The sequence below is a fragment of the Pseudoalteromonas sp. McH1-7 genome (assembly GCF_013366255.1).
Classification (GTDB): domain Bacteria; phylum Pseudomonadota; class Gammaproteobacteria; order Enterobacterales; family Alteromonadaceae; genus Pseudoalteromonas; species Pseudoalteromonas peptidolytica.
This window is the reverse complement of the sequence record NZ_JABWPQ010000035.1, coordinates 1-51,168: the sequence shown is the minus strand read 5'-3', so window position 1 is coordinate 51,168 and position 51,168 is coordinate 1. Positions and strand designations below refer to the sequence as shown.

Below are 51,168 nucleotides of genomic sequence, written 5' to 3'. Positions count from 1 at the left end.
GATAATCAACACCTCGAAAAGCAATCAACACATTACAAAGCAATCAACACCTCGCGAGGTAAACTCGCTCCCACCACGACACCAACAAAGTGCAGCACTGGTAGGAGGCGGTTTACCCGCCGAGCTGTTGGGTTTGCCAAACAAAAAGAATAAAACAGTCTACTCTGTAATATCGCGAGGTAAACTCGCTCCCACCACAACACCAGCAAAGTGCTGTACTGGTAGGAGGCGGTTTACCCGCCGAGCTGTTGGGCTTGCCAAACAAAAAGAATAAAACAGTCTACTCTGTAACATCGCGAGGTAAACTCGCGCTCACCACAATATCGACAAAGTGTTGTATTGTTAGGAGGAGGTTTACCCGCGAATATTACTATGAGTACTAGAGCGTACAATTGGCTACACTAAGAGAAAACAACCGTTTTATCTCCATTAATGAAGAGCTTGTGTTCACAAGCTAATTGCAAGGCATTGCAGAACACCGTTTTTTCTATATCTCTACCAATTTTAGCCATTTCTTCTGCGCTATGTGCATGACTTACTTGTGTAACATTCTGTGCAATGATAGGTCCTTCATCTAGCTCATCATTGACGAAGTGTGCAGTTGCGCCAATGATTTTCACACCACGTTTAAACGCTTGATGGTATGGCTTTGCGCCAATAAAAGCTGGCAGTGTCGAGTGATGGATGTTGATAATTCTACCATCAAAGCGAGAGACAAACTCAGGAGTAAGAATGCGCATATATTTAGCTAGACCAACTATATCAGGGTTATATTGCTCTATCAGATCTGCCATGGCTGCGTCGTGTTCTGCTCTGCTTAAGCCTTCATGAGAAACTAAATGGAAGGGAATACCAAAACTACTTACCAGCGGTTTTAAAGTATCGTAGTTTGCTATCACAGCTTGTACTTCGATATTAAATGCCTGTTCATACTGTTTTAGTAAAACTCCTCCTAGGCAATGAGCTTCTTTTGTAGCTAATAGGACTACTTTAGTGCGCTCTTGAGCATGGAGGTTCAGCTTTGCCCCTTTTGGTAGAGTTTGTTGAAGCTGTGTTAAAAAATCACGACTTGGGCTACCGCTGAGTTCTGTTCGCATAAAGAACCTTTGGCCTTCTTTATCGACAAATTCATTATTGCGCGTAATATTAAAACCATGTTCATGGCATAGGCTAGTTATTTTAGCGATCAGCCCTATATCATCCTTACACTCAGTGGTTAGTATAAAACTCATTTCCTCATTCCTATTTGTGTAAACGAGCCTTCAGAATACTTGGAATAACGTTTGAGATAAATCTTTTGTAATAAAAAATACCGCTATTGCTATCGTATTCAATCTTGGCTCATTCACTAACGACCGTGATTGAGCAGTGCTTTTAACTTTGCAGGTTTTACAGGCTTTGACAGATAGTGAATATGGTTACTCTTTGCTATCACTTTTACTTCCTCATCTCTGACGGCTGTGATTAAAATAGCTGGTATTGTTGTTTTCCATATTGCGCGTAGGTTTTTAATCAAAGAGATACCATCATGATGATCGTTGAGCTGGTAATCCATTAAGATAATATCTGGTGCTGCATTAGACTTCGCATATGCGAGGGCTTCTTCAGCTTTGGAAAAGAGCAAGTAGTGACAAGACCATTTATCTAAAAGGCTGGACATCGCCTCTAGGTTTTTTGGGTCGTCATCTACAGCAATTATATTGAGCTGTGTTTTACTCATCGGTTTTTGATTAATGTCTTCTTTTGTTTGTAACAGCTCGGCATTACCATAAGGAATATCAATACTGAATCGACTACCGTGATTTACCATTGAGTTTACGGAAATGGTAATTGATAACAGATCACATAAACGTTTCACTACACCGAGGCCAAGCCCCACACCTTTGTTATCACCTGATTGGATACGATAAAAATCATTAAAAATTTTATTTTGTTCATGCTCAGATATACCCGGGCCTGTGTCCCAGACCTCGAGTCTGAGACTATGCTTTCGGCAGCGACATGCAATTAGCACTTTACCGCTTTCTGTATACTTCACCGCGTTAGACACTAAATTTTGAATAATACGGCGTAAATACGTTGTATCGCTGTGCACTACACTATGAGAGCTTCTGACTTTCAGCACCAAACCTTTTTCTTTAGAAATGATGGCATACTCATTAGCCAGTGGCAGTAAAATATCATCAATATTAAAGTGTCTTGGAGTGGGTTTCATGGCCCCTTGCTCTAATTTTGCGATATCTAGTAAAGCGCTCATGAGATGGACAGTGGAGTCTAGACTATCTGTTAGCTTTTCGAAGTTACTTTGATCTTTGTTGTTGAGGTTATAGGTATCTATTGCAGCTAAATATAAGCGAGCAGCATTGAGAGGCTGTAAAATATCATGACTTGCCAGTGCCAAAAATCGGGTTTTACTCTCGTTAGCTTGCTCTGCTTCTTTCTTAGCTGCCATCAATGCTTGTTCGGTTTTTTGCCTACTCGCGATTTCAGCTTTAAGATCTAGGTTGATGGCGCGGATTTCCTGAGTGCGAGCTTCAATCCGGTTCTCCAGATCCATATTAATTTCTTCAAGTGCATTTTGTGTTGCTATATGAGTGGTAATATCTGAAAAGCTGGTTACAAAGCCACCCTCAGGGAGAGGGTTGCCTGTCATCTCAAATACCTCGCCATTACGACGATGACGAATAAAGTGATGAGGCGTACCATTTTTAAGGTGCTGAACTCGCTTATCTACATGTTTGTCAATTTCGCCGGGGCCGCACTCTCCACGCTCTGCATTAAAGCGGATCACTTGCTCAATGGGTTGTCCCACTTCTAAAAATCCATCTGGATAGGCAAACATTTCGTTATAGCGTTTATTCCATGCGACTAATTTTAGATCTTTATCGACGACAGAAATACCATGACTTAAATTTTCTAGCGAGGTGAAAAGTAGGTTTTGGTTAAACTGAAGCGCTTGCGTCGTTTCATCAAAAAAGTTGACGACTTCTTCGAAAGCCATTTGTCTACCAGATGATACCGTTCTGATCAGTGCTTGTGCGGATGAGGCACCCAATACACCAGTAAGTGCCCGTTCACAAAATGAGATAAACTCAGGGTTAGGATAGGCATCATTATCTTCGAGAATGTTATTTTGTGCATAATGCCCTAACAACTGTTGGCTGCGTTGTACCCCTAAAAATGTTTGTAGTAATACTTTGAAATCATACACAGTGGCACGAACTTGCTTATTTACTCTTTTAGCAAGTCTTGTTTGATCTTTTGGGTTTACAAAAGCAGCAGCTTGGATGCGGTCGACAAGGCGCTCTTGTGCACCAATAGAAAAACTGATGTAACAGCTGATATTGGCTAAAAGCGCAAGTAGTGTACCTCTGGTAATAATTGTTTGGCGCGTCTCATAGTCGAGAATGTTGCCAGCTTCGAGGATGGGGAACATCAAAAATAACATCCAGCAAATGAAACCCGCTATCAGTCCTGCATATACTCCGTACGCATGGCCTTTGCGCCAGTAGAGTCCACCAATGATGGCTGGCAGTAATTGAGTAACTAATGAAAAGGCAACTAACCCCATATTCGCGAGGGCTTCCCCATGACCAAACCATTGTTGATACATATAAGACAGCAGCAAAATTGCAGCAATAACAAATCGACGTACCAAAAGTATTTGTGTTTTGAAGCTGCTATTTAAAATATTCTTTTTGAATTTTCGCTTAAACAGTAAAGGTAGTATTACGTCATTTGATAGCATCGTACTGAGAGTAAGCGTTGCGACGACAATCATTGCTGTCGCAGCAGATAAGCCACCGATGAACACAAAGGTCGCTAAAACTGGGTGATCCAACATAATGGGCAGTGCAAGCACAAAGCTATCGGGTGCTGCACCTGCACCTATTTGAGGGTGTATGGCTGCTGTTGCAATAGGGATTATCATAGCGGCAATTAACAATAGGTACAGAGGAAAAGCCCAGCGTGCGGTCTTTAGATGTGAAGTATTATGATTATCCACAACGACAACGTGAAACTGTCTTGGCAAGCATACGATGGCTGCTGCGGCCATCAAGGTTTGACCAACGAAATTAAAATTGAAAAAGTCAAATGACTGCCAATGCTCACTTAAGTTTGCAGTTAAGCTAGGGGCTTGAGTAAGTGACTGCCATGCCAGAACTGCGACCATACCAAGTGCGAGCAGTTTGACTATAGATTCGAATGCGACAGCTAACATTAGGCCTGAACGGTATTCTGTGACATCAACTTTTCGAGTGCCGAAAAAAATAGCAAATATAGCCATAATTAGCGTAACAGCCAATGCCAATGCCGTACCTGATACCTGCCCGTCTCTTTGCAACAGTAAAAAGCTACTACTCAATGCCTTTAGCTGTAAAGCAATGTACGGTATCGTTGCAAGTAACGCTATCATGGTAACCATCACCGCTGTTGTTTGGCGTTTGCCATATCTAGCGGAGATAAAGTCCGCAATAGTGGTGATGTTTTGTTTTTTACTGACTAGGATCAGTTTACGTAGAAAGCCATGACCAAAGATGAACAATAAAATAGGGCCAAGCAAGATAGGAAAGTAGTGCCAACTGCTCGTTGCTGCAGTGCCAACTGAGCCATAATAAGTCCACGAAGTACAGTAGATCCCAAGCGAAAATGCGTAAACAAACGGATGATGACTAAATTTTAGCGCTCGAGGTGTGGTCTTGTCTCCCCAATTGGCGAGCCAAAAAAGTACGCCGATGTAAATGGCTGCAACCAAGAGTAAAATAACGGTCATAGTATTGGGTTCGATTCTTATTATTTATATCACCATACTTTATCAAACAAATACCGCTCATAGTCTAGTTTACATTGGATTTTTATCATATATGAATAAATTTATATCAAACAATATGTTATGTGCTAGCTCAGAGTAGGCTTTAGATCTTTATTCAGCAAATTAGACTAATGTCTTACTACAGGATTAAAACAGAGAAAACATCAAAATTAGCCACTTCTTAAATTCATATCTAATTGTTTATAAAGACTTTTTATTAATAATAACACCCTTTGTTTTGCAGTTTACGTAAACGTAATCTTGGTGTTACGACTAAGGTCTCAATTTCAACTTATCAAGCCATTGCTACTCTCATTAAGGTCTATTAACACTGCTTGCTCTATGTTGGAGCGGGTGATAGGAGATTTAAAATGGCTTTTAAAAGTGAAGAACAAGCGAAAGCATACTGGTCAGAAAATCTCGCCTTGATGTTTAAGCTACTCACTATCTGGTTTGTCGTTTCATTTGGATTTGGCATCCTGTTAGTTGATGTGCTCAACGAAGTTCGTTTTTTTGGATTTAAACTCGGATTTTGGTTTTCTCAACAAGGCGCAATTTATACTTTTGTTGCGTTAATCTTTGTCTATGTTTCTAAAATGAATACGCTTGACAAAAAATATGGTGTGGACGAGTGAGGAGCTAATCGATGGATGTTCAAATTTTAACTTTTATTATCGTCGGCCTCAGTTTTGCGCTCTACATCGGTATCGCTATCTGGGCAAGAGCTGGTTCAACGAATGAATTTTATGTAGCAGGCGGAGGCGTACCTCCTGTTGCCAACGGCATGGCAACTGCAGCAGACTGGATGAGTGCTGCGTCCTTTATTTCAATGGCGGGGATTATTTCCTTCGCGGGCTACGATGGCGGTGTCTATCTTATGGGGTGGACTGGTGGTTATGTACTTCTAGCACTGTGTTTAGCGCCATACTTACGTAAATTTGGTAAGTTCACAGTACCGGATTTTATCGGTGACCGTTACTATTCTCAGGTTGCACGTGTGGTTGCGATACTTTGCGCTATTTTCATCTGTTTTACCTACATTGCTGGTCAAATGCGTGGTGTTGGTGTGGTGTTCTCTCGCTTCTTAGAAGTCGATATTGAAACAGGTGTTTACATCGGTATGGTGATTGTATTCTTCTATGCTGTACTTGGTGGTATGAAGGGGATCACGTATACACAGGTCGCTCAGTATTGTGTACTCGTATTCGCTTATTTGGTTCCTGCTATTTTCATCTCACTGATGATGACAGGCCATTTGCTACCACAAACCGGTTTCGGCGCAACGCTGGCTGATGGCTCGGGCACCTATTTACTCGACAAGTTAGATGGACTCAGTACCGAGCTTGGATTTGCGCAGTATACAGAGGGCTCCAAAAGCATGATTGATGTGTTTGCGATCACAGCTGCATTGATGGTAGGTACTGCTGGTTTGCCGCATGTAATCGTTCGCTTTTTTACCGTTCCCAGAGTAAAAGATACTCGCATTTCAGCTGCTTGGACTTTAGTATTTATCGCTATCGTATATACAACAGCACCAGCTGTTGCATCGTTTGCTCGTGTGAACATGATAGACACAATTAACGGTAAAGATGGCAGTGGTACGGTTTATGAAGAAGCACCACAGTGGGTGAAAAACTGGGAAAGAACTGGCTTAATCGTATTCAACGATAAAAACGGTGATGGAAAAATGCAGTACTCTGCGGGCAAGATTGATGATCCTGCAAGTGCAAACGAGGTGAAGATCGACCGTGATATTATGGTCTTAGCAAATCCAGAAATTGCGAACTTACCTGCATGGGTGATTGCACTGGTCGCCGCAGGTGGCATCGCGGCAGCACTATCGACAACTGCGGGCCTGCTACTGGTTATTTCAACATCCGTATCACATGATTTGTTAAAACGTACTATTAAGCCAGATATCAACGATAAACAAGAATTGCTGGCTGCGCGTTTAGCTGCGATGGTGGCGATAGGGATATCAGCGTACTTTGGTATTAATCCACCGGGGTTTGTTGCCTCAGTGGTCGCATTTGCCTTCGGTTTAGCAGCGGCGAGTTTCTTCCCAGCGATCATCATGGGTATATTCTCTAAGCGCATGAACAAAGAAGGTGCTATTGCTGGCATGGTAACGGGTATAGGTTTCACCGCAGCCTATATCATCTACTTTAAGTTTGTTAGTCCTGAACTTAATGCGCCTGCTAATTGGCTATTTGGTATCTCTCCTGAAGGGATAGGCATCATTGGTATGTTGGTTAACTTCATTGTGGCCGCAGTGGTAATGAAAGTAACTGCTGAAACGCCTGAAGAAGTTAAATTAATGGTGGAAGGGATCCGTAATCCGAAAGGGTCAAGTGCAGCTCACGCGCACTAAGCAAAGCTAGCTTAGCTGCCCAGCCAAAGTGCTGGGCAGCTTTGTTTTTGGTAAAGCGAAGTGATTTGGTTGAAAAGGATGATGAGATATGACAGCCGAAATTAAAGATATTTTTCAGTTTGTACTCAAGCAAGCCCCTTTCTCTGAGCTACCAGAGTCAGCAGCAAGTTATTTTTCCAAACATATTCAAGTCGTATACCTTAGCAAATCAAATCAGCAAGATTGGTTGCAAGACAGCCAGCCTAACCTTTACCTGATCCGTTCAGGTATTATTGATCTTATCTCGGCAAAAGATGAAGTCATTGGGCGCATGAGTGAAGGAGATTATTTTGGTTATCCGTCTTTGTTGACTGGTGATGCAATTCAAAACCATATTGAAGTGCAGAAGGATGGGTTGGTTTACATCTTAAAAGAGCATGATTTTGATTTTTTGCGTCGAGAATATAAGCCTTTCGAGCAGTATTTTGTAAGAGCTCACGCAAATCGCCTATTGGCATCACGTTATAAGCAACAAAGTGAAACTTGGTCTGAACGCAAGATCTCAGAGTTAATGACCAAAGAGGCTGTGACGATAACACCCGATGCAAGTATCCGTGATGCGGCAAGGTTAATGAGTGAGCATCGAGTTTCCTCGATCATGATCACTGAACATGATCGTCTAGTGGGGGTTGTTACTGATAGAGATCTGCGAAACCGTGTCTTAGCGCAGGACCGAGATCCCTGTGCATCACTTGCAGAGATCATGACAAAAAAACCAAAACATATTTTTGAAAACAACCGAGTATTTTCAGCGCTACATTTGATGTTAAAACACAACATCCATCATTTACCTGTATTAAATGAAGCATATAAGCCGTTAGGCATGCTAACGAGTACAGATCTATTAAGACAACAAAAAAGTGATCCAGTACAGTTGATCGGGCGGATCTACAAAGCGCAGAATCTTTTAAGCATCAAGAACTATGCTCAAGAGATCCCGGATCTATTACGACAATTCTCATATCATATTGAAGACATTTCATTGATAGGGAAGTTACTGAGTGGTCTTACTGATGCTCTGACTTCAAGGCTTATTTATTTATATCAACAACAACACGGTGCGGCACCATGCCGCTTTGCTTGGATCTGTTTTGGTTCTCAAGCAAGAGAGGAGCAGACACTTCATTCGGATCAAGATAACGGCTTGTTGCTACCGGATAATATTGATGAATCAGCACGCGAGTATTTTGCAAAGCTTGGTGCTTTTGTTTGTGAGCAGCTTAATGAATGCGGGATCCGCTCTTGTCCGGGGAATATCATGGCCAGTAACTCGGAGTGTCGTGGTACGGTTGCTCAGTGGAGCGAGCGATTTAGTCGCTGGATCTTATCACCGACACCCAAAGCAATGCTTAATTGTAAAATTTACTTTGATATGCGCTTTATTGATGGAGCGAGCGACCTATATGCCGCACTAAGTCAATCTTTGGCTAACATTAGCAAAAATGAGCTTTTTTATGCGGCAATGGCAACAGACATTAATGCGAACTCAGTACCTATTGGTATTTTTCAGCAATTTAAGTTGGAAAAAGATAAGGGTAAACATAAATACCTTGATTTGAAAAAGCGGGGAGTAGCAATTATCAATGATGTTGTACGCCTCTATGCTTTAAAAGCTGGGGTGGCCAGAGCCAATACTTTAGAGCGGCTTGAGGCACTGAATAAAGGTGCGCTATTAGCCAAATCAGATATTAATAATTTGAAGGATTGCTGGCGTTTTTTAACTCAACTGAGACTGAAAACTCAAATCAACCGCGAGGGGTTGCCTGGAAATTGTATTAACCCTGAAAGCTTGTCTTCGCTTGAAAAGCATCAGCTCAAAGAAGCATTCTATCTAGTAAAACAAGCTCAACAGGCCAGTGCGTTTAAATTTGCAAGAGGAAGCTTATAAGCGATGGAGTGGCTTTCTCGTTCTCTCGCCAAATGGCGTTACAAGCATTTATTATTTTCACAAGCTGAGTTGGTGGTGCTGGATCTGGAGCTTACTGGGTTGGATCCAAAACAGCATGAAATTGTATCAGCGGGTTGGCTACCCATTAAAAATATGCGGATCGAAGTGAAAGACGCTCAGCATTACCTTAATAAAGAAGTGCAATCACTTGAGCAAAGCCCTGTATATCATGGTATAGATAGCGCACAGCTGGCATCTGGGTATTCGTTAAAAACACTGTTGCTCGCACTACAACAAGCGATTCATGGCAACGTTTTAGTTGGTCACAATGTGCAAATGGATTGGGCTTTTTTGAAAACCGCTTTTCAGCAGTTTAATTTGAATGTCAAACCGGCTTTGATGCTAGATACAATGCAAATTGATAAACGCCGGGTGTTAAAGCAGGGGTATCCGTTAGCGCAAGACGCATTAACACTCAATGCTTGTCGAATGCGCTATGGGCTACCACTACATCAACTTCACGATGCCTTGGGAGATGCACTTGCCACAGCGGAGCTACTACTCGCACAATCTCAAGCGATATGCCTCGGTGGCAAATGCAAAATAGCGGATTTAACTTGAATAGGTAAATTCGCTGGTTCCTAAAATAATGCTTTATGAACGCCTTGGGTTCTTTTTGAGAAGGAAAAAATTGATTAAGCCTCTTACACATTTATCCTAGGTCGATTACAATAGCGCCATCAAAACGAAGGGTAGCTTTCGTACTTGCGACTTAATGGATTTTCAATTTAATGACAATCAAGCTTGCAATAAACGGCTTTGGGAGAATAGGGCGTAATATCGTCAGGGCGCTCTACGAATCCGGTCGTGATCAACAAATAAAAATTGTAGCCATCAATGAACTCGCGGATCCGCAAGGGATTGCACATCTACTTAAATATGATACGTCACACGGGCGTTTTGGTTTTCCCGTTTCCTTGACAGAGTCTTTCTTAGAAGTGGCAGGCGATAAGATCCAGCTATTCTCTGAACCAGATCCTAGCCACCTACCGTGGCGTGCACTCGATGTTGATGTAGTATTAGATTGCACTGGTGTGTATCACTCTCGCCAACATGCACTAGCGCATATTCAAGCTGGTGCAAAAAAAGTGCTCTTTTCACATCCGGCGGATGCAGATGTTGACGCGACCGTTATCTTTGGGATTAATGAAGACGTACTGACCCCTCAACATACGATAGTGTCAAACGGTTCTTGCACAACAAACTGTATTGTCCCTGTGATAAAAGTGTTAGACGATAACTTTGGGATTGAGTCAGGTGCGATCACCACCATTCATGCTTCGATGCACGACCAGCAAGTGATTGATGCTTATCATAGTGATTTACGCCGCACACGCGCGGCAAGTCAATCCATCATTCCTGTTGATACCAAACTAGCTCGTGGTATTGAGCGAATTTTACCGCAATTTCAAGGCCGCTTTGAAGCAATCGCTGTACGTGTACCTACCATCAATGTGACCGCAATGGACTTAAGTGTAACCCTTAACCAAGATGCGACTATTGATGCCGTAAACTCAGTCTTGCAGGACGCTGCCAGTGGCCGGTTAGAGGGGATATTAAGCTATACCGAAGAGCCACTTGTATCAGTCGACTTTAATCATGATGCACATTCTTGCATTATCGATGGCACCCAGACCCGTGTAAGCCATAAACGCTTGGTTAAATTATTAGTATGGTGTGATAACGAGTGGGGCTTTGCTAACCGCATGTTAGACACGGCTGGCGAGATGATGAGAAGCTAATAATTTTAGAAATACGCTGTTATAATCAAAGCTGCTGCATAAAATTAAAACAAAAATTCAAATTTAGGTGATTAGAGTAACCTCAGTCGCCTTGTAGACAATAAAAGTATCGTTCTTAAAGGAGATGTCCAATGTCAGTCATTAAGATGGCGGATTTAGATTTAAACGGCAAGCGTGTATTGATCCGCGAAGACCTAAATGTGCCAATTAAAGATGGCAAAGTTGCGTCAGATGCACGTATTCGTGCAGCATTACCAACTATCAAACTAGCACTTGAAAAAGGTGCCAAAGTAATGGTTATGTCTCATCTTGGTCGTCCAACTGAGGGTGAGTTCGATGCGCAATACTCTATGCAGCCTGTAGTGGACTATCTTAATGATGCTCTGTCTCAAGAAGTACGTTTGGTGACGGACTATCTTGACGGGGTTGACGTCAGCGACAATGAAGTAATCGTATTTGAAAACGTACGCTTTAACGTGGGTGAAAAGAAAGATGATGAAACCCTTGCAAAGAAGTTAGCTGCCCTGTGTGATGTTTATGTAATGGATGCCTTTGGTACTGCACATCGTGCTCAAGCGTCGACACATGGTGTAGGCCTCTATGCTGAAGTGGCTTGTGCAGGTCCATTGCTTGCCGCCGAGCTTGAAGCGCTTGGTAAAGCGCTAGATAATCCAGCTCGTCCTTTAGTTGCTATTGTTGGTGGCTCAAAGGTATCAACAAAACTCACCGTACTAGATTCGCTATCTAAAGTTGTTGACCAACTCGTTACCGGTGGCGGTATTGCCAATACTTTTATTGCAGCAGCAGGTAACCCCGTTGGTAAGTCATTGTACGAAGCTGATTTGATACCAGAAGCGAATAAACTTGTCGCCGCTGCGAGAGCAAATGATGGTGATATTCCAGTTCCGACTGATGTGGTTGTAGGTAATGAGTTTTCAGAATCTGCGGTTGCAACTATTAAGGATGCGAGCGAAGTTTCAGACGAAGACATGATCTTCGATATAGGTCCTGACACCGCAACGCAGCTCGCTGAAATCATTGCAAGCGCTGGCACTGTTGTATGGAATGGTCCTGTGGGCGTGTTCGAATTTGATCAATTTGGCAATGGCACTGAAGCAATTGCCAATGCAATTGCTAAATCGTCAGCATTTTCAATTGCTGGTGGCGGTGATACGTTGGCCGCGATTGACAAATATGGTGTTGAGCAAGATATCTCTTATATCTCAACAGGTGGTGGTGCTTTCCTTGAATTTCTTGAAGGTAAAACCCTACCAGCAGTTGCTATGCTTGAACAGCGAGCTAAAGACTAAAATTGATTGAGGCAGCTTCGCGCTGCCTCTTTTACTACCTAGCAATCATCACTCTCTCACTTATTTGATGATTGCTTGGCGACGCTCAATGGCGTCAGGTTAACCTCGATGAGGGTTAATCACACCAGCACGGCTGGTGTATATATATTATCCGTTCAAACCGATAGCGGTGGCTATCAACAATTGGAGAAAAGCAATATGGCTTTAATCAGTATGCGTCAACTTCTCGATCATGCAGCTGAGCATGGTTATGGCGTTCCTGCATTTAACGTGAATAACCAAGAGCAAATGCGTGCGATCATGGAAGCTGCGGACAAGACTAACAGTCCGGTTATCGTACAAGGTTCTGCTGGTGCGCGTAAATATGCTGGTGCACCGTTTATCCGCCACATGATTTTAGCAGCGGTTGAAGAATGGCCTCATATTCCAGTTGTAATGCACCAAGATCACGGTACTTCGCCTGCGGTATGTCAACGCTCAATTCAACTTGGTTTTTCATCAGTGATGATGGATGGTTCATTGCTAGAAGATGGTAAAACACCGTCGAGCTATGAGTACAATGTCGATGTAACACGCCGTACAGTTGAAATGGCTCATGCTTGTGGTGTGTCAGTAGAGGGAGAGCTAGGTGTACTAGGCTCACTTGAAACTGGTGAAGCAGGTGAAGAGGATGGCATCGGTGCAGAAGGTAAATTAACAGAAGATCAGCTACTTACTGATCCAGAAGAAGCGGCAGACTTTGTCAAGAAAACCAATGTAGATGCGCTTGCTATCGCATGTGGTACATCACATGGTGCTTATAAATTTACTCGTCCACCAACGGGTGATATTTTAGCGATCAACCGCATCAAAGAAATCCATGCACGTATTCCTGATACACACCTAGTAATGCACGGCTCTTCATCTGTGCCACAAGACTGGTTGGCTGTTATTAATGAGTTTGGCGGTGAAATTCCTGAGACTTACGGTGTGCCGGTAGAGCAGATTGTAGAAGGGATTAAGTATGGTGTTCGCAAGGTCAACATAGACACAGATCTGCGTCTTGCATCAACTGGTGCAATTCGTCGCCACTTAGCACAGAACCCTAGCAATTTTGATCCACGCAAATTCTTAGCCGAGGCGACCAAAGCGATGACTGAGATCTGTGTTGCTCGTTATGAAGCGTTCGGTACGGCAGGTCAAGCAGCGAAGATTAAGCCAATTTCACTTGATGATATGCACCTGAAATATTTAACAGGTGAATTAGATCCAAAAGTAAAGTGATCACAGTACGAGAATAGCTCCGCTTAGGCTAGAGCTTCGCTGTCAAAGTAATCTAAAAGCCCCTAGAGTTAGGGGCTTTTTTTGATCAAAAAAGCGATCTTGTACACTTTTTATAATAGGTAACTTAATTCAGTCTGTTTACTTTTTGTGATATTAAGTGAGGAAATTTTCTGTAGATCGGGTTAAGTTGGGATCAGATCTTTACTAACTAACCAGTCTCTAGCATAACACACTGGGTGTTTTAGCCGATATGATCGACGCTTGTGGTAGTGTAGATGTAGCTAGTAGTACTAGAATTGTGGTGTCAATTCGCCTTATGTACAGCTCTTCATGATCAGTGTTGGGGGAAAGCTATTTTTAAAAGGTATTGTATGGTTGTGACATTAAATTTATATTAGCAATAAAAACAATATCTTACTTTTTTCTCCCGCAACTTTAAAACCAATTTACTTCGCGCTTAGTGTTCACTTCAGCCGGGATCATTTTTATACCAAGTAAGTCGTCTAACGTGCTGAGATCAATCAACGATGAGATCCTGGATCATTTTTATACTAAGTGAATGTGCGTAAAAGTCAGTTTTAGTTAGTATGAGCGCGATCCCGGCAGTGATCACTTAGTAAAAAAATGATCTTGAGCGTAAAATTCGAAGTAGTTAATAAAATAACGATCCTACATTTTTGCTTTCTTGATCTGTGGCTAAAAGAGTCTAACTTTAAAAATATGAGATCAGGACGTGATGAGTTGACTCTCGCCGCTTGCTTTCTAAACCTTGTTGTACTGCGCCCAACTAATCCCCAAGGTGATCAATTATGAAAACGAAATACCTCTGTGCAATCTTGCTTTGTGGCAGCTTCGTCAGTATGTATGGCTATGCTAATGACGCCGTGTCTGTATATGGCCGAGCACATGTTGGCATACAAAATACTGACAAAGATGGAGATAGTGACACATCGATTGAAAGTTATAACTCAAGAATGGGGCTCAAAGGATCGACACAGATCAACGAAGGTATTGATGTTTTTTATAAATACGAATTTCAAGTTGAGATCGCAGATCAAGATAAAGATGGTAAGTCTGGAGATAACCTGACGGCAAGATCTCAGTATTTGGGGATCCGAGGTAAATATGGCCAGTTGTTAATCGGCCGCGATGACACGGCAATGAAGAAGTCCCAAGGCAAAGTTGATTTAATGAATGACTTTTCTGGTGATATTAATTCTTTTTTTGTTGGAGAAAACCGACTGGGCGACACCGTGCAGTATTCAACACCAGCAATAAACCATTTGAAGTTTACTGTGAGTTACATTGCTGAAGAGAACAGCAAGCAAAAAGATGAGGATGGACTGTCTTTAGCTGCAAGTTATGGTGATAGTAAGCTCAAGAAAACAAGCATATATATTGCCGTTGCTCATGACAATCAGGTCGCTGGACAAGACATAAATCGTGTTACGGTACAGGGGAAACTGGGGAGCTTTAAAGTAGGGGGAATATACCAACAAAGTGAAGCGATAGACAGTAATGATGAAGTTGATAGCTACATGATAAGTGCCTCGTATAAAGTGAGTGCTTACACTATACTAGCTCAGTATCAAGACTCTGACGGTGCTAATGGTAAGCTCAAGGATTCAGGAAATGCGACGTCTTTTGGAGTCGAAAGAAGCTTGAGTAAACAAGCACGTATGTATCTTTGGTACTCTAAGTTTTCGCTTGATAATAATGAAGATCACGACGCAATGGCAGTAACATTACGTTATGACTTTTAATACTTAGCGAGATATTGTATCGACAGTACTTTTTATGTGTATTTGGTTGACGTTTATTCTATTTTAAATGGCATATGATTAGCGAAAACAAAATGAATGTACATATTTTAAAAACATAATTATTCTTCAAAAATAAATTTATTATCTTATTTAATAACATGTACTTATGACTTTGAAAATATTCTTTTTTGCGCTGAAAAAAGAGATTTTTTTGGCTTGTTTTCAGTTTACACGTTACACTTTCATAAAACTGTCATAGTTAGTCATAATAATGACATCAACAACGTCGGTAACGAGAGAACATTGGGAATGTCACGTAAAGTACTTGTAGTTGATGATGAAGCACCGATCAGAGAGATGTTGGTGTTTGTATTAGAACAAAATGGTTTTCAAGCAATTGAAGCTGAAGACTATGATTCAGCGGTGGCTGCTATGGTTGAGCCATACCCCGATATGGTACTGCTTGACTGGATGCTTCCTGGGGGCAGTGGCATTCAAATCGCTAAAAAATTCAAGCAAAGTGAATACACTCGTCAGATACCAATCATCATGCTTACAGCGCGAGGTGAGGAAGAAGACAAAGTGAAAGGATTGGAAGTTGGTGCGGACGATTACGTGACAAAACCTTTCTCTCCAAAAGAGCTTATGGCTCGAATCAAAGCGGTGATGCGACGGGTGTCTCCCACTTCTCTTGAAGAAGCAATAGAAGTTCATGGCTTGCGCCTTGATCCGATATCCCACCGTGTTACTTCTGCTGGTACTGAGCTTGATATGGGACCGACAGAGTTTCGATTATTACACTTTTTCATGACACACCCCGAGCGTGTTTACAGCCGAGAGCAATTGCTTGATCATGTATGGGGAACGAATGTCTATGTTGAAGATCGCACTGTTGATGTACATATTCGACGGCTGCGAAAAGCGATTGCACCTCTAGGCCATGATCGTTTGGTGCAAACCGTGCGTGGTGCAGGTTACCGTTTTTCGAGTAAACTGTAATTGGTACTCCAAAAGAAGCTATATTGTATGGCTTCTAAATGGATTTCTTTATGTATCGAGTAATTGATAAGCAGGCGTTAACTAGACGCCTGTTTTTGTATTTCTTACCTTTAGCGCTTATTGGTTATTTACTCAGTGCGCCTTTTCTATTTCTTTTCATTGGTGCCTTCGTTTTATTGGTTTGGCATTACAAGCAGCTTTATCGTTTAAGTGATTGGCTGATCAACCAGCGCAGCTTCAATCCGCCTGAGGGCAAAGGAGCGTGGGAGCAAGTTTTTGAAGGGATATATCAGCTACAACAGCGAAATCGTAAAAAACGCAATGAATTAGCTGAGCTGATCCGTCGCTTTCGAGAAGGCGCTGAAGCTATCCCTGATGCGGTTGTCGTATTACAACAAGATTTGAGCATCGTGTGGTGTAATCAGCTCGCGTTGAAAGTGCTCGGATTACAATGGCCGACAGATCATGGTCAGAGGCTAGATAACCTTATCCGAGATCCCAAGTTTGTAAAGTATATGAATGAGCATCGTTTTGATGAAGCGTTAGAGCTCGACACTGGACTTGCACATGAGCAAGTATTGGAGATCCGAGTTATGCCTTATGCTGAACAGCTGATGCTGGTGGCACGGGATGTGAGTCGGCTAAAGCAGCTTGAGCAGATGCGCAAAGACTTCGTCGCTAACGTTTCTCATGAACTACGAACGCCTTTAACTGTGATGGCTGGCTATTTAGAAATGATGGACAGCGATAATATGCCTCCGCCAGCAATGTGGGCTAAAGCTCATGGCACCATGATAGACCAATGTAAACGAATGGATAGTCTCGTCAATCAGCTACTTTCTCTATCTCGCATCGAGGGAGCTAGGAAGCAAGATAATGATAAAGCTGTCAATATTCCAGCTATGTTAGAGTTGATCCACACCGAGGCTAAGTCTCTCAACCAAGACAAAGGACATACACTAACGTTTGATATTGATCAGACATTAGATATCAAAGGGGCGGCGGATGAATTGCGTAGCGCATTCTCAAATTTAGTGTTTAATGCTATCCACTATACCAAGCCTAATGGTCGGATCCATGTGCGGTGGTACCTTGAAGATGAAAAACCAACATTTTGTGTAATAGACAATGGTGACGGTATTGCACCGGAACATATCAATCGCCTCACTGAGCGCTTTTATCGTGTCGATAAGGCACGCAGTAGAAAAACTGGTGGCTCAGGACTCGGTTTGGCTATTACCAAACATGTGCTTTCTCGACATGATTCAGCGCTTCGCATCGAGAGTAAAGTCGGTGAAGGTTCTCGATTTTGGTTTTCTTTTTCAAAGCAAAAACGCATTTTTATGACAAATGATGAAAGTCATAAAAGTGTAATTTAAAGGTAATTTTATTGTCATTTTATCGCTGCACAATGAGCAGCGTAAAATAACTGGGACCAACAATTGGAGTGACCCCAATGAAATTTAAAAGCTTAGTTGCCGCAATGGGTGTGGCCGTTACTACATTAGTTTCTACTCAAGTATCTGCATTAGATGAAAAGTTACCTGAGTATAATAAAACCAGCGGTATCTCAGGAAACTTCTCATCAGTTGGTTCTGATACGCTTGCAAATATGATGACGTTTTGGGCAGAAGAGTATAAAAGAATATACCCTAACGTTAACATCCAAATTCAAGCGGCAGGATCATCTACTGCGCCTCCAGCATTGACAGAAGCAACGGCAAACTTCGGTCCAATGAGTCGTAAGATGAAGTCAAAAGAGATTGAGGCTTTTGAAAAGCGCTATGGTTATAAACCGACAGAAGTTCGTGTAGCAATTGATGCACTTGCCGTATTTGTACACAAAGATAACCCAATCGAAGGTCTAACGATTGAGCAAGTAGATTCGATTTTCTCATCAACCCGTAAGTGTGGTGCTCAAGCGCAAGCAAATCGTTGGAGTGATATCGGCTTGACTGGAGATTGGGCTGCCAAAGACATCCAGCTATATGGTCGTAACTCAGTGTCTGGAACATATGGATACTTCAAGAAAAAAGCATTATGTAAGGGTGATTTTCGCAATAATGTAAATGAGCAACCAGGCTCTGCTTCTGTGGTACAGTCTATCTCTTCTTCAGTGAACGCGATTGGTTACTCTGGTATTGGTTATAAAACTTCGGGTGTACGTACTGTACCTTTATCTAAAAAGGGTACGAATTATGTTGACGCAACACTTGAAAATGTAGCCCAAGGAAAATATCCACTGTCGCGTTTCTTATATCTATATGTTAACAAGCATCCAAACAAAGAATTATCACCGATTGAGGCCGAATTCTTAAAAATGGTACTTTCGAAAGAAGGCCAAAAAATCGTAGAGAAAGACGGCTATGTGCCAATGTCTAGTGAAATGGCTACGCGTGAGCTGAAAAAGCTAGGACTATTATAATCCCAACCAAATAGCCAAGTACTTGTTGTTATTAATGCCGCTTTCATGCGGCATTTTTTGTTGCTACAACTCAATGTCCCCTTATTAAATAATTTGTCTAAATATTCATCTTAACGCAGCAAAAAAGCTGGAAATATTCTATATTTAGTTAAAATTTATAATAAATCAGTCGATAATGAACTCGTCTTACTTCAAAAGGTGTATATATGAGTCTAGGTACTGCTTTTGCTGATCTAAGTATCACCAAAAAGATCCATGCAATAACGCTCGTTGCGGTTATCGCTTTTGTGGTTATCGTGTTTGTTAACTATAACGCTATAAGTTCTAATCAGAGGGCACTTAATGAGCTGGAACAGCAAACATATAAAATCCTGAACCTAACAACGGAGAATGCCAATAAATTACAAAATTTAGATGAGTTGTTCACGCAGGCGGTCACTTTTGGCGATGCTGAATTATTAGATAAAGCAAAAGAGCATCGGCAACAGATCCAAGATAATCTGCAGAAAATAAATGAAATCCAAAGTGGGTTTATACCATCAGATAACAGAGATGAACTTACTCAGTATGCAAAAATTGCGCAGCGAATTGCATCAGGCATGATTGACGGAACCGCTGATTTTACCCGCATTCAAGAAGACGCTAAAAACAAAACTGCAATTTATGAAGCACTGGTAAAAGATTTTACGACCGCCAAAGAAAATGCGAATGACCGCTTTGTTGAGTTGTTACAAAATACAGAAGCTCGCTCCTCAAATGCCCTAACTATCATGTTAATTGTGGCTGTTATCTCGTTAATCGTGCTGATTTTACTCGCTGTTATCATCGCGCGGGGGATAGGTAACTCAGCTAAAGATGCTGCCCAAAATCTTAAGTTACTCGCTCAAGGTCAAGGGTCATTATCTACTACTTTGAATGTTCGATCTCACGATGAGATTGGCCAAGTATCAATAAACTTTAATGATTTTGTAGGCCTACTTAAAGGGGCAGTTGTTGAAGTGATGAATGTAGTTGAGCCGTTAATGCAGGACTCAAGTCGCTTGGTTAAAGGCATGGAAAAAGCGGAAGGTGCTACCAACCAACAAACGCATGATGCTGAAGTGGTGCGTCAATCAATGGAAGAGATGCGCTTAAGTGTTGGTGATATCTCCAACTCGGCATCACAGGCATCTGATGCTGCTCAGCTTGCTGAGCAGGAAGTTGAGCAGAGTAAGCGTCAAATACAAGTATCAGTAAATGAATCTCAAGCTCTGAGTGAAGAAATCAATCATGCGGCAGAAACCATTAATAAGCTTGCTGACGATACTCAAAATGTGACACAAATACTTAATGTTATTACGTCGATTGCTGAGCAGACTAACTTGCTTGCTCTCAATGCTGCAATTGAGGCTGCACGAGCGGGTGAGCAAGGGAGAGGCTTTGCGGTTGTTGCTGACGAAGTAAGAGAGCTGGCTTCTCGAACTGCTAAGTCAACGAATGAGATCAGGGAACTACTCAATGTCTTAACAGAAGCTGCCAATCAAGCGGTTAAGGCGATGACAAGTGCCAGTAGTATGGCCATTAATAATGCAGAAGCAGCTGCGCAAACAGGACAGTCAATTGAGCAAATTGCCGAACAAATTTTATCTATAAATAGTATGAATGGTCAGATTGCAGCAGCAACAGAGGAGCAAACTTCGGTTGCTGCGATGGTTGTGAATAATGTAACTTCTATGCACCAATCTTTCCAAGACACGATGCAAGCGCTAAATGAAGTGCAGGATGTTGCTGAGAACCTGCATGTGTTGTCGGATAACTTAAAAGATGCAACCTCTAAATTTAGAGTATAGAGGCAATGTAACTACCACAAAATAAAAAACAGCCACTTAAGTGGCTGTTTTTTATTTAACCTGAGCTCAGGGTAAGAAGTTAGTTAATCAACTAAAATACCCAAGCTCATAGGCATAATATCATTCTGGCCAGTTTTAGCGCTAACTGAGTTAAATTCACTTCCAATAGCCCGCTATTGGTGCGTAATACCAATTGCCTTGTCTGCAGGATGTAGATACCTTAGCGAGAGCAGGACGCGGAAGCGGTGTTTCCCTAAAACTCTTTGGCTAGATAAGTAAAAAAACTAAGCTGTGATTTAGCAACAATGAGTTGGAACATGTCTTATCCAAATCTCAGGTTAAATCGCTTAACCCACATTAGTACTTCCCAACTACTTTGACCGCGTCCGTCACTTTGCTTGCGTCAATATAGCCTATCGCATCAGCATTTTTTGAGACAAATTCAATGATTGCTTGGTCGTTAGCTAGTTTTTTTGGTGGTGTCCCTTTACCTGTAAATACGAGCTTAGACCAATGCGCATTTAGCTGAGAACTTGATTTACCGATTACTTTGTCGTTGAACTCATCAAATGTTGCATTGCCATCTTGATTGACTGGGTTTGCACTGCTGCCATCAGCAAATGACTTGCTTTTGCCAAGATACAGCTTTTTTATCACAGCCTCGTCTACGCTTGTATTGTTGGCTGTATTAACAATAACGGCGATATCAGCAAGTGCTATTTGACTGCTCAGCAGCAGACCTAAAGTTATAATTTTCTTAATCATGTGCGACCTCTATTAGAATACTAAATCGATACCGAAGCTTAACAATTCAACTTTTTGATCCGTTAGCTGGTTGTCAAATTGATTTAATTCAACTTTGAATGCCGCTGATGGATGAAAGTCGTATCGCGCTCCAACACTCCAGGTTTCAGACTCAGCTCGGGCATCCGAAAGCGCGCCATTTACAAGCGTTTGTAAGTAAGGTGCATTTGGATTAGTTGGATCTGTAGTAACAGGAATTGTGACACCATTAGGTGCTGTGATCGTAAGTGGAACAGAATTAAACTCGTCGTTTGCATTCTTATCTTTGTTGTGTTCGTAAGTCAAATGTACAGTCCATTCATCCATTCGATAACCGACAGAAGCGTAATACTGTTGCTGCTTTGCTAGTATGCTATCGTCTACTTCGAATTGTGTGAATTCAGCATCAAATAACACATCATTGTAATCAATAGAAATACCAAATGCGGCAAAATAGGCATCGTCTTTCTCGACAGCTAAATCTTCAGCTTGCTGCGTGAGACCATAGCCCGCTAGTCCCGCTAATAACCCTGAAAGCTCTGGACTGTTTGCTGCACTGATACTCGCTTCTGTAGCAAAATATGCCATGCGCATACTGAACCAATCACGACTAAGCGTCCAGTTGGCACCTACAGTGTTGTTCAACTCAGCTTCGTCAGAATAAGTAATTGCGATAATATCATCATCGACGCTACCCAATGCAAATTGTACTGTGCTATCCCACTGGCCTAACGTGGCATTGTGAATGTAACTCAGTCCGTTATATGTACTAAAGCTGAGGTTGTAGACAGACTGAGGTGGCTTTATCCAGCGGTAAGCATAACCTACATCCAGAAAATCAGAATATCGATAAAACGGAATTCGCATTTTACCAGCGCTTATCTGTGCGGAATCCGAAATAGTATAGGTTAAATATGCCCATTCGAACTCTGCATCAAAATCATTTGCTCCTCGGCCGACGATTTGTGCCGTAGCACTAAGGTTATCTTGCAAATCAGCCGCTAGCTGTAATGCAAATAAGCTACGATTTTCCATATCAAAATCGTTATCGTAACCAAAAAGTGTATCATCACTATCCAGCGTTTGGCCGCCAATTATAGAGGCAAAACCATTAATTCTGATTTCAGCAGCGCTATTGAAACTTATTGTGCCTAGTGCTATCGCTAAAGCAATTGCTGATTTTTTCATATTGATTCCCATTTTTTTGCAAAGAGTCATATTAAGAATGTGTACCTATAAAGGGTGATTCGCCGATTTAGTTCACATTACTTTGTCTTAGAGGTTAGTGTAAAAACTTGAAATAACAAGTTACTAACAATACATAACTGCGATAATCAAGCGCATAATTTCAATTATTAGGGTAATACTAATTTGACTTAATACTTGCTCAATTAGAAGGCGTAAATCTGACGCTAACAGCGTTAAAAATTTCTTATTTAGAACAACTAAATAGCAAAATTTTTGCCTGGTTATCGACAAGATTTTCTGGCCTCAAAATAGACCACTTAATTAAGATAATCGGTATAAGATACACTCACCTCATCTGACCACTCAAATTGTATCGTAAATTATTCCAAGGTTACGAATAAAAAATAGCAGAAATGATGATAAAGCTGGGGAAATGATAACTAGGAAGCACAAAGAGTATGCTAGCGCTTGCTCTTTGTGATTTTTTCGGCTTGTATTTTACAGGCATTATGCTGCTCAATGCACTTATCTGTACACAACTGTAATGACATTGTTTCTGGTGTATTTTGCATTTCACAGCTGCGTTCACATTGATAGTGCTGTTGAGCACATTGGTTTAATTCAGGTGAGAGTGTACTCGTACAACCAAGCATTGTGGTTGCTAATACTAATAATATGAACACAGTTTTCATCATAAATCCTTAAAGGGAAACTTGTATATTGTCAATCAACCTGACTTTCCCAAGAAATGCAGCGGCAAGAATTACCAGCCTATCATCTTCGAGTGTAGCAGGTCTTAGGGTATCTTTTTGACAAATGTTGAAATAGTCCAACTTTAAGCCTTCATTATGTAGCATATCTGTGGCATTTTTTATGATCAGATCAAAGTCTTTTTCGCCTTGCTCTAGTGCTGAAGCTGCCTTTTTCAGTGCTTGAAAAAGTACTTTTGCCGTTTCTTTTTCTGACTCAGAGAGATAGCCATTCCTTGAGCTCATAGCAAGTCCTGATACCTCTCTTTGAGTTGGCACTCCGATGACTTCAACTGGAATAGAGAGATCTTTGACCATTGTTTTGATGACTTGTAATTGCTGAAAGTCTTTCTCACCAAAACAGGCGAAATCTGGCTGGACTAAATTAAATAGCTTAGTGACAACTGTCGCAACGCCACGAAAATGGCCTGGGCGCGCACCACCGCAATGACCTTCAGACACACCGGGGACGTCAACAAAGCTTTGTGCTTCCAGTCCGCTGGGATAAATAGTATCAACGCTTGGGGTAAACAAAATATCGGTTTCTAGTTCTGCAAGTCCCTGTTTATCTTGTTCTAACGTACGAGGGTAGCTATCAAGATCTTCATTCGCACCAAATTGCATTGGATTAACAAAGATGCTAACGACAACTTTATCTGCGAGTGTTTTTGCTTTTTCTACCAAAGAGAAGTGACCTCGATGAAGGTTACCCATTGTAGGTACGAAAGCGATACTTAACCCTTGTTGGCGCCACGCTTTAACTTGGCTTCGAAGAGACTTTATCTCAGTAACTGATTGCATGTTGTACTCTAACTTAAAAATAAATGTACCAATTCAATATTGGGCTGGAATTGGGGGTGAGCGGTGAGTAGTGCACACCGCAAGTTATATCATTTTATCTTAATATCCGCTCAGTTTGAGGAAAAAAATTAGGTACCTACTACATTAACAGTTTTTTATTTAGAACAATTAAGTAGCAAAATTTTTGCCTGCATGTATATATATAGGAACCCTGGCGATAGTAGGCGCGCTAGCCATGTTATCGACAAGATTTCCTCGCCTCAAAATAGATCGTTTAATTAAGCTGGCTGATATTAATTAAACTCATGCTCAGCTGCCGGAAATTCACCCGATTGTACATCGGCACAAAACTTCTTTACGGCATCTGGCATGTTACCTGTCTCTAGTAGAAAGTTTTTTGAAAACTTAGGAATATACCCAGCAGAAATACCAACCAAGTCATGCATCACTAGGATTTGACCATCAGTTTCTTTTCCTGCACCAATACCGATGACCGGGATCGAGACTGCATCAGTGATACGCTTTGCTAGTGCTGAAGGTACACATTCAATCACGATCATTTGAGCGCCTGCACGTTCTAGTGCTTTTGCATCATCAACCATCTTTTGTGCTTGTTCTGCTTCACGGCCTTGGATTTTGAAACCACCAAAAACATGAACAGACTGAGGGGTTAGGCCTAAATGACCACATACAGGAATACCTTGCTGTGTGAGCTTTTCAATACTTTCATATAGCCACTCTCCACCCTCAAGCTTGACCATATTTGCACCTGCACGCATTAACTTCGCTGCATTTTCACAAGTGGACTGTGGATCTGAATAGCTCATAAAAGGCATATCAGCTATCACAAATAGCGCTTTACTCCCAGCTCTTACACAGCGGGTGTGGTAGGCGATGTCTTCAGTGGTTACAGCTAGTGTATCTTCACCGCCTTGTAAAACCATACCTAAAGAATCACCCACTAAGATGACATCGACACCGTTGTCGTGAAATAGCTTTGCAAAACTTGCATCATATGCAGTGAGGGCTGTTATTTTTGTTCCTTCACGCTTCATTTTGGCAAGTGTTGATACAGAAATTTTTGCCATATTGAACCCCTTGGGTTGAATTAATTAAGGATGGTTAGTCCGTTAAGTGGTAACTGTTCTGCCAAAGACTCAAGGGTAGTACCATCAGGTAGTTTGAGTGTTGGCGCAATTTCTAATAATGGATAAACGACGAACTCTCGCTTCGTTAGGCCATAATGTGGCACAACCAGCCTCTCACTCGCAATGATTTCCTCATTGAAAAGCAGAATGTCCAAATCAAGAGTGCGTGGTCCCCAGCGTTCTGACTTTCGTACTCTTCCGTGTTCAAGTTCTATCTGTTGCAGAACATCTAATAATGCTTCGGCAGCTAAAGATGTTTCCAACTTAGCTACTGCATTAACATAGTCAGGCTGATCTTGAGGCCCCATAGGCTTGGAGCCATATAAACTAGAGTGATGAATAACAGATAAAGCAGGGTGAGAGGCGAGCACAGTTAGCGCTCGCTGTAGTTGTGTCATCGGTTCGGATAGGTTTGCGCCCAATCCAATGTACGCAGTATTCATTTAATCTTCTTTTGGTTTTCTTTTTGGTTTTCGTCGTGGGCGACGTTTTGGTTTGTTCTGACTACCTAAATTGCGCACCATCTCTTTTTGGCCATTGACATCGCTTTTAAGATATTCAGTCCACCATGTTGCAAGGTCAGATTGATCTTGTTCGCCACTTTCTACACGCAGTAACAAGAAGTCATAAGCGGCCTTGAATCTAGGCTGTAAACTTAAGCGATAGGCACGTTGACCCGCACGTTTATCCAAGCGTTGCTGAATATGCCAAATGTCGCGAGCACCCAAAGTAAATCGCTTGGGAACCGCAACATGCTTCGCGTTATCAGCAAGTATGTGATTGATAGCTTGCATAAACGCGTCGTATTCATTCATTCCATCTGCGGCTAAAGCATGGCTTTTCTCTAAAATTGGAAACCATAAAAGTGCTGCATAAATAAAAGCAGGGGTCACTTTTTTATTGGCGTTAATACGGCTGTCCGTATTGGCAAACATTTGTTGAATAAAGCGACGTTCAAATTCACTTTCAGGTCTTGCTAAAATTTTGTCGAGTGCAGGAAACAACTGAGAAAATAAGCCGTATTCACGCATTTGCAGAAAGTTCTCTTCTGCCTTGCCATTGAGAAATAGCTTGAGTGTTTCTTCAAATAATCGTGCCGCGGGAATATGACCCAGCAATGGTGCCAAGTCTTTGATCGGTGTGCGCGTTGGTGTTGCTATTTCCATTCCTAGCTTTGTAGCAAATCGAATAGCTCGGAGCATACGTACGGGATCTTCACGGTAGCGCGTTTCAGGATCGCCAATTAGCTCAATTTTGCGTGCCTTAATGTCGCTAACACCACCGGCAAAGTCTCTTAATGTAAAATCATTAATAGAATAATAAAGCGCGTTAATGGTGAAGTCGCGACGCTCTGCATCTTCTTCTATGCTGCCGTAAACATTGTCACGTAAGAGCTGTCCATGTTCGCTTGCTTGGCTGGTAGTTGCACAAGAATCGTCGCTTTGGTGGTGACCACGCATCGTTGCCACTTCGATAATTTCACGGCCAAACACAATATGTGCAAGGCGGAAGCGGCGGCCAATTAAGCGACAGTTACGAAATAATTTTTTAATTTGCTCTGGTGTCGCGTTCGTTACTACATCAAAGTCTTTAGGCTCTATTCCGAGCATAATGTCTCGGATACAGCCACCAACCAAATAGGCGTCGTAACCACCATCTTTTAATCGGTACAGTACCTTGATAGCATTAGGGCTAAATTGTTTACGAGATATACCATGCTCGCTGCGAGGAATAATCACAGGTGTCGGGCTGGTCTTTTTCACCGTCTCATCGCCTTTTCCAGTTACGAACTGGCGGCAAAAGTTTACAAGCTTGGAAATAATAACTCGTCTCCTGAGCAATCAAGTTTTCGATTTTAGTGGTTATAAAGCCCTGCTTTGGTGTTAAAACAGGTCACATTTAAGGCTCGCTATCATATACTCAAATGAGACTAAATTGAAGTACTTGAAAACAGCGGGCGAAAAGCAAATTCACCATTTTCTAATGAGTTTAGTTGAATTTCTTGTGCTTTAGGGATGGAATTAAGGTTAAAAACATCGACAGCATGTTCTAGCAACGCGTCAATATTTTGATAGTCAGCCATTGAGCCTACAGGTACATTCAAATACCGTAGCGCGGCATGGAGTGTCGGGAGTGGGTGATGAGTATCAATTGCAGGTGCATGATTTTGTTTTGATAATTTGAAGCCCGGAGCTGCTACAGCAAGTGGAAGATGTGCATACTCAGGTACAGACTGGTTTAGCTGTTGGAACAAACTAATTTGTCTAGCGGTAGGTGCTAAAAGGTCGGCTCCTCGTACGATATGGCTAACCTGTTGTTCAATATCGTCCACAACAACCACTAGCTGATAAGCAAATAAACCATCTCGACGTTTAGTAATATAATCTTCATGGGCAATCGCATTGGGAATAACGACAGCACCTTGTATCTTGTCATTAAACTCGGTAACAGAAAAGCGCTGCTGTAAGCGCAGTGCATTGCCTTGCAGACTTAAGTTCAGATCACGGCAATGATTATTATAAAATCCACCCATGGCTTTAATCTGTTTTCTGGTGCATTGGCACGCATAAACAAGCTCGTTGGATGTTAATTCATCAAGGTAAGACTGATATAAAGTGTGGCGCTGAGATTGATAGACAACCTCTTCATCCCAATAAAGGCCGTATGCTTCAAGAGTTGCCAATATATTTTCGGTAGCACCGGATACCACTCTTGGCGTGTCTATATCTTCAACACGAACGAGCCACTGACCACGATTGGCTTTTGCATCTAAGTAACTGCCTAACGCTGCGACTAAAGATCCGAAATGAAGCGGCCCAGAAGGCGAGGGAGCAAATCGACCGCGATAGCTCCCAGATTGCTTTAAGCTTGGGGACACAGAGCTGAGGTTATCCTCTGCCTTGTTGTTTTTCTTTAATTTCTGCGAGAGATTTACAATCTACGCATAAATCGGCAGTTGGTCGCGCTTCAAGGCGACGAATACCAATTTCAATACCGCATGATTCGCAAAAACCAAAGTCGTCATCTTCAATTAGCTGAAGTGTTTTCTCAATTTTCTTGATTAGCTTACGCTCGCGGTCGCGAGTACGCAGTTCAAGAGAAAACTCCTCTTCTTGCGCTGCACGGTCCACAGGATCAGGAAAGTTTGCCGCTTCATCTTGCATGTGTGTTTTAGTACGATCTACTTCGTTACGTAGATCGGCACGCCATGCTTCTAATATTGCTTTGAAATGAGCACGTTGTGCTTCATTCATGTATTCTTCGCCTGGCTTTTCTTGATAAGGTTCTACACCGGCTTGAGCCAATAACCCTAGTTTTTTCTGGTCTGGCATACCATTCTCCTAAATCCTTAATACATAACCCCAGCTTTCGCCGGCGGGTATAAATAGCAAAATCTTTACCCCTTAGCAAACACTTTTTTAGTGCGAATGTCAGCCTCTTTTTCCAAAGTTTAGCCTTTTGGGGGAGAAAACTATCACGGCTATATGTGGGCGGCATGAAAAAAGTCAAGCGCAGTCAAAAGGAATTTCTTCAATTAATTGTACTTGGCGATCATCAACGTGTGCTCGGTAGGCGATAATTTCAACCCCATGAGAGATTGCTTCTTTTATTAATGCTGCGTACTTTTGGTCAATATGGGCTGCGGGTCTCACATTCTTAATTCCGGTATGTAGAGCCGCAAACAGTAGCACAGCACGGTGGCCTTGTTGTTTTATTTGGATTAATTCTCTTAAATGCTTTTGGCCTCTTGCCGTTTCAGCATCGGGAAAAAAACCTTGCTGCTGCTCGAGTAGAGTTACAGACTTTACTTCAACGTAGCATAAGTGTGGAGGTTGTCCATTTTCATTGCTACTTAATAAAATATCAATGCGACTATTTTCAGCACCGTACTTTATCTCTGTTTGCAGCGTATCATAGCCGTTTAACTGCGTGATTATCCCGCGCTCTATTGCTTCAACGGCAACTTTGTTTGCCACGACTGTGTTGACGCAAATAAAGTGACCCACTTGATCTTGGGTAAGCTCCAAGGAGTGAATATATTTTCGCTTGGGGTTGTCACTGGTTGAGTAATAGGCAGTAAACCCTGGGTCAGCACAATTCGTCATTCTCCCCGTGTTGGCACAGTGCACGGTAAATTCCTCGCCATCAGCGGTACGTAGATCAACGAGAAAGCGCTTGTAGCGTTTTAATAAGGTGGCTTGCTGTAATTGGCTAGAAAAGTTCATTGGTCGCTTTCAGTTGGGTGAATTTAAGGGCTAGTGTACACTTAAGCACAGGTATAAGCACAAGAGTGAAAAATAGAATGTCAGAGAAATTTATTGTACGACTGAGCGAAGCAGCAAAACCCGCATATTTATCAGCGGGTGCGGCCCTGTCGTTTGAAAAGGACGGTGCTTCAATTCATTTGCAACAAGATGAAACGCTAAAAAATATCCAAAAAGCGGCACGTAGTATCGCTCAGCAAGGAATTAAACAAGTACACCTTGAGGGTGAGTTGTGGTGCACTGAATCACAATGGGCATTTTATCAGGGGTTTGTCTCACCTAAAGCACTAGATGGTGTGGTTTTTGCTGATAATGATCAGTCAGATCTAAAAGAACTTGCTGCATTGCAGTCATCAGCCACTTGGATGCGTAAAATGATCAATGGCACTGCGGAAGATATTTACCCTGAGAGCCTGGCGGGTAAAGCGGCTGAGTTTATTCAGTCTCTTGCTCCTGAGCATGTGAGCTACCAGATCATTAAAGGTGATGCGCTATTAGAGCAGCAATGGATTGGTATTCATGAAGTTGGACGCGGTAGTGAGCGCCCTCCTGTATTGCTTGAACTGGACTATAATCCAACAGGGAATGACGGGGCACCAGTGAGTGCTGCGTTGGTTGGTAAAGGGATCACGTTTGATTCGGGCGGCTACTCAATTAAGCCAAGCGAAGGCATGCTTACAATGAAGTGCGATATGGGCGGTGCAGCTACCGTAACAGCAGGATTAGCTTTAGCTATCCAGCGAGGTTTTGACCGTCGAGTTAAGCTATTCTTATGCTGCGCTGAGAACCTTATTTCAGGTCACGCTTATAAATTAGGTGATATTCTTACATATAAAAATGGTACCACAGTTGAAATCGTGAATACTGATGCTGAGGGTCGTTTGGTACTTGCTGACGGCTTGATGGCTGCTGGTGAAACTGGCGCTGAACTTATCATTGATGCAGCTACGCTGACAGGGGCTGCATTAGTCGCCGTAGGCCAAGAGTACAACGCGCTTTTTGGACTTGATAAAGCATTAGTCAATGATGTACAGCAATACGCTAGCGAGGAGTTTGAGGCTGCATGGCCACTGCCGCTTGAAAAATGGCACCAAAATAATTGCCCATCACCATACGCTGATACTGCAAACAGTCGTTCACAAAAAGGTGGCGGCTTTGGAGGTGCATCTAATGCAGCTGGCTTCTTATCTCGTTTTGTTCCAAATGAAGGTCAAGGCTGGGTGCATATTGATCTTGCTGCTTCATTCCAGAATAGTGCTGGCGGTCAATGGTCTGCTGGTGCCACAACGCTTGGTATGAGAACGGTTGCAAGAACATTGCAAGAAAAAGCATAACGGCTTACCAACTGAGGCTGCTCCGCTCATGGAGCAACCTCATTATTTTCAAGACAGCAGTGCCGCAGCCAGACGAACAAAATCTGAAGATGTGAGTATGCCAACCAGCTTGTTTTGCTTATCTACCACCGGCATACAGCCATGTCGATTATCAACAAAAAAACGTACCACATCTTGTAGTGATTGATCCGGTTGCACACTTGCAAAATCTGTTGCCATAATATCCAAAACTTTAGTTTGCTTTTCTTTACGAGCTAGTGCATTTGCGCCATAGGTGGCCATAATTCCCATGACTTTGGCAATCATGATCTTTTGAGTCAGCATGCCTACCAAAGTACCGCTTTGGTCAATCACCGGAATATGACGAACATTTTTCTCTTTCATTAAGTTATGCGCATCTTGCAAGGTATTCTCAGCACTAACGGCGAATGGATCTGGTGTCATTAAATCAGCTACGGTTTGAGTCATTGGTTACTCCTTTTCACTACACAGTCTTACCATTGAGTGTAGCTTGATTCGACTTTAATGTACGGCATTGAGATCAAGTTTTGAACTATTTGTCGTGCCTTAGTTCTTATTAAAATAACAATAAAAAGGATAACCCGATGAAAAAGTTACTGATGTTAGGTACTGTCGCGAGTTTGCTTTGCAGCTCAGTTTTTGCAGCCGAGCGAAGTGTGGAATATGGCGAAATTAATAAAATTCTAGATTTTATTGCCAACAAAGCGCAGTCGCAATATATCTTGTCTAAATTTACCGTGGAAGTGAAGCAGCCTGAGCTCAAACTAGAAGAGGTTAAACTTTGGCTCGAGCACGATGGTAAAGTCATTGCCAATGGCATCATAGATAAAGATGGCAATATCGATTTGCCTATTCTACCGCAGCCCCGCGCAGATGAAGTCAACTTAGTGATCAACCAAGAAAAAGACGCTGTTGCGATTATGGTTAATACCGATATAGCGCCGCTGACTAGACAGCAGGTTAAATATCGCGATTTGTTTATCCTTTTGGAGGATATGGACGCTTTTGTTGAGCTGATGGCAGGCAGTTTGTCTTGGCTTGCTCCTAATTTTGATGAACTGGAATTTACATTTTCTGAACCTGCATCAATTCAGTTTGTGGATGCAAAAGGTAAAACTCAACAGTTTATGACGGATGATGAGTTTAAGATCCAAATTCCTAACAAGAAAAAATGGGTGCAGCAAAACCCATCCTTGCAATTTAGTGTTTTACCAAAACAGTTTGCGCCCATTGACTAGAGAAGAGGGCTTCTATGCCTGCTAGCGGGTAGGCATAACTTTTTCCATTAGGTAATTAGCTAGCACTTCGCCACGAACATTCACCTGCTGTTCTTTTATCACATCAAAACCAAAACGCTCGAAGAAAGGCTTAGCCGTTTTGCTAACATGGGAAAATAAGCGCGTTATGTTGGTTGTTCTGCTGTGTTCTAAAAGTGCGAGCATAAGTGCTTTCCCTATGCCTTGGCCTTGATGTTCTGCATGACAAAAAAAGTGATCAATCAGTCCGTTAGCTTGGATATCAGCAAAACCAACAATTTTACCGTTCAGCACGGCCACAAGGGGCTGATTACTCCTTAATCGGTCTTGCCAGCTCTCATCAGCTATGTCGCTATGTGCCCATGCTTTGACTTGGTTATCGGAGTAATGCTTGATAGTGACAGAGCGTATCGTGTCAAACATAAGCTTACGTAATACGGCTTCTTCGCCGCATTGAAACTGTCTGATGGTAATCATTGTTAGTCTTTATTCCTGAAGTCGTAATTGTCCGGAAATAGCATGTTGCTCAGCAGTTTCCACCAGTCTTACGTATTTTTGTTCAACCAGTTGAGACACAGGAACTAATTCGATGTCAGTACTTTCAAGCTCAGCTAATTTGGTTGCAAGGAATGCAGCTGTTTCCTTGTATGGGTGTGCAATAATAATAACTTGTTGATGGCTTTCAAGTAATTTAAGCATTTTTTGCCACTGGGTATTAAGTGCAACAGCGGATACATCATTGTCCAAAAAGACTTGTCGAGCGATGTTTTTTACTCCATATAGGTTGGCTGCATACTGCGCCTGACTGTGGCTGGTGGTACGGCTATCTAAAAAGTATAGGCTACGTTTTTTTAGTATTTCCATCGTCCATTTCATGGGATCAATTTGTTCTGTTAATGCTGACCCCATGTGATTATTCACACCCTTTACTTGGGGCAGGGTAGATAATGCGTTACCAAGTGTCATTTGTAGCTGCCACTTTTCCATACCTACCGTTAAAGCGCCGGGCCCTAATGTCTTGTTAGGGTCTTTTGCCTGCATAGGAACATGCAGCATGAGTTCTCGTTGTTGACGGCTGGCGGCAAATGCAAATTGCTGAGAATAAGGCGTATGAGGCAGAATCGAAAAAGTGATCCCACCTGGTAGAGAGAGTAATTCTAAATCACGTTGATGATTTCCAATATCATCAATCACAATAGCAAATTGTTTTGCTGGCACTGCGAATGTTATACAGGCCAGCATTAACCCAATAATTTTTATTAGCACACGATCTTATTGTTGTAGTTTACCGCCTTACTTAGCGGCTTTTCATTATTGTGATTGAACTAATGCAAACGCCTTTGGCCAATGTGATGCAAGTTGTTCAATGCCATTTTTTTTGATGGATTCTTCACCAGTGATTATAGCGCTTTTATCGAGCAGGGAAAGCGCTTGTTTGGTGAAATATACATCAGGCTCTACACCCGTGCCCTCTATTGATGTCCCTGTGGGCGTATAATATCTGGCTGTGGTTAATTTTAGTGCGGTGGTGCCATTTCCGATAGGGATCAGAGACTGCACTGAGCCCTTACCATATGAGCGCAACCCTACAACCAGTGCTCGTTTATTATCCTTTAGCGCAGCTGCCAATATTTCAGCAGCAGAGGCTGAGTTATTGTTTATCAACACCACAATAGGGGCACCATTGAGTATGTCTCCTTGTCTTGCGAAGTAGGCTTGATTAGCATCGAAGAAGCGCCCTTTAGTTGTGACTATTGTGCCACTGTCCAGAAATAAATCTGATATTGCAACCGCGCTGTTTAAAGTTCCACCTGGGTTATCTCTTAAGTCAATGACGAGCTTTTTCAAGGCGTCACCATATTGCAACTGTAAGTAGTTTATTTGTCTTGCAACATCGTGGTACGTATGGTGATTAAAGCTATTTACACTCAAAAAACCGGTGCCATCTTTGAGTAGTTTACTGGCAACACTTTCGAGCACGATCTCTTGTCGTTTTAATGCGATATTGACTGCGCTTGAGCCTCTTAGTACCACCAACTGCAGCTGGTTTTTGTTAGCAGCTTTTAGTAGCGCGGAAACTTCGGCTATTGTCTTTCCGGTGACGTCAATGTTATTAATCAATGAGAGCTTATCGCCGCGCTCAATACCAGCTATCTCTGCCGGAGAATTAGGGAGCGTATCTACAATGGTTACATAATTCCCTTGTTCTTCTACTTCAATACCAAGCCCTGTATAGCGACCGTTTGCAGCGCTGAATATGGCTTCTAATTCTTCTGAATCTAAATATTTAGAGTAAGGATCTAGGTTGTCAAACAAACTGGAAAGGTTACTTTGGTTGTAACGACTAAGTGGTAAATCCTCAACGTAATAGGTATGGATATGATAAAGGATCTCATCCATTTCTTGAGCGGAAAACTTTTTTGCAGGTGTTTGACTTAGCGCGCTAAAGCTTAGTAACAGTAAAATACCTAACAGTGCGACATAGCGTGCCGCAAGCGCATAGAAACGAGTTTGTCTATTCATGTGCTGCTCCTCATCAAGGTGCAGCACGGGTTAATCAGTTAACTGGATCTGCACCATTTTATCGGATCGACAGCGCTTCCTTTATGCCGTATCTCGAAGTATAGACCAGGATCTCTTTGTCCGCCGCTTTGTCCAACTAAAGCGATAACTTCGCCACTGCGAACTTGATCGCCAACATCAAACAACAGTGTTTGGGCATGACCGTACAGACTCATAAAGCCATGACCATGATCCAGTACCATGACCCAGCCAAAGCCATTTAACCAATCGGCGAATACGACTTGCCCTGGAGCGACACTGGTTATGTCTGCACCTTCTTTTGCTCCTATTAGTACGCCTTTCCAATTCATTCCAGCATGCTTACGTTGGCCAAATCGATGTTGAATACGCCCTTTCGCCGGTAGCTGTAGCTTGCCTTTTAATTGCGCCAAGCCATCTAGTCGTATTTCGGCAGCTTGCTGAGCTTTAGCAAGCTCTGCTAACGTTTGGATCAAAGTTTGCTCATTTTCTTTGAGGTAGGCTATTGCTGAACGCGTTTCTTTGAGTTGATTGTGTAAGTCCGCAAGTTGACTCTGCCGTGCTTGTTTGGCTTTTCTCAGAGCTTCAAGGCGTTCTTTTTGATGACGTCTCAGCGCCTCAAGCTGGGACTGGCTGCGTGTGAGTTCGGCTTGGGTATTGGCTAAGGCTTGGCGAACGACTTTAAGCTGCTCTAACTGCTCAATTCTGGCTTTGTTTAAATAATCGTAGTAAGCAATCGTGCGCTCTAGCTTGGTTGCATGCTCTTGATTGAGTAACATTCTTGAGTAATCATGAGAGCCAGTCATGTAAGCGCTTTTTAACTGAGCTGCGAGCTGCTTTTCAAACTTGCTTTTATCACTTAAAAGAGCGTCTTTTTGTCGTTCTAATGTCGTTTGCTCTGTTTTATTCTCTTTAATACCGGCTTCAGTGAGCGAGACTGCTTTGGCACTTTTTGCTATATCAAGTTCAAACGCTTTGAGCTTAGCTTCTTGTGACTTAATTGTACTGCGCTGTTTTTCGAGCGCTTGTTGGCTGGCTTTAAGCTGCTGCTGTACTTCGCTTAAATCTTGCTTAGTGCGTGACTCATTGGCACTAACAGGAGCTATTAACATTAATAATGCTGCACTGAGTAGTGCAGCATTAGAGAGCGTCGTTTTTAACGGCATAAAGCTAAGCCGCTATTTTAAACGCATTATTGGAGTGCCCGTCATCTCGCTAGGCTGCTCCATGCCAAGTAAATGTAGCATTGTCGGCGCAACATCGCTTAGTGCTTTTCCTGCTTGTGGCTCTGCATCACGACCAACATAAATAAATGGTACAGGCTCGCTGGTATGAGCGGTATGAGCTTGACCTGTCTTCGGGTTAAGCATTTGCTCTGCATTGCCGTGATCTGCTGTTATTAATGCTTCACCACCACTTTCTTTTAGCGCAGCAACCACACGGCCAATACATTTATCTACGGCTTCGCATGCTTTTACAGCAGCTTCGAATACACCAGAGTGCCCAACCATATCACCATTTGGATAGTTACAAATAATCACGTCGAATTCACCGCTATGAATAGTTGACACTAATTTATCAGTTAGCATTTCTGAATTCATCTCAGGCTGTAAGTCGTATGTGGCCACTTGTGGTGAAGGAATAAGCTCACGTTTTTCCCCTTCAAATAAGTCCTCACGACCACCGCTAAAGAAGAAGGTAACGTGAGCATATTTTTCTGTTTCTGAGATACGTAGCTGAGTTTTGTTGTGTTTAGCTAGCCATTCACCTAGGACATTGACCAAAGCTTCGGGCGCGAAAGCGATAGGTGCTTTAATGTCGGCAGCGTACTCCGTCATCATCACAAAAGCACTTAGGTTTGGCGCTTTGCGTTTTTCAAAGCCATTAAAGTCAGCATCAACAAAAGCACGGGTCATCTGACGCGCTCGGTCAGCTCGGAAGTTCATAAAAATAACTGTGTCACCATCATTGATAGTCGCGGCAGACTCACCTTCAGCAGCGATAATAGATGCTTTTACAAATTCATCATTTTCATCGCGTGCGTAGGCAGCTTGTAATGCTTCAACACCGTTTTGGTAGGTAAATTCAGCTTCACCACCGACCATTAGATTGTAGGCTAATTCAACGCGATCCCAGCGGTTGTCGCGATCCATTGCGTAGTAGCGACCAACAATAGAAGCGAGTCGACCACAATTTAAAGACTGCATCAGGGCTTCTATCTTTTCGATTGACGCTTGTGCGCTGCGTGGCGGCGTATCACGGCCATCTAGAAAGGCATGTAGATATACAGTGGCTCCGCGCTCAGCGGCTAATTTTATCGCTGCAACAATATGGTCTTCGTGACTGTGAACACCACCTGGACTTAGAAGTCCCATTAGATGAACGGCTTTGTCTTGAGCAACCGCTTTGTCGATATTCTCAACCAGTGCGGGGTTGTGTTCAAACTCACCATCATCAATTGCTTTGGTAATGCGAGTGAAGTCTTGATAAACCACACGTCCTGCACCTAGGTTTACGTGGCCAACTTCAGAGTTACCCATTTGGCCATCAGGTAGGCCGACATCAAGACCAGACCCTGAGATTAGGGTATGAGGAGCTGAGCGCCAGAGTTCGTCTAATACTGGGGTATTGGCTGCCAAAATAGCGTTACTTTCGCTTTCTTCGCGATAGCCCCAACCGTCTAAAATCATTAATACCAATGGCTTTTTCTTAGCTGTCATTTGCGCTCCTGAAATCCTGAATTAGGCACGATGTTGATGGCTCATAACTAGAAACCAGCAATAATATTGAAAAATTATACTGCGGTACTTGATATAAGCTGCTCTGGTTGTTGACAGTAGAATACCTGTTTTTGTATGAATATTCAGCCCCACAGTGATGAATTATCAGCATACAAATTGATATTTGCGGATGTGAACAAGTCTGTTTTGTCGAGAATAAAGAGGGTATACTTGCTGCCACTTAATGATTTGAAAACTTTTGGTTGAAAAAATTAATGGAACAATACGTTGCGTTTTTAGGTAACCATCCGGTACTTAGCATTATTTGGATTGTGTTAGCCGCGATGCTACTGAACAGCTGGTTTAAGAGCAAATTCTCTAAAATCAGACAGATTAACCCTCAGCAGCTTACTTTGTTAGTAAATCGTCAAGAAGGTCAAGTGCTTGACATGCGAGCGGTAAAAGAATTTAACCAAGGCCATATTGCGGGAGCTGAACAAGTGAATGCTGAAAAGCTTAAGCAAAAAGATTTTGCTGGTCTTGAAAAACATAAATCGAAGCCCATTATATTAGTCTGTAATACGGGTATGACAGCATCCGCTGTGGCTGATAACATGCACAAAGCTGGATTCGAGCAAGTATTTGTACTATCTGGCGGTATTGGCGCATGGCAAAATGCGGGTTTACCAATCTCTAACGGAAAATAATCGAGGTATATGATGAGCCAAGTCGTGATCTACACCAAAGACTATTGCCCATTTTGCCACCGTGCAAAAGCGCTATTGGACGCCAAAGGTGTTAAATACACGGAGTATGATATTGGTGCACAACCTGAACTTCGTGATGAGATGATAGCAAAAGCGAATGGTGGACACACCGTGCCACAAATATTTATCGCTGAACGCCATATCGGCGGATGTGACGATATGATGGCGCTTGAAGCGCGAGGCGAGCTCGACAATTTATTGCAAGCATAATTGATTGAAGAGCGATAAGTTGCGTAACGTAATTTAAATAATGACTGTTAATGAATTAGCAGAAACACAACAGAATTTAGGAAATAATCATGGCAGAACAAAACCAAGCAGCAGAACAACAAGAAGGTGCACAGTTTAATATTCAACGCATCTACACTAAAGATGTGTCTTTTGAAACACCAAACTCGCCAGCTATCTTCCAAAAAGAGTGGACGCCAGAAGTTAAGCTAGACATGGACACTCGTTCTGCCAAGCTTGATGATAACGTATTCGAAGTTGTACTAGCATTGACAGTAACAGCAACAATTGGTGAAGAAACAGCATTCTTATGTGAAATTCAACAAGCTGGTATTTTCGCAATTGCTGACCTTGAAGAGATGCAAATGGCGCACATGCTAGGTGCTTTCTGCCCTAATATCCTATTCCCTTATGCGCGTGAAGCGGTAGCAAGCCTAGTTAACCGTGGTACTTTCCCACAGTTAAACCTTGCGCCAGTTAACTTTGACGCATTATTTGCTCAATATATGCAGCAACGTGCAGCACAAGCACAGCCTGAGCAAACTGCTGACGCATAATTGATGAGTACAGCAAAATCAGCTGTAACTGTATTAGGGGCGGGGTCTTATGGCACCGCCCTTGCTATTTGTTTTGCCCGAAATGGTCATCAAGTGACATTATGGGGACGCAATAGCGAACACGTTGAGGCGCTAGCAGCTGAGCGTAAAAACCAACGTTATCTTCCAGACATCCAGTTTCCAAACACGCTTGACCTTGAGGCTGATTTAGAAACGGCTGTTAAGTCTAGCGAACGTATTTTGGTGGTAGTGCCAAGTCATGCCTTTGCTGACACGCTAAAGAAGATTAAACCTATGCTACTTGAAAATGCAAAAGTAGCGTGGGCAACCAAAGGGCTCGAACCAAATACTGGGCGATTATTACAAGAGGTTGCACTGGATGTGTTGGGTGACGATGTGCCGCTTGCCGTGTTAAGTGGACCTACTTTTGCAAAAGAAATGGCTGCGGGATTACCCACTGCGATTTCCGTATCTTCTATTTGTGCAAAGTTCCGTGAAGAGCTTGCAGAGTTACTTCATTGCGGACGCTCATTTAGGGTGTATAGCAACGAAGACTTTATCGGTATCCAGCTTGGTGGAGCGGTCAAAAACGTTATCGCGATTGGTGCGGGTATGTCAGATGGTTTTGGTTTTGGTGCGAATGCCAGAACGGCACTGATTACTCGAGGGCTTGCTGAACTTTGCCGTTTAGGGTGTGCGTTAGGGGCGCGTTCTGAAACCTTTATGGGGATGGCGGGGCTTGGTGATCTTATTCTTACTTGTACTGATAATCAGTCACGTAATCGCCGCTTTGGCCTTGCGCTTGGTACTGGGAAATCGGTAGATGAAGCCATGTCAAGTATAGGCCAAGTAGTTGAAGGCTACCGCAATACCAAAGAAGTTTACCTCCTAGCTAAGCGCACCGGTATCGAAATGCCTATTACTGAGCAAATTTATCAAGTCTTATATGAGCAAAAGGATGTGAAAGAGGCCGCAATGGCGCTACTTGGTCGCGAAAAACGAGCTGAGTGAGTTAAGCTGCCTGTGAAAGCCAAAGTCAATTAGACTTTGGCTTTTTAATCAATAAGTAGTAGATTGGATCTCTATTTGAATACTATAAAAAGGAAGATTTATGAAAATTCAATTATTGATAGGTATGTTAATCGTAGCCGCAAGCTGGACTGCAACGGCAAAGACAATATACGCCGACGTAAAGTCAACAGAGCTAAACCCATCTACAGAGACTGCTATCTGGCAAAAAGAAGCTGATAGTACACCTATATATCCAGCTGCATTAGCAAAGCGTAAGCTCGCAGGGTGTAGCGTATTTAAGGTTGTGATTGATGCTAATGGCAACACTGATGAGATTGAGCACGTTACTAGCGCCCCGTCTAAAAAATTGGCTAAGCACGCTAAACGACTTATAAAAACTTGGCGATGGTCTGCTATTGATGGGCAGCGCCGCGGGCGGGAAGAAAAGTTGATGAGAATTGACTTTTGCATGGGCGGAGCGGATTTGGCAGATGCGCAAATGCGTTGTGAAGCGCAAGCAAAATTAAACTGTGAATAGGCAACAACCACAGTTCAATGTTTTAAAAATAATGGATTAGAACATCCTGTTTTCCAAACCTCAGGTTAGTTAACTCGAGGTTAAGTCTATTTGGAGAGTATGAGCTTCACTCTCCAAATTTAATGTTAAAGCGACGCTTAAACCACAGCCCAAATGGGATCTCCATCACGCTAAACACCACAACAGTAAATACTACCCAGTTGCTGTCAAAAAACACCAAAGAAAATTCAATGTCTTTTCCATAAAATAGACTTCCAGAAACGATTAAAGAAGCCGCCGTCACCAATAGGTCTTGTTTGCCGATATTGGCAAAGGACTTATCTTGTAATTTTGGATAGACGAAAGCGTAAGCAATAAAAAGAAGGATAAAATTAAGCAGAATAAGCGTTAGCTCAGGTGACATATTAACCTCTGTACCCTGTATTATTTGGCACAAGATAACATACTTTCATGATTTAATGCGCTAGCAGATAATTTGCTCCTTCAGATGGAGTTGGTATAACCTGAGCTTGGCATAACACCTAGCTAGCGAGATATAACGCTTTTGAGTATGGATATTTTAATTGACTCACTCACTTTCTATCCCAAGTTTAGGTCAAGTAAAATTGGTATTATCGGATACTGAACAGGTATAATGGACAATCCAACTTTTGAGGTGCACATGATCTCCAAGAATCAACAAAAACAACTACGTGCTTTAGGGCAAAAAAAATATCGCAAACAACATGGTCTGTATCTAGTACAGGGCGAAAAAAATGTGATTGAGTTAGTTGATGCAGGGTTGGCCATCGAGCAGTTGTTTGCCACCAGTGAATTTTTGACAAAGTATGAAGCCAAGCTCGCCACTACTACCTACGTGGAGGCTGAAGAGGAAGTGCTGACAAAAGTAAGTACTTTAGTGTCAAATAATGCAGCGATTGCGGTTGTGCCTATGCCATCGGTACAGGAGATTAATACTGATGGGCTGGTGCTGGCATTAGATGGAGTATCAGATCCCGGTAATCTCGGAACCATTATTCGCCTTGCTGATTGGTATGGATTGACGCAGCTTGTCGTGAGTGAAAATTGTGCTGATCAATTTAACCCCAAAGTTATCAGTGCTACGATGGGGTCATTTGTGCGGGTTAATGTGGTGAGAACCGATCTCGAGGCGTTTTTAAAACACTATCAGGGTGAATGCTATGGTGCGTTTCTTGGTGGCGAAAGTGTGCATCAGTGTCAATTTAGTCCCAATGCAGTATTAGTGATGGGCAGCGAATCTCATGGTATCAGCGACCCTATTGCGGCTTGCATCAATAAAAAAGTGACGATCCCTGCATTTGGCGGTGCTGAGTCATTAAATGTGGCAATGGCTACCGGCATTATTCTTGATAATATTAAACGCTGCCATGCTTAAGCTACAGCCGTTAGCAACGAATTGTGCTTTTATTAAAAATAACAAAGATTGATACGAATAAGCTATGCGACTGAGCAGCATCAAACTGGCAGGCTTTAAATCCTTTGTTGAGCCAACCAAGATCCCATTTCCTGATCAGATGACATGTGTCGTTGGGCCTAATGGTTGTGGCAAATCTAATGTAATTGACGCTGTACGCTGGGTGCTTGGTGAAAGCTCAGCCAAAAACCTTCGTGGCGATGCCATGACAGACGTTATTTTTAACGGTTCCACTAAACGTAAGCCGATTTCACAAGCTTCAGTTGAACTCATCTTTGATAATACTCAAGGCCGGTTACCTGGTACTTTCGCAGATCGTAATCAAATTGCTATCAAGCGTTTAGTTACCCGAGACGGTCAATCCCTTTACTTTTTAAATGGTAGTAAGTGTCGCAAGCGTGATATTACCGATATTTTTCTTGGTACAGGGCTTGGCCCTAGAAGCTACGCTATTATTGAACAGGGTATGATCTCGCGGCTTATTGAGAGCAAACCTCAGGAACTTAGAGTCTTTTTAGAAGAGGCTGCGGGTATTTCAAAATACAAAGAGCGCCGCCGAGAAACACAAACTCGAATTAAAAGTACTCGTGAAAATATGGAACGTTTACTCGATGTTAGGAAGGAGCTACAAGGCCAGTTAGATAAGCTCTCACTTCAAGCTCAACAGGCCAGTGAATACAAATCATTTAAATCTCAAGAGCGTGATCTTAAATCGTGGATAGCGGTGTTAAAGTGGCAGTCGTTGGAGCAGAAGCAAGCGGAAAAAGCGAACGAAATAGCTAAATTAAATGAAAAGTTAGCATTTTTAAATGAGGCTCACAGTGGTCATGACTCTGTGCTAGCAACACTGGAACATGAAATTACCCACCTGAATGATGGCTATGAGCAAGCGCAACATAGTGTTCACCGTATTGAAACTCAGTTAGCAACGCTTGAGCAACAGAAAGTCAATCTAACAGATAAAAAGCGTCTGCTAATTGAGCAGTCTCAAATACTGAAATCACAACAGCAAGAAGTAATTGAGGCGCAAGACGAGCAAGCCGAGTATGTGGCGAGCCGCGCTGAAAAAGTCGATGCAGTTTCTGAACGACTTGAGATTGCACTATTGCAATTGGAAGAACTCCAGCTCACAAACGAGCAACGTGACGCCGAGCAAACTCAATTAGATAAGCAGTATAGTGACGCACAGAAACAGTATCAACAAATACATGCTCAGGTACAGCAAGGAGCAAGTCAATTAACGCAACAACAGCAAGCTAAACTGCATATAGACAAGCGTCAGGCTGAACTGCTGGAACAGGCCGAAGCGCATCACGCCTCTATGTTGGAAAATGACTTGGCTGACGCTCAGGATGCACATCATCAGCTGGTTCAAGCGATGGCTAAATTACAAAGCCAAGCTGGTATGTTGCAAGGTCAAGAACAAACCAATAAAGGAGAAATCTTACAGGCACAGACTCATGCCCAAAAAGCGCTTCAGGCCTTACAAGAAGTGCAATCTGAAATAAAAGCGTTATCACGCTGGGCAGAGGAAACGTCGGAGGCTTCTGCTGCGACTATGTTATCGCAGCTTGTTGTTGAGTCAGGGTATGAAGAATGCGTTGAAGCGGCATTGCTTGGGTTGACGCATTTAGTCGTTGAGCAAAACGAAATAAATACGTTATGGCCCATCGAACTCGAAGTTCCCGTTGATTCCGTCGCGACAAAAATAAGCTCAGGGCTGTTCCCCAGCTTTTTAACTAAAATAAAATTATGTGCTGAATCTACAGATTTTAAATCGTGTGAACAATTCCTTCTCGGCGTGACGGTCAATGGCATTATTGTAGGTGATAACTTTAAGGCAAAGGCGAAAAGCAATGAAGAGAGTGGCGCATTAAAACGCTATGCCCAATTGCAGTCATGCCATACTCAACTTCCTCATTTGCAACAACTCGCCGAAGAGGCCGAGCAGGTTGTAGCACAAAAACGTATTGCCCTTGAAGACACACAAGCTGACTTATTAGAATTACAGCAATGCGTTCACGAAAAAGCACAAGCAATCGCCAGCCATAAAACCAAAATTGAAATGCTGGATGAGAATCTGAGCGCTTGGCGTGAGCAAGGACAAAAAATTCAAGAACAGCTTGATGTTATTGCTCAAGAGCGAGCCGAGGCCATCGCACAACTTGAACTTGATACGGAACAGCAATTACAACGTGATGAGTTGCTAGCGCAAGCACAAGAAATACAACAACTAGCCGAGGCCAAGTTGACTGAGTTTAAACTACATAGTCAATCTCGACGCGCCGCATTACAAGAGGCGCAGCAATTAGTTCATACCACTACGCTTGCATCACAGCAAGTTGACAGTGAATTACAGCTTAGTAAATCTAAGCTAGAGCATTTAGCGCATCGTCATGATGAAATAACCTTGCGTATCGAGCAGGCGCAAGAAGATATTTTACTTTGTGATGAGCCGCTTGCTGAGGTCAGTGAGGAGATTGAGTCCTTATTGGTAAAACACCTAGAAGCGAAAGCACAAAAACAAACGATGCTTGATGCGCTTAAGCAAGCAAAAGAAAATTTAAGTCAAAAGAAAGCGGTATTAAAAGACGCTGGAGGGGAAGTTAATAAACTTAATGGAACCTTGCAGCAGCTAAAGCTAGATGAACAAAGCCTTATGCTAAAAGCGCAAGCTGCACTTGAGCCTTTGGAGGCGCTGGGTCGCACTTTAAAAACAGAGTTAGAGCAGCTACCACAAGATGCTAATCTTGGGCATTACCAAGCTAATTTGAGTCAAGTGAGTAATAAGCTGAGTAAATTAGGTGCGGTAAATCTAGCGGCAATCGAAGAATTTGAAGAGGCGAGTGCACGTAAATTGTATCTTGATACGCAACTAGATGATTTGAGCAATGCCCTCGCCACGTTAGAATCGGTAATTAGAAAAATAGATAAAGAGACCAAAACTCGCTTTAGTGCGACCTTCAACCAAGTAAATGAAGACTTAGCTGAGTTGTTTCCTAAGGTATTTGGCGGAGGCAGTGCATACCTTGAACTCACTAGTGATGATCTGCTTGAAAGTGGTGTTTCTATCATGGCAAGACCGCCAGGTAAGAAAAACTCGACAATTCATCTGTTAAGTGGTGGAGAAAAAGCGCTGACCGCATTATCATTGGTATTTTCAATATTTAGGCTGAATCCAGCCCCTTTTTGTATGCTGGATGAGGTAGATGCGCCGCTTGATGATGCAAACGTAGGACGATTTTGTCGTTTGGTTGAAGAAATGTCGAAAACGGTACAATTTATTTATATCAGTCATAACAAAGTCGCCATGGAAATGGCGGGTAGACTGACGGGGGTGACCATGGCTGAACCTGGGGTATCGCGTATGGTTGCCGTAGATATAGAACAAGCAGTGCAAATGGCACAGGCATAACAACAAAAAGGTGAGCAATGGCCACAGAGTTAAGATGGGCATTAATCGTGATCAGTGCATTGGTCATAGGCGGGTTACTCATTCATGGGCTTTGGTCTGTTCGAAAGAAGGGCAGTGAAAAGCAGTCATCGGAGGTATCTCAAGAACCCAAAACGCAAAACTCCGACAAAGAGCCAGACGAGCCTGAAATTGGTGAAATGACCTTCAGTGCGGTGGATGAAGAGCCTGTTGCTGATGGCGTCTTAGAGTCTGGAAGCGAAGGTAATTCAGCTGAGGCTGACGCCGACGAGCGCGATCTGCAAGACAATGAAGCAAGCGATGCAGTGCTAGAACCGCAGGATTTCATCATTTTGCATGTAGAAATGCCTGAGGGATTAAGTATGGCTGGATCAAAATTATTACCAACTGTCTTAAGTCTTGGTTTTAAATACTCAGATGAAGGCTTTTTTAACCGTCACCTAGAGCCATCTGGTAATGGTCCTGTGTTATTTCGCTTGGTGAATATGTTTAACCCCGGCACATTTGATATCGATAACATGGAACAATTTAACACCGGTGGGATCAGCCTATTTATGACTTTACCTTGTGAAGGTGATAATTTGGCTGCATTTAATATGCTGCATAGCGCATCGAAAAAGCTTGCTGAAGAGTTTGGTGCAACTGTGCTAGATAAAGACCGTCAGCCTTTAACAGTTGAAGCTGTGCGCGGTTATGTTGAAAAAGTGCGTGAATTCGCAGCTTAACTTCTCCTAGAAAAATACTAAGCCACTGGCATTTGCTGGTGGCTTTTTACGTTTAGAGGTCTAAATGTCAAAGAACATCGAAACTCAAGTTGCTGAACTTAGGCTGCAACTCGAAGAATACAATTATCAATATTATGTTTTAGATAATCCTAGCATTCCTGATGCTGAATATGATCGTTTAATGCGCCAATTGATGGCACTTGAACAGCAGCACCCCGAGTTACAAAGCCCTGATTCTCCATCACAGAAGGTTGGAGGAGAAGCGCTTAGCAAGTTTGAGCAGGTAACACATCAGGTTCCCATGTTGTCGCTGGATAACGCTTTTGACGAGAGTGAATTTACGGCATTCAACCGGCGTATAAAAGAGCGCTTGTTAGCGAGTAAAGATGTTTCTTTTTGTTGTGAACCAAAGTTAGATGGCTTGGCCGTATCTATTTTGTATCGCGATGGAGTGCTGGTTCAAGCAGCAACAAGGGGAGATGGTCAAGTTGGCGAGAATATCACTGAGAATGTCAAAACTATTCGAAATATACCGCTGAAACTTCGTGGTGAAAATATCCCTCGTGAAGTCGAAGTACGTGGTGAAGTTTTTATGGATACAGCTGGTTTCAATAAGTTAAATGAGACAGCGCAAGCAAAAGGCGAAAAGACCTTTGCAAACCCTAGAAATGCGGCCGCAGGCAGTTTGCGTCAATTAGACTCTAAGATCACAGCTAAGCGGCCATTGATGTTTTATGCGTATTCAATGGGATTAGTTGAAGGCGGAGCATTAGCTGGTGAACATTATGCGCAATTACAGCAATTGCAAAGCTGGGGGCTGCCGATGAGCCCTGAAACTAAGCTTGTAGAAAATGCGCAACAAGCGCTGGACTACTATCAAGATATTATGACTCGTCGTGCTGACCTTCCCTATGAAATTGATGGTGTTGTAATTAAAGTAAATGACAAAGCGCAGCAAGAGCAACTAGGCTTTGTCGCTCGCGCGCCGCGCTGGGCGATTGCGTTCAAGTTTCCGGCGCAAGAAGAGATTACACAGTTACTTGATGTTGAGTTTCAGGTTGGTCGTACTGGCGCAATCACGCCTGTTGCACGCTTGGAGCCGGTATTTGTCGGTGGCGTTACCGTATCAAACGCAACGCTTCATAATGGTGATGAAATAGCACGTTTGGGTGTTAAAATTGGCGATACGGTTATTGTGCGTCGGGCTGGTGATGTTATCCCTCAAGTGACGCAAGTAGTTCTAGATAGACGTCCTGACGATGTTAAAGAGATTGAGTTTCCTGACACTTGCCCAGTTTGCGATTCGCATGTTGAACGTGTTGAGGGCGAAGCGGTTGCGCGTTGTACCGGTGGTTTAGTGTGTCGTGCACAACGTAAAGAAGCAATAAAACATTTTGCTTCAAGAAAAGCGCTAGATATTGATGGTCTTGGTGACAAGATAGTTGAACAGCTAGTAGAACGTGAGCTTATCAAAACGCCTGCTGACCTATTCGTTTTGAAGCAAGGGCATTTTGAGTCTCTTGAACGCATGGGCCCTAAATCAGCTAAAAACTTGGTTACGGCGCTGGAAACTGCAAAGCAAACAACGTTGGCCAAATTTTTGTACTCGCTTGGGATCAGAGAAGTTGGTGAAGCGACAGCACAAAACTTGGCAAATCACTTCCTGACGCTTGAAAAAGTGATGGCCGCCTCCATTGATACTTTACAACAAGTCAGTGATGTTGGTGTTATTGTGGCACAGCACATTCACAGTTTCTTCGCTGAGCAGCATAATCAAGAAGTGGTAACTGCATTGATTGAAGTAGGTATTATGTGGCAAGAGGTTGCAGCTGTGCCTAAAGATGCTCAGCCGCTCACAGGGCAGACGTTAGTGTTAACAGGAACATTAAGTCAATTGAACCGCAACGATGCTAAAGCGAGATTGCAAGCACTTGGCGCTAAGGTCGCGGGTAGTGTGTCGAAAAATACGGATGCAGTTTATGCCGGCGAAAAAGCAGGCTCTAAGCTCGCCAAGGCACAAGAGCTAGGTATTGACGTGTTCGATGAAGAGGCGCTGATCGCACTATTAAATAAATACGAGTAGTCAAATGAAGTCAGTAACACGATACGGCCCTGAATATTGGGATAAATATGGCGTTTATCGTACGCCAATCGCTTTTAATTTAGCGCTGGTCGTGTTACTTCGCCCATTGCTTATTTGGGCTTTCTCTGCACTTACAAGGCGCCCAGACTTAGATTTAATGTCGCTATTTTTTGAATCTAAACAACATTTTTTTGTTGCGATAGGGATCGCTTGTATCGCGCTTATACCAACTGTTGTATTTTCTCTTAGGCGGCCAACAAGTTCTCCAAAGCTCGCTGTTGTCTGGCGTTATATGCGTTTGCCACTAATATTAACTGCGGTGTTTGATTTAGCATGGTTAATTTTGCAAGCTGGGAAAACCCATTATAGTTTTTCTCCTTATATTGCCGTACAAATTGTGTTGGTGAGTTGGGTACTTTTATATTTGATTAAAAGCCGCTATCTAAGTTGCTTTTTTGGCGATTGGCCACTTCCTGTTGAAGAACACAAGACAGAAGTAAACAAGAGAGAGAATTAAGATGTTAAAGTGGTTAGATATATTAAACTTTGCCAGAAATGGTAATCCTACTGCTCCTCGCAGAGTTGAAAAATCGGATCAGCAATGGCAATCAGAACTTGCTCCAGAAACTTACATTATCACCAGGAAAAAGGGGACTGAGCGCCCGTTTAGCTCACAAAGTTGTCAGCTTTTTGAACCTGGTAAATACTACTGTGTATGCTGTGACGAGTTGTTATTCGATGCCGAAGAAAAGTTTGATAGTGGCTCTGGTTGGCCTTCGTTTACACAGCCTGCAGCAGTGGAAGCGGTGGCGTATCATGGCGATAAGAGCCATGGAATGACGCGCATCGAAATCACTTGTAATATTTGCGATAGTCACCTAGGTCATGTTTTCCCAGATGGTCCTGCGCCAAGTGGGTTGCGTTATTGTGTTAATGCACTTTCAATGAAAAAGCAATAAGGCCAGAATATTTATTGGTTGGCTACTCAAAGTCGAGCTTCATTTCACTTAATTTAGCTTTTAATTTTCCAAAGCGGATTTGCTGTTCGCTGTCTAATTCAGCTTGATTTAGCAAGGTGGTGCAGCGTTTGGCTAAATTTGAGTTGAATGTGGCACTTGTTTTAGCGCAGTGATCGCTCATACATTGCAGTAGATTCAGTGCGATGCCTGCATTTTTTGGCATCACTCGAAATGCCTGTGTAAAGGCCTCTAAGGCAGTCTCATACTGACCTTTATTAAATTGTGTTACCGCATGGTTATTAAGCTCTCTAGGCCCCATCGTAATTTCTTTTTTCTCTTGCTGTTGCTGGTAGAGATAACGCATGGTGATTGGATCTGCTGCTGAACGGTGGCGCTCACAGTGTGCGATAACTTGGTTAAATAACTCCTGCGCTTTATGGTTTAGTCCTACCTCATGCAGTGCTTTAGCTTTGTCTAATGTTGAGTCTACGGAACGAATTACAGTCTCATCTTCTAATTGTTCTAACAATTGCTTTGCTTTGTGATGTTCGTCTTTCAGGTAGTGGACTCGTGCATTGAGCACATCAATTTGAGCTTGATTTTGAGCACTCGGAAATTGACTCTTTAAGTCATTGAGATACTTTTGAGTTTGGCGGGTGAGGCGAGTTACTTGATCGGATTGGTCTGTACTGAGAGCAAAGTCGATACCGGCTCTTGCGGCATTTAGGTATACTTCGGGGCCGTCGTGAATAGAGTACCTAGCAAATGCTGCTATATCTTTATGCGCTTTATAACTGGCTTCATAATCATGATTAATTTGAGCTACACGGCCTAAGGACTGCTGCCGGTTTATATTTCTCGGCGCCATTTCAATAGCCTGCTGCAAGAGTTGTTGAGCGTTCTCATATTGATTGAGCTTTATTTCGAGTTTACTAAGCAAATCTAGCGCTGCTAATCGTGTCTCTGAACGTTCAATCAAAGTTTTCAGCATTTTTTGGGCAATAACGTCCTCGTTATTGCTAATAAGTGCTTCTACTAGCCCAAGCTTCGCCCAAGTAAACTTTTGTAAGGCTAATACTGATTTATAGAAAGATTTTGCCTCTTCTAAATGATTAAGTTTTAAGAGTAATTCTCCTTTCAATTTGAGCAATAGGGAAGTGTAGTTATGTTCTTTTTTATCAAGCTCAAGATCGAGCACTTTCAGTGCTTTAGAGTAGTTTTTATCGTCTATGAGTGTATTTATTTGTTTGAGTGCTTGTTTACGCTTGAGTACTCGTTCAATACGGTATTGTAATTCTTTTATTGAAAAAGGTTTTACCAAGAAGTCATCTGGCTGTAGCTCAATAATGCTATGAACTAGCTCAGGGCTGGTTTCTGAAGAAATAAAAATAAAAGCGGTGCTTGAGCGAATTAACTGTTTAGCACGAAGCTCTTCATAAAACTGATAGCCATTTTGTTTCTTTGTTAAACCAAAAGAGCAGACGATAAGATCAAATTTATTAATGGTACAGAGCTCTTTAGCTGCATCTGCACTTTCTGCAAACTTTAAGTTTCTAAAATCTAGCTGCTCCAAAGATTGTTTCATATAGCTCAATGCTAATGGTTGATCTTCAACGATAAGCATTTTGGCGTTTTGAATAGTTGGTGCTGGCATAGAGGCGTTTATTAGGCATCGGATTTGCTTTTAGTCTAGTACTTAAGGATAGCTTTGAAAACAAAAATTAGCTAATTTCTAATGAGTTAGTCTATTCAACTTATACTAATTATTCATTATGGTTGGTGACGAAATAGTTAAAAAATCAAGTTTGAATTTAAGGCATTAGATAAGATTTGAGGTTATACCAATTATCTTAATTAAATGATCTATTTTGAGGCGAGAAAAGCTTGTCGATAACTAGGCAAAAATTTTACGCAGATTAGGTATGATGAGAAGACTTTATATATTAGCCTTAAGATATGCTGGGTCGTACTGGACATGAACCGGTGACCCTTGCCTTGCTTAAATTTGGCGCGATGCTTTGCATCGGTTAGTTCAAGTAAAGCCGTATATGGTGGGTTGTACTGGACTTGAACCAGTGACCCTCGCCTTGTAAGGGCGATGCTCTCCCAACTGAGCTAACAACC

The 51,168-nt window shown here is 42.4% G+C and carries 46 protein-coding genes; 26 read left to right on the top strand and 20 right to left on the bottom strand.

Going from position 1 to position 51,168, the window contains the following annotated elements:
• Positions 1 to 274, top strand: a 274-nt coding sequence (locus HUZ36_RS21640; protein ID WP_217704722.1) for a hypothetical protein, incomplete at its 5' end; no start/stop codon positions are given.
• Positions 275 to 401: 127 nt separating this feature from the next.
• On the opposite strand, the gene purU is transcribed toward HUZ36_RS21640, so the two are convergent.
• Both purU and HUZ36_RS20185 read right to left on the bottom strand, forming a co-directional pair.
• Positions 402 to 1,232, bottom strand: coding sequence for a formyltetrahydrofolate deformylase (gene purU, locus HUZ36_RS20190; RefSeq protein WP_176033810.1), 831 nt, complete (start codon positions 1,230 to 1,232; stop codon positions 402 to 404).
• A gap of 116 nt (positions 1,233 to 1,348) precedes the next feature.
• Positions 1,349 to 4,774, bottom strand: a complete 3,426-nt coding sequence (locus tag HUZ36_RS20185; protein ID WP_176033809.1) for a PAS domain-containing hybrid sensor histidine kinase/response regulator — start codon at positions 4,772 to 4,774, stop codon at positions 1,349 to 1,351.
• A gap of 410 nt (positions 4,775 to 5,184) precedes the next feature.
• On the opposite strand from HUZ36_RS20185, the gene HUZ36_RS20180 reads away from it, so the two are divergent.
• From HUZ36_RS20180 to HUZ36_RS20125, 12 genes are all read left to right on the top strand, one after another.
• Positions 5,185 to 5,448 (top strand): DUF4212 domain-containing protein, encoded by a 264-nt coding sequence (locus HUZ36_RS20180; RefSeq protein ID WP_125253339.1) that lies wholly within the window; start codon positions 5,185 to 5,187, stop codon positions 5,446 to 5,448.
• Between the two features lie 11 nt (positions 5,449 to 5,459).
• On the top strand, positions 5,460 to 7,184 hold the full coding sequence (locus HUZ36_RS20175; protein ID WP_176033808.1) for a sodium:solute symporter family protein: 1,725 nt from the start codon (positions 5,460 to 5,462) through the stop codon (positions 7,182 to 7,184).
• 88 nt (positions 7,185 to 7,272) lie between these two features.
• The gene (locus tag HUZ36_RS20170) at positions 7,273 to 9,111 is read left to right on the top strand and encodes a DUF294 nucleotidyltransferase-like domain-containing protein (RefSeq protein ID WP_176033807.1); all 1,839 of its coding nucleotides are present in this window, start codon (positions 7,273 to 7,275) and stop codon (positions 9,109 to 9,111) included.
• 3 nt (positions 9,112 to 9,114) lie between these two features.
• The gene (locus HUZ36_RS20165; RefSeq protein ID WP_128729653.1) at positions 9,115 to 9,732 is read left to right on the top strand and encodes a 3'-5' exonuclease; all 618 of its coding nucleotides are present in this window, start codon (positions 9,115 to 9,117) and stop codon (positions 9,730 to 9,732) included.
• A gap of 170 nt (positions 9,733 to 9,902) precedes the next feature.
• Complete coding sequence (gene epd, locus HUZ36_RS20160) at positions 9,903 to 10,913, top strand: erythrose-4-phosphate dehydrogenase (RefSeq protein WP_147390514.1); 1,011 nt, start codon at positions 9,903 to 9,905, stop codon at positions 10,911 to 10,913.
• Positions 10,914 to 11,044: 131 nt separating this feature from the next.
• Positions 11,045 to 12,223 (top strand): phosphoglycerate kinase, encoded by a 1,179-nt coding sequence (locus tag HUZ36_RS20155; RefSeq protein ID WP_176033806.1) that lies wholly within the window; start codon positions 11,045 to 11,047, stop codon positions 12,221 to 12,223.
• Positions 12,224 to 12,421: 198 nt separating this feature from the next.
• Positions 12,422 to 13,486: a class II fructose-bisphosphate aldolase gene (fba, locus tag HUZ36_RS20150; RefSeq protein ID WP_125253333.1), complete on the top strand. Its 1,065-nt coding sequence runs from the start codon at positions 12,422 to 12,424 to the stop codon at positions 13,484 to 13,486.
• Between the two features lie 809 nt (positions 13,487 to 14,295).
• The gene (locus HUZ36_RS20145) at positions 14,296 to 15,249 is read left to right on the top strand and encodes a porin (protein WP_128729650.1); all 954 of its coding nucleotides are present in this window, start codon (positions 14,296 to 14,298) and stop codon (positions 15,247 to 15,249) included.
• A gap of 309 nt (positions 15,250 to 15,558) precedes the next feature.
• On the top strand, positions 15,559 to 16,248 hold the full coding sequence (gene phoB, locus HUZ36_RS20140; protein ID WP_010378755.1) for a phosphate regulon transcriptional regulator PhoB: 690 nt from the start codon (positions 15,559 to 15,561) through the stop codon (positions 16,246 to 16,248).
• 50 nt (positions 16,249 to 16,298) lie between these two features.
• The gene (gene phoR / locus HUZ36_RS20135; protein ID WP_125253331.1) at positions 16,299 to 17,627 is read left to right on the top strand and encodes a phosphate regulon sensor histidine kinase PhoR; all 1,329 of its coding nucleotides are present in this window, start codon (positions 16,299 to 16,301) and stop codon (positions 17,625 to 17,627) included.
• A gap of 77 nt (positions 17,628 to 17,704) precedes the next feature.
• Complete coding sequence (locus HUZ36_RS20130) at positions 17,705 to 18,673, top strand: PstS family phosphate ABC transporter substrate-binding protein (RefSeq protein WP_125253330.1); 969 nt, start codon at positions 17,705 to 17,707, stop codon at positions 18,671 to 18,673.
• 206 nt (positions 18,674 to 18,879) lie between these two features.
• Entirely contained in the window at positions 18,880 to 20,502 is a 1,623-nt protein-coding gene (locus HUZ36_RS20125) for a methyl-accepting chemotaxis protein (protein WP_128729649.1), read from the top strand.
• Between the two features lie 357 nt (positions 20,503 to 20,859).
• Here the strand turns inward: HUZ36_RS20125 and HUZ36_RS20120 are convergent, their stop codons facing one another.
• The 10 genes from HUZ36_RS20120 to sfsA all read right to left on the bottom strand — a co-directional run bounded on the left by HUZ36_RS20120 (position 20,860) and on the right by sfsA (position 29,397).
• A complete protein-coding gene (locus HUZ36_RS20120; RefSeq protein WP_128730529.1) occupies positions 20,860 to 21,267 on the bottom strand; it encodes a phosphate ABC transporter substrate-binding protein in 408 nt (135 codons plus the stop codon).
• A gap of 12 nt (positions 21,268 to 21,279) precedes the next feature.
• Entirely contained in the window at positions 21,280 to 22,473 is a 1,194-nt protein-coding gene (locus tag HUZ36_RS20115) for a porin (protein ID WP_125253327.1), read from the bottom strand.
• 461 nt (positions 22,474 to 22,934) lie between these two features.
• On the bottom strand, positions 22,935 to 23,165 hold the full coding sequence (locus HUZ36_RS20110; RefSeq protein WP_128730531.1) for a hypothetical protein: 231 nt from the start codon (positions 23,163 to 23,165) through the stop codon (positions 22,935 to 22,937).
• Between the two features lie 9 nt (positions 23,166 to 23,174).
• Entirely contained in the window at positions 23,175 to 24,023 is an 849-nt protein-coding gene (panC, locus tag HUZ36_RS20105) for a pantoate--beta-alanine ligase (protein ID WP_176033805.1), read from the bottom strand.
• A gap of 293 nt (positions 24,024 to 24,316) precedes the next feature.
• Positions 24,317 to 25,111, bottom strand: coding sequence for a 3-methyl-2-oxobutanoate hydroxymethyltransferase (gene panB, locus HUZ36_RS20100; RefSeq protein ID WP_176033804.1), 795 nt, complete (start codon positions 25,109 to 25,111; stop codon positions 24,317 to 24,319).
• 20 nt (positions 25,112 to 25,131) lie between these two features.
• The gene (folK, locus tag HUZ36_RS20095) at positions 25,132 to 25,614 is read right to left on the bottom strand and encodes a 2-amino-4-hydroxy-6-hydroxymethyldihydropteridine diphosphokinase (RefSeq protein WP_128730534.1); all 483 of its coding nucleotides are present in this window, start codon (positions 25,612 to 25,614) and stop codon (positions 25,132 to 25,134) included.
• Positions 25,615 to 26,934: a polynucleotide adenylyltransferase PcnB gene (gene pcnB, locus HUZ36_RS20090; protein ID WP_176033803.1), complete on the bottom strand. Its 1,320-nt coding sequence runs from the start codon at positions 26,932 to 26,934 to the stop codon at positions 25,615 to 25,617.
• 167 nt (positions 26,935 to 27,101) lie between these two features.
• Positions 27,102 to 28,049, bottom strand: coding sequence for a tRNA glutamyl-Q(34) synthetase GluQRS (gene gluQRS, locus HUZ36_RS20085; protein WP_176033802.1), 948 nt, complete (start codon positions 28,047 to 28,049; stop codon positions 27,102 to 27,104).
• Positions 28,050 to 28,059: 10 nt separating this feature from the next.
• Complete coding sequence (dksA, locus tag HUZ36_RS20080; protein WP_017216564.1) at positions 28,060 to 28,503, bottom strand: RNA polymerase-binding protein DksA; 444 nt, start codon at positions 28,501 to 28,503, stop codon at positions 28,060 to 28,062.
• A gap of 174 nt (positions 28,504 to 28,677) precedes the next feature.
• Entirely contained in the window at positions 28,678 to 29,397 is a 720-nt protein-coding gene (gene sfsA / locus HUZ36_RS20075; RefSeq protein ID WP_176033801.1) for a DNA/RNA nuclease SfsA, read from the bottom strand.
• A 77-nt stretch (positions 29,398 to 29,474) separates the two neighbouring features.
• On the opposite strand from sfsA, the gene pepB reads away from it, so the two are divergent.
• Positions 29,475 to 30,770: an aminopeptidase PepB gene (gene pepB / locus HUZ36_RS20070; RefSeq protein ID WP_176033800.1), complete on the top strand. Its 1,296-nt coding sequence runs from the start codon at positions 29,475 to 29,477 to the stop codon at positions 30,768 to 30,770.
• Between the two features lie 48 nt (positions 30,771 to 30,818).
• Here the strand turns inward: pepB and HUZ36_RS20065 are convergent, their stop codons facing one another.
• Positions 30,819 to 31,238, bottom strand: a complete 420-nt coding sequence (locus tag HUZ36_RS20065) for a CBS domain-containing protein (protein ID WP_125253319.1) — start codon at positions 31,236 to 31,238, stop codon at positions 30,819 to 30,821.
• Between the two features lie 137 nt (positions 31,239 to 31,375).
• Here HUZ36_RS20065 and HUZ36_RS20060 point away from each other — a divergent pair, with 137 nt between their 5' ends.
• Positions 31,376 to 32,029: a DUF2987 domain-containing protein gene (locus tag HUZ36_RS20060; RefSeq protein ID WP_176033799.1), complete on the top strand. Its 654-nt coding sequence runs from the start codon at positions 31,376 to 31,378 to the stop codon at positions 32,027 to 32,029.
• A gap of 21 nt (positions 32,030 to 32,050) precedes the next feature.
• Here HUZ36_RS20060 and HUZ36_RS20055 read toward each other — a convergent pair whose 3' ends face one another.
• From HUZ36_RS20055 to gpmM, 5 genes are all read right to left on the bottom strand, one after another.
• Positions 32,051 to 32,524 (bottom strand): GNAT family N-acetyltransferase, encoded by a 474-nt coding sequence (locus tag HUZ36_RS20055; protein WP_176033798.1) that lies wholly within the window; start codon positions 32,522 to 32,524, stop codon positions 32,051 to 32,053.
• Between the two features lie 9 nt (positions 32,525 to 32,533).
• Complete coding sequence (locus HUZ36_RS20050) at positions 32,534 to 33,277, bottom strand: divergent polysaccharide deacetylase family protein (protein ID WP_176033812.1); 744 nt, start codon at positions 33,275 to 33,277, stop codon at positions 32,534 to 32,536.
• Positions 33,278 to 33,358: 81 nt separating this feature from the next.
• Complete coding sequence (locus tag HUZ36_RS20045; protein ID WP_147390161.1) at positions 33,359 to 34,570, bottom strand: S41 family peptidase; 1,212 nt, start codon at positions 34,568 to 34,570, stop codon at positions 33,359 to 33,361.
• 38 nt (positions 34,571 to 34,608) lie between these two features.
• The gene (locus HUZ36_RS20040; protein ID WP_176033797.1) at positions 34,609 to 35,754 is read right to left on the bottom strand and encodes a murein hydrolase activator EnvC family protein; all 1,146 of its coding nucleotides are present in this window, start codon (positions 35,752 to 35,754) and stop codon (positions 34,609 to 34,611) included.
• Between the two features lie 12 nt (positions 35,755 to 35,766).
• Positions 35,767 to 37,308 (bottom strand): 2,3-bisphosphoglycerate-independent phosphoglycerate mutase, encoded by a 1,542-nt coding sequence (gpmM, locus tag HUZ36_RS20035; protein WP_176033796.1) that lies wholly within the window; start codon positions 37,306 to 37,308, stop codon positions 35,767 to 35,769.
• 275 nt (positions 37,309 to 37,583) lie between these two features.
• Between gpmM and HUZ36_RS20030 the strand changes: the two genes are divergently transcribed.
• From HUZ36_RS20030 to HUZ36_RS20010, 5 genes are all read left to right on the top strand, one after another.
• Positions 37,584 to 38,015: a rhodanese-like domain-containing protein gene (locus tag HUZ36_RS20030; RefSeq protein ID WP_125253314.1), complete on the top strand. Its 432-nt coding sequence runs from the start codon at positions 37,584 to 37,586 to the stop codon at positions 38,013 to 38,015.
• A 12-nt stretch (positions 38,016 to 38,027) separates the two neighbouring features.
• On the top strand, positions 38,028 to 38,285 hold the full coding sequence (gene grxC, locus HUZ36_RS20025; RefSeq protein WP_176033795.1) for a glutaredoxin 3: 258 nt from the start codon (positions 38,028 to 38,030) through the stop codon (positions 38,283 to 38,285).
• An 89-nt stretch (positions 38,286 to 38,374) separates the two neighbouring features.
• Positions 38,375 to 38,860 (top strand): protein-export chaperone SecB, encoded by a 486-nt coding sequence (secB, locus tag HUZ36_RS20020; protein ID WP_125253312.1) that lies wholly within the window; start codon positions 38,375 to 38,377, stop codon positions 38,858 to 38,860.
• Positions 38,861 to 38,863: 3 nt separating this feature from the next.
• Positions 38,864 to 39,871 (top strand): NAD(P)H-dependent glycerol-3-phosphate dehydrogenase, encoded by a 1,008-nt coding sequence (gene gpsA, locus HUZ36_RS20015; protein ID WP_125253311.1) that lies wholly within the window; start codon positions 38,864 to 38,866, stop codon positions 39,869 to 39,871.
• A gap of 100 nt (positions 39,872 to 39,971) precedes the next feature.
• The gene (locus HUZ36_RS20010) at positions 39,972 to 40,409 is read left to right on the top strand and encodes an energy transducer TonB (RefSeq protein WP_176033794.1); all 438 of its coding nucleotides are present in this window, start codon (positions 39,972 to 39,974) and stop codon (positions 40,407 to 40,409) included.
• A 106-nt stretch (positions 40,410 to 40,515) separates the two neighbouring features.
• Here HUZ36_RS20010 and HUZ36_RS20005 read toward each other — a convergent pair whose 3' ends face one another.
• Positions 40,516 to 40,812 carry a hypothetical protein gene (locus HUZ36_RS20005; RefSeq protein WP_125253309.1) on the bottom strand — a complete coding sequence of 99 codons (297 nt, stop codon included), beginning with the start codon at positions 40,810 to 40,812 and terminating at the stop codon, positions 40,516 to 40,518.
• Positions 40,813 to 41,070: 258 nt separating this feature from the next.
• On the opposite strand from HUZ36_RS20005, the gene HUZ36_RS20000 reads away from it, so the two are divergent.
• The 6 genes from HUZ36_RS20000 to msrB all read left to right on the top strand — a co-directional run bounded on the left by HUZ36_RS20000 (position 41,071) and on the right by msrB (position 49,044).
• Positions 41,071 to 41,805 (top strand): TrmH family RNA methyltransferase, encoded by a 735-nt coding sequence (locus HUZ36_RS20000; RefSeq protein ID WP_176033811.1) that lies wholly within the window; start codon positions 41,071 to 41,073, stop codon positions 41,803 to 41,805.
• 64 nt (positions 41,806 to 41,869) lie between these two features.
• Positions 41,870 to 45,259: an AAA family ATPase gene (locus HUZ36_RS19995; RefSeq protein WP_176033793.1), complete on the top strand. Its 3,390-nt coding sequence runs from the start codon at positions 41,870 to 41,872 to the stop codon at positions 45,257 to 45,259.
• A 17-nt stretch (positions 45,260 to 45,276) separates the two neighbouring features.
• The gene (zipA, locus tag HUZ36_RS19990) at positions 45,277 to 46,002 is read left to right on the top strand and encodes a cell division protein ZipA (protein WP_147390156.1); all 726 of its coding nucleotides are present in this window, start codon (positions 45,277 to 45,279) and stop codon (positions 46,000 to 46,002) included.
• Positions 46,003 to 46,066: 64 nt separating this feature from the next.
• Complete coding sequence (ligA, locus tag HUZ36_RS19985; RefSeq protein WP_128730547.1) at positions 46,067 to 48,085, top strand: NAD-dependent DNA ligase LigA; 2,019 nt, start codon at positions 46,067 to 46,069, stop codon at positions 48,083 to 48,085.
• Between the two features lie 4 nt (positions 48,086 to 48,089).
• Entirely contained in the window at positions 48,090 to 48,602 is a 513-nt protein-coding gene (locus HUZ36_RS19980; RefSeq protein ID WP_147390155.1) for a DUF2919 domain-containing protein, read from the top strand.
• A 1-nt stretch (position 48,603) separates the two neighbouring features.
• Positions 48,604 to 49,044 (top strand): peptide-methionine (R)-S-oxide reductase MsrB, encoded by a 441-nt coding sequence (gene msrB / locus HUZ36_RS19975; RefSeq protein WP_128730549.1) that lies wholly within the window; start codon positions 48,604 to 48,606, stop codon positions 49,042 to 49,044.
• Positions 49,045 to 49,066: 22 nt separating this feature from the next.
• On the opposite strand, the gene HUZ36_RS19970 is transcribed toward msrB, so the two are convergent.
• Entirely contained in the window at positions 49,067 to 50,698 is a 1,632-nt protein-coding gene (locus HUZ36_RS19970) for a response regulator (RefSeq protein WP_125253302.1), read from the bottom strand.
• Between the last annotated feature and the right edge of the window lie 470 nt (positions 50,699 to 51,168).

Coding starts and splice junctions, on each gene's coding strand:
- purU (WP_176033810.1), bottom strand. CDS start 1,232: ATGAGTTTTATACTAACCACTGAGTGTAAGGATGATATAGGGCTGATC.
- HUZ36_RS20185 (WP_176033809.1), bottom strand. CDS start 4,774: ATGACCGTTATTTTACTCTTGGTTGCAGCCATTTACATCGGCGTACTT.
- HUZ36_RS20180 (WP_125253339.1), top strand. CDS start 5,185: ATGGCTTTTAAAAGTGAAGAACAAGCGAAAGCATACTGGTCAGAAAAT.
- HUZ36_RS20175 (WP_176033808.1), top strand. CDS start 5,460: ATGGATGTTCAAATTTTAACTTTTATTATCGTCGGCCTCAGTTTTGCG.
- HUZ36_RS20170 (WP_176033807.1), top strand. CDS start 7,273: ATGACAGCCGAAATTAAAGATATTTTTCAGTTTGTACTCAAGCAAGCC.
- HUZ36_RS20165 (WP_128729653.1), top strand. CDS start 9,115: ATGGAGTGGCTTTCTCGTTCTCTCGCCAAATGGCGTTACAAGCATTTA.
- epd (WP_147390514.1), top strand. CDS start 9,903: ATGACAATCAAGCTTGCAATAAACGGCTTTGGGAGAATAGGGCGTAAT.
- HUZ36_RS20155 (WP_176033806.1), top strand. CDS start 11,045: ATGTCAGTCATTAAGATGGCGGATTTAGATTTAAACGGCAAGCGTGTA.
- fba (WP_125253333.1), top strand. CDS start 12,422: ATGGCTTTAATCAGTATGCGTCAACTTCTCGATCATGCAGCTGAGCAT.
- HUZ36_RS20145 (WP_128729650.1), top strand. CDS start 14,296: ATGAAAACGAAATACCTCTGTGCAATCTTGCTTTGTGGCAGCTTCGTC.
- phoB (WP_010378755.1), top strand. CDS start 15,559: ATGTCACGTAAAGTACTTGTAGTTGATGATGAAGCACCGATCAGAGAG.
- phoR (WP_125253331.1), top strand. CDS start 16,299: ATGTATCGAGTAATTGATAAGCAGGCGTTAACTAGACGCCTGTTTTTG.
- HUZ36_RS20130 (WP_125253330.1), top strand. CDS start 17,705: ATGAAATTTAAAAGCTTAGTTGCCGCAATGGGTGTGGCCGTTACTACA.
- HUZ36_RS20125 (WP_128729649.1), top strand. CDS start 18,880: ATGAGTCTAGGTACTGCTTTTGCTGATCTAAGTATCACCAAAAAGATC.
- HUZ36_RS20120 (WP_128730529.1), bottom strand. CDS start 21,267: ATGATTAAGAAAATTATAACTTTAGGTCTGCTGCTGAGCAGTCAAATA.
- HUZ36_RS20115 (WP_125253327.1), bottom strand. CDS start 22,473: ATGAAAAAATCAGCAATTGCTTTAGCGATAGCACTAGGCACAATAAGT.
- HUZ36_RS20110 (WP_128730531.1), bottom strand. CDS start 23,165: ATGAAAACTGTGTTCATATTATTAGTATTAGCAACCACAATGCTTGGT.
- panC (WP_176033805.1), bottom strand. CDS start 24,023: ATGCAATCAGTTACTGAGATAAAGTCTCTTCGAAGCCAAGTTAAAGCG.
- panB (WP_176033804.1), bottom strand. CDS start 25,111: ATGGCAAAAATTTCTGTATCAACACTTGCCAAAATGAAGCGTGAAGGA.
- folK (WP_128730534.1), bottom strand. CDS start 25,614: ATGAATACTGCGTACATTGGATTGGGCGCAAACCTATCCGAACCGATG.
- dksA (WP_017216564.1), bottom strand. CDS start 28,503: ATGCCAGACCAGAAAAAACTAGGGTTATTGGCTCAAGCCGGTGTAGAA.
- sfsA (WP_176033801.1), bottom strand. CDS start 29,397: ATGAACTTTTCTAGCCAATTACAGCAAGCCACCTTATTAAAACGCTAC.
- pepB (WP_176033800.1), top strand. CDS start 29,475: ATGTCAGAGAAATTTATTGTACGACTGAGCGAAGCAGCAAAACCCGCA.
- HUZ36_RS20065 (WP_125253319.1), bottom strand. CDS start 31,238: ATGACTCAAACCGTAGCTGATTTAATGACACCAGATCCATTCGCCGTT.
- HUZ36_RS20060 (WP_176033799.1), top strand. CDS start 31,376: ATGAAAAAGTTACTGATGTTAGGTACTGTCGCGAGTTTGCTTTGCAGC.
- HUZ36_RS20055 (WP_176033798.1), bottom strand. CDS start 32,524: ATGATTACCATCAGACAGTTTCAATGCGGCGAAGAAGCCGTATTACGT.
- HUZ36_RS20045 (WP_147390161.1), bottom strand. CDS start 34,570: ATGAATAGACAAACTCGTTTCTATGCGCTTGCGGCACGCTATGTCGCA.
- HUZ36_RS20040 (WP_176033797.1), bottom strand. CDS start 35,754: ATGCCGTTAAAAACGACGCTCTCTAATGCTGCACTACTCAGTGCAGCA.
- gpmM (WP_176033796.1), bottom strand. CDS start 37,308: ATGACAGCTAAGAAAAAGCCATTGGTATTAATGATTTTAGACGGTTGG.
- HUZ36_RS20030 (WP_125253314.1), top strand. CDS start 37,584: ATGGAACAATACGTTGCGTTTTTAGGTAACCATCCGGTACTTAGCATT.
- grxC (WP_176033795.1), top strand. CDS start 38,028: ATGAGCCAAGTCGTGATCTACACCAAAGACTATTGCCCATTTTGCCAC.
- secB (WP_125253312.1), top strand. CDS start 38,375: ATGGCAGAACAAAACCAAGCAGCAGAACAACAAGAAGGTGCACAGTTT.
- gpsA (WP_125253311.1), top strand. CDS start 38,864: ATGAGTACAGCAAAATCAGCTGTAACTGTATTAGGGGCGGGGTCTTAT.
- HUZ36_RS20010 (WP_176033794.1), top strand. CDS start 39,972: ATGAAAATTCAATTATTGATAGGTATGTTAATCGTAGCCGCAAGCTGG.
- HUZ36_RS20005 (WP_125253309.1), bottom strand. CDS start 40,812: ATGTCACCTGAGCTAACGCTTATTCTGCTTAATTTTATCCTTCTTTTT.
- HUZ36_RS20000 (WP_176033811.1), top strand. CDS start 41,071: ATGATCTCCAAGAATCAACAAAAACAACTACGTGCTTTAGGGCAAAAA.
- HUZ36_RS19995 (WP_176033793.1), top strand. CDS start 41,870: ATGCGACTGAGCAGCATCAAACTGGCAGGCTTTAAATCCTTTGTTGAG.
- zipA (WP_147390156.1), top strand. CDS start 45,277: ATGGCCACAGAGTTAAGATGGGCATTAATCGTGATCAGTGCATTGGTC.
- ligA (WP_128730547.1), top strand. CDS start 46,067: ATGTCAAAGAACATCGAAACTCAAGTTGCTGAACTTAGGCTGCAACTC.
- HUZ36_RS19980 (WP_147390155.1), top strand. CDS start 48,090: ATGAAGTCAGTAACACGATACGGCCCTGAATATTGGGATAAATATGGC.
- msrB (WP_128730549.1), top strand. CDS start 48,604: ATGTTAAAGTGGTTAGATATATTAAACTTTGCCAGAAATGGTAATCCT.
- HUZ36_RS19970 (WP_125253302.1), bottom strand. CDS start 50,698: ATGCCAGCACCAACTATTCAAAACGCCAAAATGCTTATCGTTGAAGAT.